This window comes from Eubacterium sp. OM08-24 (assembly GCF_003438075.1).
Classification (GTDB): Bacteria; Bacillota; Clostridia; order Oscillospirales; family Acutalibacteraceae; genus Ruminococcoides.
The window spans coordinates 461,371-519,041 of sequence record NZ_QSTA01000001.1; the positions used below are offsets into that span (position 1 = coordinate 461,371).

The following is a 57,671-nucleotide window of genomic DNA, read 5'->3' on the forward strand; positions in this document are numbered from 1 at the left end:
TTCATGGCTGTGCAAACGCTATGTACCTTCCTAAGGTAATTAAATATAATTCAAAAGACGCTACTGCTGCTGAGCGTTATGCTCAGATTGCAAAGTTCATTGACCTTAAGGGCGACACAACAGAAGAACTTGTTGATGCACTTATTGCAGAGCTCCGCTCAATGAATGATCAGCTTGATATTCCGCAGGCTATCAAGAACTACGGCCCGGGCGGCGTAAAGGCTGATGTAAGCATTATTGACGAAAAAGAGTTTATGGATAAGCTTGCTGAAACAGCTAAAAACGCTATTGCAGACGCTTGCACAGGCTCTAACCCTCGTCAGCCAAGTCAGGAAGAAATGGAGAAACTTCTCAAGGCTTGCTACTATGACCTCGACATTGATTTCTGATTATAATTTATAACAGATTTCGTGTAGAATAAATTTATCTTTATCTTTTTATACTTATTTTCCTTTTAATTCCTTTGTTTTTATTATTTTTGTTTTCATTTGATAACCTCAAAACCTGCCCTTACATATTGCAAGGGCAGGTTTTCTGTTTATATGAAAAAGTTTGATATTGTAGCAATGAGATAGCATATTGCCACACCTATGGCTGTGGGCATTATAATTGAAAACATAGTCCAACCGATACTTCCTGTTTCTTTTTTTATGGTAAGACAGGTGGTTGAGCATGGAAAATGGAAGATACACATTATTATAGTGCAGAGCGCAGTTGTAACAGTCCAGCCGTTTTGCGTGAGCAATGCAAAAAGTTCTTCGTAGCTTGCAAAATCCGTAAGAGTGCCGTTTGAAAGGTAAGACATAATTATTATGGGAATAACGGTTTCGTTAGCGGGAAAGCCAAGCAAAAACGCCATTACTATTACACCGTCAAGTCCGATGGCTTTACCGAACGGATCAAAAAATTCTGTGCAGTATGCAAGCAGTGATTGGTCAGCAATATAAATATTTGCAAGCAGCCATATGAGAGCGCCGGCAGGTATAGCCACCACAACCGCTCTGCCCAGCACGAATAATGTGCGGTCTAAAAACGAGCTTGCTATTGTTTTTAAAATTCTCGGCTTGCGGTAGGGCGGAAGTTCCAGTGCAAATGCCGAGCGCTCACCCTTTAGCAGTGTTGTGGAGAGAATTTTTGAAACAAACATGGTGACGGCAACCGCAAAGAGAATAAGCAAAACGAGTATAAGGGCAACGCCGACCGAGCCCGACAGCACGCAGGCACTGCCCGAAAAGAATATTGTGATTACCGCAATAAGCATTGGAAATCTGCCGTTGCATGGCATAAAGTTGTTGGTTACAGTGGCTATAAGCCGTTCTTTTGGCGATTCAATAATTCTGCAGCCTGTAACTCCGCAGGCATTACAGCCAATTCCCATAGCCATAGTCAAGCCTTGCTTGCCATGCGCTCCGCATTTAGAAAAGAATTTGTCAAGGTTAAATGCAATTCTCGGCAAATAGCCAAAGTCCTCTATTAAGGCAAACAGCGGAAAGAAAATCGCCATTGGCGGCAGCATTACCGCTACAACCCAGCTGAGAGTAGTATAAATGCCGTCTATAAAAAAGCCTTTTATAAAATCGGGAGAATTGAAAAAATCAAAGATATATACAAGACCGATTTTTATATATTCAAACATACAGCTCAGCAGTTGGCTCGGATAATTTGCTCCTACTGCTGTTATCCAAAAAAGCAGTCCGAGCAGGAGTATCATTATCGGTATTCCTGTAATTTTAGAAGTAAGTATTTTATCGAGCTTTCTCGTTTTTGCACTTATATTTTCGCCGCACTTTTTTACACAATGGCTGCAAATTTCCTTTGCCCTTGCTGATAAAATTTCTGTGTTTTGCCTGCGCTTTTCTGTGTCTGAAATATCTATGCCATCATAAAGCCGAGAAACTCGAAAGCACTTTGTCTTTTCTGTGCATACATCGAAAATTTTTTCTCTGATTTTTTCAATATCGGCTTTCTTTGTTGCGTTAGTGCTGATAACAGGTATGCCGAGGTTCAGCGAAAGCTCATCTTCATCAATGATAAACCCGTTTTTGGCACATTCATCGCTTAGGTTAAGGCACAATACCGCCTTTTTGGCAACAGAAAGCACCTGCAAGGTAAAGGAAAGGTTGCGCTCAAGCACGCTTGAATCTATTACTATAACTGTGCAGTCAATGTCATCTCGCACAAGAAACTGCCTTGAAACATCTTCCTCGGGAGAAAAGGAAATCATAGAGTATGTGCCGGGCAAATCTATGATTGAAAATGTTTTGTCGTTGATTTTCGTACAGCCTTTTGCATATTCAACGGTTTTTCCCGTCCAGTTGCCTGTGTGCTGTTTCATACCTGTAAGCGCATTGAAAATCGTGCTTTTGCCCACATTCGGGTTACCTGCAAGTACCACATTATAGCTTGCGTTATTGCACATATTTCCGCTTGCCTCGGTTTTACGGCTGTTTCTTGTCAGCAAGTAAAAACCTCCCAACTTTAGATTTTATGTGTAGCTTTGTGTAGGATGCACCGTAATTTTGGCGCAGTCGCTTTCTCTGAGCGCAATTACAGTGCCTTTTGACAGATACGCCCTCGGATCTCCGAACGGACTTTTTATAATCGGAATAATTTTTTCGCCCTCTGTTATGCCCATATCATTAATTCTGTTTTTTATGCCGTTTTCACACTCAATGCTGTCTATATAAGCCTCACAGTTCAGCGGAATTTTATTAAGAGTTGTTTTATTCATTACTTCACCCGAATTTTAAGCATAGCGCCGAAAGGTGAGCGCTATGCCTGCTTTTTTATTAATAACAGAGTATTCAGCTAAAAGTATATAGTTACAAATTTGCTTTTCTGCTTTTAAATTCAAATTTACTATGATATAATTGTTATAAGCAAGCCGTATTCTACATAAAAATTTTATGGGGTGTATGGCTTTATGAAAATTAAGAAAATTATTTACTTTTCAATATGTTTAGTTCTCATTTCGGCATTTGTTTGGCTGATAACTGCCGCATACTTTCGTTTGAATGTTATGACAAGCGAGGGCAATGTCGGCGATTGTAAGCACACGATTATTATTGACGCAGGTCATGGTGGTGAGGACGGCGGAGCTGTTTACGGCAATGTGGTGGAAAAGGATATTAATTTGCAGATTTCCGCAAAGCTATCCGATATGCTCACACTCTTCGGCTACAAAACCGAGCAGGTAAGAACTGAGGATAAATCTGTTTATACTCAGGGTGATAATATCAGACAACGCAAGGTTTCCGATATGAAAAACCGCCTTTCTATGTTTAATTCAAGCACCGACAATGTTGTAATCAGTATTCATCAGAATAAATTTACCGAAAGCAAATACAGCGGAACGCAGATTTTCTATTCGCCAAACAATCCGCAGAGTGCAGACCTCGCCGAAAGCATTAGACAGTCTGTGGTAACATTACTTCAGCCTGAAAACGAAAGAGAGTGTAAAAAGGCGGATAAAAGCATTTATCTCTTAAAAAATGCAACTGTGCCTGCTGTGATTTGCGAGTGCGGTTTTATCTCTAACGAAAGCGAATGTGCAAAACTGCAAGACAATACCTATCAGCAAAAAATGGCTTATTCAATAGCTGTGGGATTTATGAATGTTTATTAAAGGAAGTTTAATATGGCAAAAATCAAAAGTGTATATATATGCTCGCAATGCGGTTACGAATCGCCTAAATGGTACGGAAAATGTCCTACCTGCGGCGAGTGGAATACTATGGAGGAAGAAATCAAGGAGAGCGTAAAGACCGCTCCTGCCGTAAAAAGAAAGGTAACTTCGGCTGTTTCTGCTCCGTATTCAATTACTGAAATCACTACCGAAAACGAACACCGTTACGATACAGGCTGCGGCGAGCTGAACCGAGTGCTTGGCGGCGGAATTGTAAAAGGAAGTCTTATTTTACTTGGCGGTGACCCCGGTATAGGCAAATCAACCGTACTTTTGCAAATATGCCAATATCTCGGCAATTCTATGAAAGTATTATATGTGTCGGGCGAGGAATCGCAAAGACAGCTAAAGCTGAGAGCAAACCGACTCGGCGTAAATTCTCCTAATCTGTATGTAATGACCGAAACAGATGTAGAAATTGTTTGTGAACAGATAAGAGCCGAAAAGCCCGACATTGTAATGATTGACTCAATTCAGACAATGAATCTTACCGAGTTAAGCTCGTCACCCGGCAGTGTAACGCAGGTAAGAGAGTCGACAAACTGCCTTATGCGCACCGCAAAGTCGCTTGATATTCCAATGTTTGTTGTAGGTCATGTAAACAAAGAGGGTTCAATCGCAGGCCCTAAGGTGCTTGAACATATTGTAGATACCGTATTGCATTTTGAGGGCGACAAGCAGATGTCTTGCAGAATTTTGCGAGCTGTTAAAAACAGATATGGCTCAACCAACGAAATCGGTGTGTTTGAAATGACCGATACAGGACTTGTAGAAGTGCCAAATCCATCTGTAATGCTGCTTTCAGGCAGACCAAAGGGAGTGTCGGGTACTTGTGTAACCTGCACTATTGAGGGTTCTCGACCAATTCTTGCCGAGGTGCAGGGACTTGCAACTCAGAGCGGCTACGGCAACGCTCGCAGAATGGCAACAGGCTTTGACTACAACAGACTTTCACTTTTGCTTGCCGTACTTGAAAAAAGGGCAGGGTACTATTTTTCTAATAACGATGCGTACATAAACATTGTCGGCGGTTTGAGAATAGACGAGCCTGCCATTGACCTTGCGGTTGCAATGGCGCTTATCAGCAGTCTTAAAGATGTACCGATTGCCGAAAATGTTGTTGTATTTGGCGAAATCGGACTTGCAGGTGAAATCAGAGCGGTTTCTCAGGCACAACTCAGAGTAAACGAGGCGGTAAGGCTCGGATTTACAAAAATTATTTTGCCGTATCACAACATAAAGGCTGTAAAATGTGATGGGGCAGAGCTTGTCGGCGTAAAAAATATAAGACAGGCTTTTGAGGCTGTCAGCATATGAGTTATGTTGTTATGTCGGACGAATATCCAAAGCTATGCAGTGCGATTGAAAGTTACGGATATAATATAATTTCCTCTGATAAAATTTTAAAATTCAATACTCCGGAGCAAAGGCATATTGATATGCAGTTGCTAATGATAGAAAATAACATTTTTTTATTACGGGAATGTATATCGTTAAGAAAAAACCTTGAGAATAAAGGATACAATATAATTCCTTGTGAGAATAATATTAAAGGCAAATATCCCGATTGTGTAGCGCTGAATTGCCTGTATTTGGACGGAAAATTATACGGCAGGGAAGATGTTATAGATATTTCCGTAAAAAATTATTGCAAGAAAAACAGCATTGAAATTGTTAATGTAAAGCAAGGCTACACTCGATGCTCTACGGCTGTTATATGCAAAAGCAGCGCAATTACAGCCGACAACACAATTTATAATGCTCTGACAAAAAGCGGAGTTGATGTGCTGAAGATTGAAAGCGGAAATATAAGACTTGACGGGTACGATTACGGATTTATCGGCGGCGCTTGCACAATGCTTGATAAAGACACTTTGGCGTTTTTCGGTGATATAAAAACACACCCGAATTTCCGAGAAATCGAGAAGTTTTGTATAATTCATAATGTAAAAATTATTAATTTAATAGAAAATGCACCGCTTATAGATATAGGCGGTGCATTGAGAATATAAATGACTTTGTATAACAAGGTCATTTTTTTACTTCTGCCACTACTGCGTCATCAATAAACCAAGTGCCGAGTCTCATAGGAAAGCCGTTCGTACACGCATTTATCAATATTTGTGATTAAATACTGTCTAAAGGAATAATATTACTATAAATAACGGTGAAAATAATATTTTATTTTCAATAATTAAGGAAAATAATATTAATCGACAATTTAATTTTTTTCGCCGTTTTCTGTTTTCTTGTTTGCCTTTGGCTTAACATTTGATAACGGATTTTTTTCGGCGGCATTTTTCATTTGCTCGGAGCTTAGGTGGGTGTAAATCTCGGTTGTGCCAAGGTTTTCGTGACCGAGTACATCTTTAAGCACTCGTATGTCAACTCCGCCGTACTGATACATAAGCGTTGCGGCAGTGTGCCTGAGCTTATGACAGGAATATCCCTGAGCATTAAGTCCGATTTTTTCAAGATATTTATACACCATAGCCTGAATGGTTTTAACACTCATTCTGCGGTGGTTTCGGCTGATAAACAGTGCATACTTGTCTTTGACACCGTCAACAGGTCGCACACGCATATAGTTTTGAATAGCAGATACGCAGGCAGAATTGAGATAAATAACTCGTTCTTTGTTGCCTTTGCCGACAACCCTCAGGGTGTTGTCCTGACGAATATCAGTATAATTTAAAGATGCCATTTCAGACACACGCAATCCGCAATTTAAAAACAGGGTTAATATGCAATAATCACGCTCTTTATAATCGCCGTCAACGGCATTTAGCAGTTCAAGACTTTGCTCAAGTGTAAGATATTTTGGCAAAGCTTTTTTCTTTTTCGGAACTTCAAGCTGTTCGACGGGATTTGTGCTTAAAGCGCATTTTTTAGTAGTCAGATAATTAAAATAGCCTTTAAGACTTGAGCATTTGCGAGCTCGTGTAACATTTTGATTGTTGCGCTCACGCTGAATATAATTCATAAATTCGTATGCGTCATTGAGCGTAACGGTTTTCACAAGCTCAAGATCTACATCGGCTATTGAAATACTTTCAAATTCCGCATCCTCAGGCACAAGTCCACGCTGTAACTTTATAAATCTGAAAAATGTACGCAAATCTATGTAGTATTCATCAACGGTCTTTTGAGATTTACCTTTGACCGTCTGCATATAAAATAAGTAATCCTTGATGATCTGCGGTGCGTCATCAATAAAAGAAACTCCCATGTGCCATTTACTCCTCGCCTCAACTATACAAAATATGCCTTTTGTATAGTTGACTATATCTTAATTCAAGGGTAGAGTTGGATTGAAATGCCTCTACCTTTCTGAGTGATTATTATAAAAGATTATTACAACCTGCTAATGCAATTTGCTTAATTAAAATATTTATCATATTAATTTTATTTCAGCCTGCAATTATAAAATTATAATTAAATCTATGGTTGATTAAATTATTTTTCTTTTTACAAATTTGCAATCAATAAAACATTTTACTTTACGGTATATAATTTCGGTTTTAATATCTAAAATGAAATTAAATTAAATAGTATGAATTATTACTTACTCTTTATTATATCATATGGCATATAAAATGCCAAATAATTTTAATTATTGAATTTTTGCAAATAAATAAAATTATTTAAATTCAACTAATATTATTGACATCAAACAAAAAAACAGTATAATAATTTTAGACAAACATTATTAATTTGAAACAAAATAATTAAATGAGTTGATTTTTATGTATGTGGACTTAATTTTATATTTAATACCTTTTTGTTTTGCAGTTCTGTTTTTGCAGACTTTCATTAAGGTTTTATTAGCAAGATGTGTGAACAAAATCATATATAAAGAAAAAATAATTGATAAAGAAATTAGAAATAAATTTTACCGCAATTGCTTAATTGCCTATCTCTTAGCTTTATTTGGTGGAGTAATTTATATTGTTATACAACTATTGATTGATAGCTCATCAGATTTTTCAAGCGTTTTGAATCAAAATATTTTTAATTTTAGTATTATTTTAATTGCTACACCGTTAATCTGTTTGTTTTTTGATTGTTTCACTATATTCAGAAATTCAGAGCTTACTAAAACACAAAAAATTATCACTTTGATTATTTTTGTTTTTGTAACGATTCCGTTTCCGCTTTTGGTTTGTTCAACTGTATAAAATCTCTTAGATGCCTAATATAAGATTTATAACAAAAACAAGCGACAGTTATATTGAAATGACCCCATAAAGAAAGCGACTAAGAGAGATCTTGGTCGCTTTTGTTATGCAGCTTTGTGTCTGTAATCTACAGGAGATAGTCCATCAAGCTTAAGCTTGATACGCTTGTTGTTGTACCATTCTATATATTCCGTAAGTTCCGAGATAAAATGCTCAACGGACATAAATTCTTGCAGATACAGCAATTCTGTTTTTAATAAACCGAAAAAGTTTTCAGCACAAGCGTTGTCAAGACAGTTGCCCTTTCGTGACATACTTTGCCTGATACCCTTGTCCGCAAGCATTTTCTGATAACGCTTATTTAGATAATTAGTAAAAATGTGGACATAATCCTACAAAAGACAAAAAATAAGAACCGCAACAATAGTTACGGTTCTTATTTGGCGGAGGACAAGGGATTTGAACCCTCGCGCCGCGTTAGCGACCTACTCCCTTAGCAGGGGAGCCTCTTAACCACTTGAGTAATCCTCCGTGTAGTTAAACTACAAAAAATTATTTAAAAAATTAAATAAATGGCGGAGAGAAAGGGATTCGAACCCTTGGTCCCTTGCGGGATCACTAGTTTTCAAGACTAGCTCCTTAAACCACTCGGACATCTCTCCATATAAGCTGTTATCACAACTCAACGATATTTATTATATCACTTTGTGATACATTTGTCAACAGTTATCTTAAAATTTTATATAAATTTATTTTAACTGTTATATAAAGCGATAAGAAAATCGGCAATCAAGTGGCGGAGAGAAAGGGATTCGAACCCTTGGTCCCTTGCGGGATCACTAGTTTTCAAGACTAGCTCCTTAAACCACTCGGACATCTCTCCGTATTGCCGATTATCTTACGCAACGATATATTTTATACCATTTTTTCAGCCGTTTGTCAAGTTTATTTTGAAAATTTTTCAAAATTTCGCAAAATTACTCGTTTTCCGCTGCTTTTCTCTTAGAGAATACGCATCCGCAGTAGTTTTGACGATACAAATTGTGTTCTGCCGAAAGCACAATAGAGCGTTTGTATCCCTCTTTTTTCTTGAAATCACTGCTCAGCCATTTAACATTATAAATTTCTGCAAAGTGCTCTCCTATACTGTTAAGAAGTCCAGCGTTTTTCAGCGGACTTATTGTTAAAGTGGTTGTAAAGTAATCGAAATTCATTTTCCGAGCAATACGGGCTGATTTTTCGAGGCGGAGTTCAAAGCATTTTTTGCACCTTTCCCCTCCCTCGGGTTCGTTTTCAAGACCTTTTACGGCAGAAAAATATTCTAAAGGAGAATATTCGCCCTCAATAATGCTTACAGGATATTTAAAATTCATTTCTGAAATAAAACGCTTTTCCTCGTTTAATCTATGCTCGTATTCCTCTTTTTCGGAAATATTGGGATTGTAAAAGAAAACCGTAATTTTAAAATACTGTGACAGATATTCAAGACAATAGCTCGAGCATGGTGCGCAACAGGCGTGCAAAAGCAAGGTAGGCACTGTGTTTGTCTTTTCAAGATTTGAGATTATTCCGTCAAGAATTTTCTGATAATTTACCTTGTTCATCGCTCGTCCTTATTTCTGTGCCAAAATCATATTCAAAAGTTCGTCGGCGGTTGCGGCAACCTGTGGTGCGCCTGCGTCCATAAGCTCTTTTCTTCCACGAAATCCCCACTCTACACCGAGCATATTTACTCCTGCATTGTTGGCTGTGAAAACATCTACATCGCTGTCGCCAATATAAATGCACTCGCTCTGCTTTACATTGTGCTTGCTTAAAATAGCGTTCAGAGCCTCGCCGTCAGGCTTGCACTTGTATTCTTTTTTATTTCCCCAAGCCTCTGTGAATTTATGATTCGGAAACACCTTTGAAAGAATAGCGCCTACAAATTCGTCAGGCTTGTTTGAGAGTACGGCGGTCATAATGCCGTTTTTGTCGAGCTGTTCCAAAAGCTCGGTGCAGCCCTTGTATTCAGCTGTATGGTCGTTGCTGTGAGCGCCGTAGTAAGTGTTAAATCCGTTCATAACCGTATCAAAAAGTGCCTTATCTTCGCTTTTCTCGCCCATAGCTCTTTTTACAAGCATTTCTCTGCCGTTGCCCACAAAGTGGTTATAATTTTCCATCGGCTGAACAGGAAGTCCTGCCTTTTTAAGTCCCTCATTGGTGGCAATACCAAGGTCAACAAGGGAATTTACAAGTGTGCCGTCCAAATCAAATACTACCATTTTTACCATATTAAAGACCTCTTTCTTGTTCAAACAAAATCGCACGACAAGGCGCAGCCTCAAGACCGCCGAGCTTTATAGGAAATGCAAAAAGCTCGTAGTCGCCGTCTGAAATATCGGATAAATCAAGATTTTCTAAAATTGCAATGCCTGCCTCGGCAAGAATTTTATGTGTTTCGTTTTCGTCAAATTCGGGTGCGATTGACTGTGCGTCAGTGCCAATCATTGCCACATCGCTGTCGGCAAGAACCCTTGCGGCAAAGGCGGTTACAAAGGCTTTGCCGTTGCCATGCAAAAGCAGCTTTTTGCGGCTGTGTGCAAGAATTTTATCCATATCCTCGCCTGTAAGAATACCGCTTACGGAAACCACCGTACATTTGCCCGTAAAAGTGTTTAAACGCATTTTTGATATAGGACTGCCATCATCAGAAAAATGCAGCGGTGAGTCAATATGAGTGCCTGTGTGGGTGCTGATACTTATGGCAGACAAATTATAGTCATCGCCGTTTTTAATGCTTTTAACTTTTGTTACCTCGGTTTTCGGATCTCCGTCAAACACCTTGCAGGTGAGAGTATCTCTTGAAATATCATGAATTATCAAGCTATGCACCAACTTTTTGTCTTAATACATCTATTATACTATATAATTACAAAAAATTCAAATACAAAAGGGACTGTCTTGCGACAGCCCCGTAAAATTATAAAATATTTAAAAATATCAGATTCTTGCAACGCCTGTTTCGATAGCTGCTTTCTTAACAGCCTCAGCAACAGTCTTGCCGATTCTCTTATCAAAAGCCTCAGGAAGAATGTAGTCTGCATTAAGTTCACTGTCGCTTACGAGGGAAGCAATAGCAAATGATGCGGCAACTTTCATTTCTTCGTTAATGTCGCTTGCACGGCAGTCGAGAGCACCTCTGAAAATGCCTGGGAAAGCGAGTACATTGTTAATCTGATTTGGAAAGTCACTTCTGCCTGTACCTACAACGGCAGCGCCTGCTTTCTTGGCAAGGTCAGGCATAATCTCAGGGGTCGGGTTAGCCATAGCAAAGAGGATTGGGTCTTTAGCCATAGATGCAACCATTTCTTCGCTTACGCAGCCTGCGGCTGAAATACCGAGAAATACATCTGCGCCTTTCATAGCGTCAGCAAGTGAGCCTGTCATATGCTCAAGGTTTGTAATCTCTGCCATTTCACGCTTAACGGCATTAAGTCTTTCGTCACCCTTGCAGATGATACCTTTACTGTCGCAAAGTATAATGTTCTTAACGCCCATATTGAGGAGGTGCTTGGCAATGGCAATGCCTGCTGCGCCTGCGCCGTTCATAACCACCTTAATATCCTCAAACTTTTTGCCAACGAGCTTTAAAGCATTGATAAGTCCTGCGGCAACGATAACTGCTGTACCGTGCTGGTCATCGTGGAAAATCGGAATGTCGCACTTTTCTTTGAGCTTTCTTTCAATTTCAAAGCAGCGAGGTGCTGCAATGTCCTCAAGGTTGATACCGCCGAATGAACCGCTGATAAGGTAAATTGCATTTACGATTTCGTCAACATCTTTACTTCTTACGCAAATAGGAAAAGCGTCTACATCGCCAAACTCTTTAAAGAGTGCGCATTTTCCCTCCATAACAGGCATACCTGCCTCGGGGCCGATGTCGCCAAGACCTAAAACAGCTGTGCCGTCTGTTACAACAGCAACGAGATTGTTTCTTCTTGTAAGCTCAAAAGACTTGTTGTAGTCTTTCTGAATTTCAAGGCAAGGCTCGGCAACGCCCGGTGTATATGCAAGAGATAAATCCTCAGCATTAGTAATAGGAACTCGTGAAACTACCTCGATTTTACCGTTCCACTCGTAATGCTTTTCGAGTGATTTCTGTCTGATGTCCATTATAAACTCTCCTTTGTTACAAATCTTTATTTATTATAAACTGAAAAAGCGGATATATCAAGCTATTTTATGAAAATTTAAGTTGACATTTTGCAAAAAATCATATAGTATTATAGATATGAGTGTATTGAACAGCTGCGGGAAATTGCCGAAAGGCGTTTTGCGAGGAAAGTCCGGGCTTCATAGAGCAAAAATAACGGCTAACGGCCGCCGGAGGCGACTCCAGGGATAGTGCAACAGAAAATTACCGCCACATTTTTGTGGTAAGGATGGAAAGGCGAGGTAAGAGCTCACCGGAGATAGCGAGAGTTATCTGCCGTGTAAACCCTATTTGAAGCAACACCGTGGTAGGACATTATACGCTTGCTCGGCGTGTCCTTAGGAGGTGGCATTGAGCAGTTCCGGCAACGGGCTGCCAAGATAGATGGCTGTTCACGACAGAACCCGGCTTACAGATACAGTCATATTTTTTAAAGACTACTGCTTTTGCAGTGGTTTTTATTTTTTGCTTTTTAAAGGGCAGGTGAAAGTGTATTCTCTTACCTGCTTTTTGCGTTCTGTTCTGAATGTTAGCATTAGTAAATTATGATTTAGCGGAATAAATTGGAAAAGCAATTATAAAAGTTTGGTCGACCTTTTCAAAGGTCGTGAGTGTGGGCAAAGCCCACAAATACTTTCCGTTTATGCAATTTAAGCAAAAAGCAAGTAGAAGCATTAAACTTCCACTTGCTTTTTTACCGTGTATTTTATTGAAATAACTTACTTAATCTCTTCTTTAACCTTTGATACGGCTGAAAAAACCACAATGGCAAGTACAATCATAACCGCAAATGCAATGGCAGGAACAACTGCGCCGTAAATGTAGTTAAATCCGCTGTCCTCTTTTACAGTACCGCTGATTACAGTGTAGCCCTCAACATTTTCAGCGCTGAGTGTATATTTGTTATCGTTTACTGTAAGTGTAAAGTCCTTTGCTTTAAGCATTGAATCCGTAACGCCGAGGCTTGAAAGCTCATTAGCACCGTCAAGGTCAAAACTTGAGCTTACGATTTTGCCGTCTTTGGCAATAATTGTGTCGCCCTTACACTCGTCTGCAAGTTTTTCGCCAGTAACAGCTGTATATGTGTCTGTGTCAATATCAATAATTACGATACCGCCAACCGAACGGGTTACGCAAGCCATTACATTGTAAACACCGCTCTCGCCCTCTACGGCTTTAGGCTCTGAAGTTGTTTTGTAGGTAATGCCCTTTAAAACTGTTTTAAAATCCTTTGTGTTGTCAAAGTCATAAATGCTCTTGCCAACCTTTTCCTGCTCGGTTGCATTGATGATGTTGCCGTCAGGATCTGTTACGATAAAATTGTTAAGACCGAGGCTTTTGGAAATTGTTTCCCCTGCCTCAGGAGTAGTAAGCTCGTTTACGCATTCAGATACGATGTTTGCCTTTGCAAAAAGTCCGTCTGAATAAGCGTACTCGTTATATGCTTCATTGTTTACAAACTCAGTAACAACGCTTTTTGCGTCTTTTAAATATCTTGTGTTGCCTGTGCTTTGGTTTGATGTGAGCGCAACGCAAATTACCGAAGTAGCTGCCATTACAACAGCAATAACAACTGCTATAATAACCGCAACGCTCTTTTTAACTGTCTTAGAATTGTTCATAATTTTCTTCCTTTCTAAATACCTTAACTTAATAATAGCATTTTATTTATGCCAATGCAAGCAAACATTGTGAAATAATTAACTACTGCATATAAATTGACAATAAATGAACATCTGATTTCATTGTATACAGGGTATTTGAATAATTTTTAACCTTTTTGGCTAAATTGACAATTTACCTGATAATTTGCTTTTATTCAAAAATCATAGCAAAATACAATAATTATCTTTGTAAAATATTTTGCAAAATTTTCTGCGTTGTGCTAATATTCAAGTATAAATAAACACAAATTTATTTCGCTTTTTTGAAAATCAGAGATTTTTATAAAGAAAAATATTTTCTTGTATAAGCAATTTTTAACAATTCAAAATTCACTCACAAACGGCTGCCGCTCAGGAGTGTTTAATTAGTATTTTTAAATTATTCTTGTTTATTTAGTTTTATTAGGGTTCAGAAAATGAAGCAGAGCGGTGCAAAAAATTAATCGGTGTTACTCAATATTTTAAGCACCTTACTTCATTAATTTTTTAAGGCTGAGCGTTCCTCTTTGTAAAGTAATCTACAAGGTTTTCTCTTGCAAAGCCTTCGCTGTAAAGGTTTGGATTCAGTTCATAAATAAACGAAGTATTCTGCGCCTTTCCGAATTTGCTTGCACAAAAACCACCCGATTTTGTTATAATTTCTCTGTCCTCAAGTTTTCGTATGCTTTTTCTTACTGTATTGTCAGACATTGAGCAGGCGGTTGCAATGGTGTGTACCGACGGAAAACACACTCCCGTATCGTCACTGCAACGCACAAGATAGCTGAGTACAGACAGCTCTGACGGAGTAAGCATAAGGCAAAACACCTCGTTTGGTAAAGTAAAAAAGTTTTTTATATTTTTCATAATATCACCTCAACTATACGGCGTAAACCAGAAAAATTGCGCTAATTAGTGCAATTCATTTTAACAAAGATAAATAATTACAACAATAAGAAAGCAAATAACAATATTATTTAATGTAAAGGAATGATTTTATGGGCTTTTTTGATGATTTATTCGGCGGCTTTTTCGACTTTAACGGCGACGGCAAAACAGATGTTGGTGAGCAGTTTATAGCTCTCAATATGATGGGTGCATTCGACGATGACGAGGACAACAAAGACAGCGCTTTTGATGATGATTTTGATGACATTGATGATGATTTTTAAAATTAAACAGCATTATAAACAGCACATCCCATACTGCATTTTAGCGGTATGGGATGTGTTATGCTTTTTAAAGAGGACAAATCCCCATACCAACAATGCAGTATGGGGATTTTTAAGAAAGGACTATAAAAGTAGTTGTCATTTAATAAATCCTTGCACAAGTACAATTAGTACAAGTACAGGAAGTACAAATTGGAAATAAGGCTTTAAAAATCTTGAAAATTTCATACCCTTGCCCGTATTACTTTCGGCAAGGTAATTGTCAAAGCCCCAACCGAATTTTGTAACGCAGAACAGCAGATAAATAAGCGAGCCGACAGGCAACAAAATATTGCTTACAAGGAAGTCCTCCATACCGAGAACATTCTGACCAAACAGCTCAAAACCGCTCCAAATATTAAATCCGAACACACAAGGCAAACTTGCTATAAGAATAATAACCGCATTTATGACTACCGACTTCTTACGGCTGATGCCGAACATATCAATGCAGAACGAAATGATATTCTCAAAAACGGCAATGATTGTTGAGAAACAGGCAAATGTCATAAAGAGGAAGAACAGCGTGCCCCAAATTCTACCGCCCGCCATATTTACAAAGACATTCGGCAGAGTAATAAATATGAGTGCAGGGCCTTGGTCAGGCTCAACTCCGTAAGAGAAACACGCAGGAAAAATAATAAGTCCCGCCATAATTGCCACAAAAGTATCGAGTGCACAGATTTTCACGGACTCGCCCGGAAGAGTATTGTCCTTTGACATATAACTTCCGAAAATTTCCATAGCCGCAATGCCGAGGCTCAAAGTAAAGAAACTCTGATTCATAGCGGCGGAAACAATGTTGCCGATACCTATTTCGGATACTTTTTCAAAATCGGGAACAAGATAAAACTTAAGTCCCTCGCCTGCACCGCTAAGCAAAATGCTGTTTACGGCAAGTGCGAGAATGAGCACAAGCAAAGCAATCATCATAACCTTGCTCACCTTTTCTATTCCCTTTTGAATACCTCTGCTGCACACCAAAAAGCCGAGTATGGTAATAATAGCCATCCATATAACCATTTCAATCGGGTTTGACTGCAACTGAGAGAATACACCGCTGACTTGCTCAGAGGTCATTCCGCTTTCAAAAGTGCCTGTTGCAAATTTGTAAAAATAGCTTGTCATCCACCCTGAAACGGTTGTGTAGTACATCATCAGCAGATAACAGCCAAGCATACAGAACCAACCGTGAATATGCCATTTGCTTTTTGGTTTTTCAAGTTTTTTGTAGCCGAGTACGGCGCTTTTTCGGCTTGCTCTGCCCACTGCAAGTTCCATTGTCAATACGGGAATACCCATAAGAACGAGAAAAATAAGATAGAGCAAAACAAAAAGACCGCCGCCGTTTTCACCTGCAACATACGGGAATCGCCATACATTGCCGATGCCGATTGCGCAGCCTGCACTTACGAGAATAAATCCCAGCCGTGACTTAAAACTTTCTCTTTCCATAGAAACTCTCCTAAAACAAACTGTTGCCATTATACAAAAATTCAATATATCTTGTCAAGTATAATGTTTAATAATTATTTATTTTTGTAAAACTATAATCTATGTAATTGTTGATACTTAATTTTGCTTTGTTGACTTTTGTCTTTAAAAATGATAAAATACTTTTGATTTACAAGAGATAAAAATATTCTCGGAGGCAGATATGAAAAAAACAAAGCTGATATGCCTTTTATTAACTGCAATTTTATTGATGACCGGAGTGTGCGGGTGTATGAATTTAAACTTTTCCGAAAGGCAAGCTAAACTTGAAGAAATGAAAAGTTATGCTGAAAATAAATATAATATGAATTTTGATGTAGTGGACTTTACATTTGCAAAAGATGAAACTTACAGAAATATTTTAAGACTTACGGACGGAAAAATTGATTTTTATGTGTATAACAGTGCCAATAGAAAGAACAGTGATAAAATATACGATGATTACAGCAGGGCGATTATTAGTGATAGAGTAGTTGATTTTATAAAAAGTAAATTTAATACATCAAGTTATAACATTGATGTATATGCCGGTATTTTAATTTATGGCGATAAATCTTTAAGCTATGATTACGCTGTTAATACTGATGCCGATAATTTACTGAAAAGCAATAAGATTTTTGACGCAACAATTATTGTCAAAACAGACAAGAAAATCACCGAAATAAAAGATTCGATTTTTGAGATATATAACTTAATATGCTCGTATTCACCGGAACACATTAATTTAGAAGTTATACAGACAGTTGGAGATACTGATGATATTGACCAAACTTTAAAATGCATAATAGGAACTTATAATGACGATTGGTCGTCTTATAACTGCGTTAAATCTTATTTGAAAGTTGAAAATTTTGGTATCACTTCATCTGATGAACTTGTAAAGGAGATTAAGAATGTCTGATTTATCAAAGCTCAATGATAAACAATCACTATTGCTTACGCAGTTATCATATTATAGTGATATATTGCCGGAACAATATGAGCATAAAAGTATAAAAGAAATATATGATTTTGAAAAAGCAGATGTTGCTGATGAAGATTTAATTAATTGTTTAGAAACATTGTGTGATAATGGACTTGGCGATTTACAAATACAATCCACAGGTAATAATTGGCTTACCGGATTTGGTGCTGTATCTTTTACGGATAGCAAAGGTAATACCGGAATATCTTATCGTGGTACAGACGGAATATCTATTAAAAGTGTCAATGATTGGAGTGATAATATTGTAGCATTAGGGTATGGTACCTCTATTCAATCGTATGAGGCAGAATTATTCTTCTCAAAAAATATGAATTCATCAGGCAATAATTTTCTCTTTGGTCATTCTAAAGGTGGCGAACTTTCCGAATCTGTATATGTGAATCATTATAGTGAAATAAAAGGAGTGCATTTACTGAATCCGCAACCTCTGAATCCTTACTCACTTGCACCAGATCAAGTGATTGCTATGCAATCAGAAAAATTAGACATAGTAGTAAATGAGGAGGATTATGTATGGTTTTTGGGGACTCTACCTACACATAATATGAGAATTGCAAAGAAAAAAGATGGAGAAAATCCTCATTTGTTTAGTGCAGTACAATTTAAAGAAAATGGTGATATTGAACCCGGTACACCGGCTTGGTGGGAATTTCCAAGTTATCTTGTTATTAAAAACTTTACTATGACTTTTCAGTTTGCTTTTTCTCCTGTTGGTGCATTATACAATTCAAATATGAGAGTAATTAATTTTTTAACTAAAGGAGATAAAAATAAGGCTTATGAGTACATTAAATCAATTAAAACAAGTGTGCTGTCATTTGGGAATGAATTGCTTGATTTTGTGAATGCCTTAAGTGAGTTTCTTATGCAGACAATTGCAAGAGTTGAGAAACTCTACAATAAAAGTCAAAATGTAAAAGCACATACTTCTGAAAGCTGTTCAACAGAAATAAAGGTAGATACATATGAGTTGCGTAAATGCGCTGAAAGGTTAAGCAGAGTAAGACAAAGAGTAAATGCGTTGAATAATGATATTGAGAATTTATATCGTGCAACAGGTTTAAAAGATTTATATCTGCTCATTCAAAGTGGTGTGATTTCAAAACAGGATTACAAACTGTTGCAATGCATTTCTTATTTTAATGATACAGCAGAAGATTTTGATAATGCTGAGCGTGAGATTTCTTATCAGATATAAAAAGCAAGCGGAGTTAAAATTTCCGCTTGCTTTTGCTTTTATCTATCATAACTTTATCGGAGCAACATACCACCAAATAGGAAATCCTAAGAAAATAGTATCGTAATCCGCAAGGCTGTTCTTGTTTGTCCAGTCGAGGTCGGCTCTTGTGTAAGGCGTCTGCGGCTTGATTTCAAACAAGTCAGCGCCTGTTGCCTTTGCAAGTTTTTCTGCCATTGCCTTAGTGTTACCGCTTGACGAAAAATATGCTATTAACTTTTTCATTATAATCAACCTTTCAAAGAAATTCAGCTTGTATTTAAACAGTATTTATATTATACACCTTTGTTTTACAAATGTCTAATGCCTATTTCAAATTGCTTGCTATGCCATTTGGTAATCACAAAAAAGCAAGGCGGAAATTAAACCGCCTTGCTTAAATTATTTTTTATTGCATTTTAGCGTGCAGGCTGAGCAATTACCGCCACACTTTGAAATCATCTTATCCTTTTTAGCTTTTCTTACGGCGAGAATAACCAAAAGAGCTACAATTACTAAAATTATAATACTCGGTATATCCATATTCGCCCTCCGTTAAGCCAGGCCAAAGGCAAGACCGACTGCGTGAATAAGAAAGGCCACACACCATGCGATTGCGCACTGAATAATAACAGTTGCGACAGCCGCCTTAGTACCGCCCATTTCTCGCTTTACGGTTGCAATAGCGGCAACGCAAGGAGTGTAAAGCAAAGTAAATACAAGGAATACAGCGGCGGTAAAAGGAGTAAACAATGTACTTACAAGCTCGGCATTTCCGCCCATAAGTACAGTAAGTGTAGACACAACGCTTTCTTTTGCGGTAAAGCCTGTAATGAGAGCTGTTGATACTCGCCAATCGCCAAATCCGAGCGGAGCAAAAATAGGAGCAACCAAGCTGCCAATCATTGCAAGCAGGCTCTGTTCGGGTGATTCGGCAACATTAAATTTTGCGTCAAAGGTCTGCAAAAACCAAATTATAATTGACGCTACAAAAATAATTGTAAATGCCTTTTCTATAAATCCCTTTGCCTTTTCCCAAATGAGATGCACAACGCTCTTTGCCGATGGAAGTCGGTAATTAGGCAGCTCCATTACAAACGGAACAGGCTCGCCCTTGAACTTTGTGCTTTTTAAAATCAAAGCATAAATAATGGCACAAATAATGCCGAATATGTATAGTCCCACCATTACAAGCGCCTGATACTGCCTTGGGAAAAATACGCTTATAATCAGCGAATAAATCGGCAGTTTTGCACTGCAACTCATAAACGGAGTGAGCAGGATTGTCATTTTTCTATCTCTTTCGCTTGAGAGTGTTCGTGTTGACATAATTGCAGGAACAGAACAGCCAAAGCCTATAAGCATTGGCACAAAACTTCTGCCCGACAGTCCTATTTTTCTTAACAGCTTATCCATTACAAAGGCAACCCTTGCCATATAACCTGTATCCTCAAGAATAGACAAAAAGAAAAACAGAGTTACGATTGTAGGCAAAAAGCTGATTACACTGCCCACACCGTTGCATATGCCGTCTACCACAAGCGAATGCACAACAGGGTTAATCTGTACGGCAGTGAGTGCGTTGTCTATAAGCGATATAACAGAATCTACGCCTAAACTCATAAGGTCAGAGAGCCATGCGCCCACAAGGTTAAAGGTCATAGCGAATATGAGTGCCATAATTGCAATAAAGCAAGGAATAGCGGTATATTTGCCCGTAAGCAATCGGTCAATTTTCATACTTCGCTTATGCTCTTTGCTTTCGTGCGGACGGACAACTGTTTTTTGACACATTTTTTCTATAAAGCTGAATCGCATATTTGAAATGGCGGCCTCTCGGTCAAGTCCCGTTTCATCTTCCATTACGGATACAATGTGCTCAAATGCCTGCTTTTTGTCATCGGTCAGGTTAAGCAGCTTTTCAATAGGCACATCGTTTTCTATCAGTTTTGTTGCGGCAAATCGCAGCGGCAGTCCCGATTGCTTTGCCTCAGGCTCTATCATATGCACTACGGCGTGTATGCAGCGGTGAACCGCTCCGACAGGGTCTTTTTTATCTACACTGTCTGTGCAAAAATCTATTCGCCCCGGCTTTTCCATAAATCTTGCCACATGAAGTGCGTGACTTACAAGCTCGTCTATACCCTCATTTTTTACGGCTGAAATAGGAATAACAGGTATTCCGAGAATTTGCTCAAGCTCGTTTACTCTGATACTTCCGCCGTTTTCTCGCACCTCATCCATCATATTCAGCGCAAGCACCATAGGAATACCAAGTTCCATAAGCTGCATAGTAAGGCATAGATTTCGCTCAAGGTTTGAGGCGTCTACAATATTTATAATTCCGCTCGGCTTATCTTTTATCAAGAAATCTCGTGTAACTATTTCTTCGCTCGAATACGGCGACAATGAGTAAATACCCGGCAAGTCGGTAACTGTTGCCTCGGGGTGATTTTTAATTGTGCCGTCTTTTCTGTCTACGGTAACACCCGGAAAATTGCCCACATGCTGATTAGCGCCCGTAAGCTGATTAAACAAAGTGGTTTTGCCGCAGTTTTGGTTTCCTGCAAGCGCAAATGTAAGTTTGCTGTCTTTCGGCAGTGCTTTGCTTTCATCGTGAATATGATAATCGTTTGCCTCGCCAAGCTCGCCTACTCGTGGATGCGGAATAGATTTATGCCTTTGCGGTTTGCTGTCGGCAACAACTTTTCGTTCGTGTATGTTTTCAATTTCAATTTTCTTAGCCTCATCAAGTCGGAGCGTAAGCTCATAGCCTCTCACTTCAATTTGAATCGGATCGCCCATCGGCGCTATTTTCTGCAAAGTAATTTCAGTGCCGGGTGTAAGTCCCATATCAAGCAAATGGTGTCTTAATGCTCCGTCACCGCCAACCCTTGTAATAAAAGCACTTTGTTTTGGCTTTAGTTTATCCATTTCCATAAATAATGCCACCCCTATAAATGCAAATGTTCATTTCATTTTTTCATTTCATAATTTTTCTTTCCTTATATTATAATAAACCTTATGTCTATATGCAACCATTTAACAGTTGAAAATTGTAAAAATTAGGAATATAATCTATATAGTATGAATTTATGTGAAACAAAAAGGTGGATTGAATGGAAAAAGAATTAAAAAAGCAAAAACTTGATATGCTCAACGGCAGTATATGGAACAAACTGCCTGTTTTTGCCCTGCCGATTGCGGCAACGGGAATACTCGAACAGCTTTTTAATGCGTCCGATATAGCAATAGTAGGCAACTTTGCACAAACCGACAAAACCGCAGCGGTAGCGGCAGTAGGAGCAAACAGTCCGATTATCGGTCTGATACTGAACTTATTTATCGGCATAGCGCTCGGCGCAAATGTAGTAATAGCAAACGCTGTCGGTCGAGATGACAAACAGACGGTGCAAAAAGCCGTGCACACTTCTATGGTAGTGTCGGTAATCGGCGGTGTATTGGTTGCGATAATCGGCGAACTTATAGCCGAGCCGTTGCTTACGGTGCTGAATGTACCCGACGATGTGCTTGAACTTGCACTGTTATACTTGAGAATATATTTTCTCGGAATGCCTGTCATACTGCTGTACAACTTTGAGGCGGCGATTTTCAGAAGTATAGGCGAAACCAAAATGCCGCTTATTGCGCTTACTCTGTCGGGAATTTTGAATGTACTGCTTAATCTCTTCTTCGTAATCGTACTTAAAATGTCGGTAAACGGAGTAGCAACCGCAACAGTGCTTGCAAATGTTGTGAGCGCAGGTATTCTTTATATAAAGCTCGTAAAAAGCGACAAATACATAAAAGTAGAATTTAAAAAATTAAGAATTGACGGAAAAGTCTTTGCGAAAATTATGCAGATAGGACTTCCCGCAGGCGTACAGAGTGCAGTGTTTGCCGTTGCGAATATTGTAATTCAGGGTGCGATAAACAGCCTTGGTACTACCGTAATAGCTGCCTCAAGTGCGGCATTCAACATAGAGATTATCGCTTACAATGTGATGAACTCGTTTAGTCAGGCTTGCACAACATTTGTCGGACAAAACTTTGGTGCAAATAAGATTGACCGTTGTAAAAAAACTCTTTTTCTTTGTCTTATCGAAGACGCAATTGCATCGGGAACGGCAATTTTTATAGTGCTTATAACAGGAAAATTTTTGCTGTCAATATTCAACAACAACCCCGAAGTAATAGAAATAGGCTATACAAGACTTGTAATTATTTTTATAGCTTACATATTCTCAATGCTGTATGAGGTAATGTCGGGATACTTAAGAGGATTCGGACTTTCGCTTGTGCCGGCAATACTCACTACCATAGGTGTGTGCGTGGTGCGAATAGTGTGGATAAACACTGTATTCCCAGCAAACCGAACCTTTGCTGCAATAATGACCGCCTACCCCGTCAGCCTTTCCACAACAGCAGTGCTGATATTCATAGCACTTATGATATACCGCCCGTCTAATAGGTTTGGAGAGAAAAAATAATAATATAAATCGGACTCAGCCTTTATCATTAAATAAATTTAGAGTGAGCAGGTATCAGCAAAAAATATTTATTAATTAATTGACAATTCCGCTAATATTTGTTATAATCATAATGTTATTAATTTATTTTATATGCAGGCATACTAACCTGTCACAAAAACAAAAATTAATAAATAAGCAGGTATGGCGGAATTTAAGTGAGCATCCAAATCTTTGATTTGGCTTTGCAAACTTATACAAAATCTATTTTAATAGATTTTGTAGGCAGACTAACCTGTCGCAAGAACAAAATTAATAAATAAGCAGGTATGGCGGAATTGGCAGACGCGTATGGTTCAGGTCCATATGAAAGCAATTTCATGCAGGTTCAAGTCCTGTTACCTGCACCACAAAGAGGTATTAGTACACATAAGTATTAATACCTCTTAAATTTTGTTGATTTTCTTTCAGGACTTGAAGACGAGCGTTAAGAAAACAGTCCGGTGGACTGTTTTTAGCGAGAGCGTTGATGATATTTTGACTATGAACAAGCCGCAATAGGCGAGGTAAAAAGTTTTTTCTAAAACAAAAGTATGTTACCTGCACCAAAAAAGGATATTAGTACATAAAAGTACTGATACCCTTTTAAGTTTATCCCCCCCTCATATGCCAAATGACATATGAGGGGGATTTTTAAATTTATAATATCTGATTTAATAATTCAAGTCATAGGAATAGATATCTTCCCAATTACGGCGGAGGACTATGTCGGCGGTCAGGGTTGTATCGTTATACACTATTGACCACTGTGTGTTGCTTGTGACATCTTCGGGATTTGGGAGCTGCGCTGCTGCTTTTAAGGCTTTCCATGCGGAATCTGTTGTGTAGTTAGTTTTTTCCTCTTCAAAAACAGCCTCAATTTTGTCATAACGCTCCTTGCCATGACCGTAAATGCCGTTCTTTTGGTTTGGCTGAACTTTATCAATATACATTCCGTAGAAATTAGTTATTGTGCGAATTGGTGTATCGGTTAGTTTTCTGTCGGCGCTGTTGCAATCGTACTCCACTACCCTGCCGTCACCGCTTGAATCTGTAATATAAAAATGATAATCTCTGCCGCTTGTTGCGAACATATCGTATTCGCCGAGCAAATCAACTGCCTCTTGCGTAGATGCGGCTTTGTCAAGCACAAGTCGGATTGCAAGAGTTGTGCCGATGGTTTGCTTGCCTGTATTCTGACGAGTAGGGTCACTGTCAAGGGTAAGAACTGCAATAGAAACGCCTTTTTCGTTCATTCCGTCAAGACAGATAAACGGCGCTGTAAGACAAGTGAGCTTTGATTTTATATTCTTGTCGGCAACATTAGCCTTAATATTATCGAGTGCAGCTGTTGCAACAGACTTGTAGCCGTCCTTTGGCGAACAATACACAAGCAAAGCCGAGGAATCATTTTTAAAATCATAGTTGCGCCCCATAAATACATCGCCGTTGCTCGCAGTCATTGTAAATGCACTGCACGCAAACTTGGGCGCTTTTATGCAGATAGGCAGAAATGGCAGGGATTCCCCGACAATAGCATTTACAAAACTTTGGTCATCGGTAATGCCCTTTTCAATGATGTTATCAAGGTTATAATCATATTTTACATTCATTTTATAAACATTGAAATCATCATAGTCTGTAACCTTTCTTATTGTAGATATTGTTTGAAATCTCGTAAAATAAATAGCAGTAAATACTCCGCCAAGCAGAATAATAAGTATGAGAATAATTGAAATGATTCGGACTAAAATTTTTTTGATGTTAGATTTTTTTACTGTGTTACTCATAAATGCCTCCTTGCTTGCATATGCAAACGCAGTTGTGCGATATTGCATTGTTATTTGTGTATCTTGTGCTATTATTGTAACATATAGTTTTATTAAAATCAACAGTTTTTTATAATTTATTGCAAGATTTTTAAACTAATTGGCATTTAATCATATTTATTTAATGCAGATAAGCAATTTTATATTGTAAATATCAATTCAAAACACAAAAAAGGAGTAGCCGTAATTACAGCTACTCCTTATAAATATTAGTTCAAAATATTATTTAGTACCAAAGATTCTGTCGCCTGCATCGCCAAGGCCCGGACGAATGTATGCGTTATCGTCAAGTTCACGATCGAGTGCTCCAACATAAAGCTGAATGTCGGGGTGTGCTTTCATAAGAGTTTCTACACCCTTTGGAGCTGCTATGATAGACATAAATTTAATCTTTTGGCCGCCATGCTTTTTAATGTAATCTACTGCTGCGACTGCCGAACCGCCTGTTGCGAGCATTGGGTCAACAACAACGATCTGACGCTGGTCTATCGGCTCAGGGAGTTTGCAGTAGTATTCGTGAGGCTCATGGGTAACAGGGTCACGATAAAGCCCGATGTGACCTACTCTTGCAGACGGAACGAGAGCGAGAATGCCGCCGACCATACCAAGACCTGCTCTAAGAATTGGCACAACAGCAAGTTTTTTGCCTGAAATTACAGGCTGTTTAGACTCCTCAAGCGGAGTTTTAATTGTAATTTCCTGAGTTTCAAGGTCAGAAAGAGCCTCGTAACCCATAAGCATAGCGATTTCCTCAACAAGTTTACGGAACTCGTTTGTTGAAGTGTTTTCTTTTCTGAGTAAAGTGATTTTGTGGCGAATAAGCGGATGTGTCATATATGAAACAGACATAATTTTCCTCCAAGTTTAAAATTATTTTATTAACTTTATATATAATATCATATTTTGTCGATATATTCAAGCCGTATATTAAATTTTTTCGTGGATTGAATTTAATTCTGAAATGCTGATATTGTGAATAGTTGCTTTTTCTGAATTTATTTCTAATCTGTTGAGATTGCTGTCCTGAATATAGGTCATACCCATAAATACAGTGCCGTCATCAGCGAAAATTTCGGCATATACGGTATCAAATATTACCCTCAAGTTTAGATTATGTCCACAACATTTTAGCGGAGCGGACTTATCAAGACAGAATAAAGTTTTACTATTACTGTCATAAGTGATTTTAAGACCGAAAAGCTCTAATGAAAATGAATTTGACACATCTGCACTTATGCTGATATCGCAGGCTCGACTGTCAATTCTTTTGATATATGGATTTGAATTTGAAATTGCAACATTATTTATTGTTACGCAATCTTTATAGAGTGTTTTAAGCTCGTCAATTGGCAATGCGGAAAGATACATATTATTATCAATCTTTTTTATTGTCATATTTTGCGGAATGTTTAGGCAGCTTCCAAACGGATTATTTGGAATAACTGCCGAAGCAAAGGCTGTGCGTATGCGCCTGCCGTCTGGAGTATTGAACCAAGATTGAGCGGCATAGGACGCATTGCCAAAGTTTAATCTCTTTTGCTCGGTTTCTATTTTAAATTTTTTGCCGTCAAAGCTGCCTATGTAGTATCTGTCAGCGGCGGCAGAAAATACCCACTTAATATTATCGCTGGCATTTTCAACAGTAAGTGGATAGAAATCGGGGCATTCGGAATCATCAGGCATTGTTATTTCCTGTATTTTTTGCCATTGAGTGAGATTTTCGGATTTCAAAATTGCAAAGCTGTGACCGTCAAGATATAACACCATAATGTAGATGTCAAGCGGTGAATAGTATATTACCTTTGGATCTCTGTTTTCGTATGCTAAATTTTCTATTATAGGATTTTTGTCATATTTAATCAGAGTTTTTCCGCCGTCTGAGCTATACGCAAGGCATTGTGTAAAAGGCTTATGCTTTGAAGTTTCTGATGTGTGACCTGCGCTTGTGTAATAATACAGAATAACAGGAGTATCATCCTGCTGAAAATCACATCTGTTATCCTTGTCAATTATTGCACAACCTGAGAATATTGTTCCATCTTTATCGGGAAACAGCACATCTCCAAATTCTCTCCAATGTATAAGATCCTCGCTGAATGCGCCGCCCCAATGCATATTTTCCCATGTTGTGGCAACCGGATTGTGCTGAAAATACATTAGATATTTTCCGTTTGCATACACAAGTCCGTTCGGGTCATTTATCCAACCCTTGGCGGCTGTAAAATGCACCAGCGGTCTGTATTTGCCGTCATATTCAAAGCTGATTTCTTCGGCTTTATCAAAGCAAATATCGACAATCGGTGACGAAGTGATTTTTATTTTTTTACCTTTAAATCTTTTTAAATCAACAGGAAATTTATAGTCGGGTGTATTGTTATCAAGTCTAACGACTAAATCATAGACAAGCTCATTATCTATATAAAAATACAATCTTTTATTTTGAGCGTTGTCGCTGGCAGGGAGCAATATATAATTAGTATCACATAAAAATTCCATATTATCACCTCAAAAATTTAAAGTAATTACAGTAATTTAATTATATATTCGCCGCCTTTTCTTGTCAATATTTTATAAAAAACAGCCGACAGAATCACAAAATCTGCCGACTGCTTTTTAATCTTTATTATTAATAATATTTCTGATTTCTTCTTCGGCTTGCCTTACCTCTTCAAGAAACGCAAGCGATGGCACACGCAAAGCACCGTTTCCGAGTATAATCATTTGTTCAAGCGCATCTGAGGTTACTACACGAACTCGGTTATTTTTAGCGAGCTTATGCGTTACTTTTTCAATATACATATCGGCGGTTTCAGCCTCTTTGGTGTAAACAATGCTTATGCCGTTTACGGTTTCAACTTCTCTGTACTGCCCTTTAACACGATAGGCGTCAAATACAAGAATCAAATTGCACTTGCTGTAACCCTGATAGTTGCACAATATATTTATAAGTACCTGCCTTGCTCCGTCTAAGCTCCTTTCGGTAAGCTCTTTGAGGTGTTCCCATGCAAAAATTACATTGTAGCCGTCTACAAGCAGGTATTCCGTACCATTGAATTGCGGATTTTTTCTCAGCTTTTCAGCGGCTTTATCTAATGCAGATACCGCAGTTACTTTGCGCCTTTCCGGCGCTTTTTTATGAGTAACGGGGCCGTAGGTTTGTTCAAAAATTTGCATAAGCTCCTTGTCAAGTGCGAAAACATCATCTTGATTTTTGCATTTTGCAAAGGCGGTTTTGCTGTTTACGCTCTTTGATTCGTCAGTAGCAGGCGTTAGCGCACTCGGCAGGTGCATATGTTCGCTTACCTCGTTCCACGCAACATTGTAACCTGCTCCATGTGAGCAGAAAACCGAGCCGCAAGGATTTTCAGAATCGGCATCGCAGTCATAACCAATGCTTTCAATTACCTCTCCGGCATTGTGACAAGGCTCATATCCTTTTAAAATACAAGTGAGCTTGCCTTTGCCATGGGTGTACTGCATAACCTCTTTTGTGTAGCTCCGCATTTCTGATACAGGGCAGGTGCCGTTAAGCACCGTAACATCTCCCCTGCTTTCCGGTGATGAAAATGTACCGTTCATACGCTGAATATCCGACATCGCCCTGCCTATATTTTCGTTTGGTACTTCAAGGGTAAATTCATAAACAGGCTCAAGCAAAATGCTCTTTGCCAAGCGAAGTCCCTGTCGTACCGCCCTGTAAGTAGCCTGTCTGAAATCTCCGCCCTCGGTATGCTTGGCGTGTGCTCTGCCTGATACAAGCGTTATTTCTACATCTGTGATTGGTGAGCCTGTGAGAACTCCGAGATGCGTTTTTTCGTGGAGATGAGTTAGTATAAGTCTTTGCCAGTTGCGGTCGAGCTGATCCTCCTTGCAACGGGAATTTATGATAATTCCACTGCCACGCTTAAGCGGTTTTATAAGCAAATGTACCTCCGCATAGTGCTTTAGCGGTTCAAAATGCCCCACACCCTCAACTGTGTTTTCTATGGTTTCCTTGTAAATAATATTGCCTGTGCTAAATTCTACCGTCATACCAAAGCGCTCAAAAATTATGCTTTTAAGCACTTCAAGCTGAATTTCGCCCATAAGCTGTATTTGAATTTCAGCAAGCCTACTGTTCCACACCACATTAAGCTGTGGATCTTCATTCTCCAAAATTTTAAGTTTTGCAAGTGCAGTGTGTGGGTCTGTTCCGTCTGTAAGGTCAACCTTGTATGTGAGTACAGGTTCAAGCATTGGCAAATCGGAATCGCTTTCTATACCGAGCCCATCGCCTGATTTTGCAAAAGTAATGCCTGTTACGGCGCACACTGTGCCTGCCGCCGCCTCGTCAATCGCAGTGAATTTCTCTCCCGAATACACTCTGATTCGGTTCACTTTTTCGGCATTGACATTTTTGTCGCTTTTAAGCACTTCACGCACCTTTAAACTGCCGCCCGTTACTTTCATAAAAGTAAGTCGGTTGCCTTGATTATCGTTGGCAATTTTAAAGGCTTTTGCGCCAAACTCACTCGGATAGTCGGGCATTTGTGTGTATTCGTCAAGCAAGGCGAGAAACTCACGCACACCGTCAAGTTTAAGCGCCGAGCCGAACATACAGGGAAAAAGCTTTCGCTCCTTAATTGCTCTGATAATATCAGCTTTTTCAATACTTTCGGTTTCGTAATATTTCTCAAGCATTTGCTCGTCACAAACAGCTACATTTTCACGAAAAGAATCTGTGTTTTGATATGTAAAGTCAACGCAGTTTTCGTCAAGATTCGTTCTCAGCTGTGCCATAATTGCAAGCTTGTCTGCACCGTCAAGATCCATTTTATTTACAAATATAAAGCAAGGCACATTGTATCTTTTCAAAAGCTTCCAAAGTGTTGCTGTGTGGCTCTGAACTCCGTTTGTGCCGCTGATTACAAGAATTGCATAATCAAGCACCTGCAAAGTACGCTCTGCTTCTGCCGAAAAATCAATATGTCCGGGGGTGTCGAGCAATGTGAAATCCGTATTGTTGTACTTCATTACCGCCTGCTTTGAAAAAATAGTAATTCCTCTGTCACGCTCAAGAGAAAATGTGTCGAGAAAAGAATCTCTATGGTCTACCCTGCCGAGCTTGGTTATATTTCCCGAGCAGTACATAAGCGCCTCTGAAAGCGTGGTTTTACCCGAGTCAACATGAGCAAGTATTCCGACTGCGATTTTCTTCATTTTATCACCGTACCCTGCAAAATAATACAAAAAATCAGTTAATAAAATTATATCATAGCAAACCCGAGTTGTAAATTATACAATTGTATTTTTATAACTTAGCAATCATCGGTCGGGTAAACACAGCATAAGCCAAGCCAATCTTCTTAAACTCGTTTTCCGATAAATTTGTAATTTTAATCATTTTTCTTAACTTCTTTTAAAGTTATTTTCATTAAGTTAGTTTTTACTAACTTTCCTTTTAAGAAAAGCTGTGTGTAAAGCATCGTGTAAATACTTGTTCACACAGGTTATGTTTTTAGATATTATGGTTTATACTATATAATTAGCACTTACAGTTTTTTCTGCGTAAACGGCTAACCTTTTGCCGCTTTGCGACATTTCATCTACAAGATTAAAAATATCACCGAATTATTACGGCATTGCGTAAAATAATAACTATGGGGTGATTTTATGAAAAGTAAAAATAAAACAAATAATGCGGCAAAAGAAAATGAATTTGCAAACGCAAATAAAAATCTTGAACGCTGTCTTGACCAAATGGCGAACGCTTATTCAACCTACGACTGCACAGGGCTAATTCCGAGCAGGCCCGAAAACGAGGCACAGCTTGAGTCATACAAAGAAGTTTACAACTACCTGCCGACCGATACCGGCAATTTATAAAACAATGTTGTTTTCGAGAGCGGCATTTATTTCCCGAGAAATATTTTTCATATCATCGGGAATCGGCGCAGTGACAGTAATCGGCTGTTTTGTTATCGGGTGCACAAAATCAAGTTTACCGCAGTGCAAAGCCTGCCTTTGAATTTTATCAAGTCTGCCTCCGTACAAATCATCGCCCTCAAGCGGATGAGCGAGGTATGCCATATGACAGCGAATCTGATGTGTTCTGCCTGTTTCAAGCACAAGGCTTACAAGAGTACAGTCCTCGCCTTTTGCGAGCACCTTGTAATGAGTAATTGACTCTGCACCGTCGGGTGTAACCTCTCGCACCATTTTAGAGTCCTTTTTTAAGGCGATGGGTGCGTTTACAGTGCCGTTTTCATTTATAATTCCTGAGCAGACCGCAAAATATGTTTTGTTAAGCGCAAATTTTACAGCGTTTGCCGTATATCGGTCTTTTGCAATGAAAACTATTCCCGAAGTATCTTTATCGAGCCTGTTTATGGCACGAAATGTAAATTCCTTGCCGCTGTTTTGCGCATAATAAGCCACAATATTGGCAAGGGTGTCGCTTTGGTGCTGTTTTACAGGGTGAACAGGCATTGAATACGGCTTGTTTACAATTAAAATATAGTCGTCTTCGTACAAAATGTCGAGTTTGCCCTCAACAGGCTCTATGCCGATTTTTTCATCAATCAGCCTGATTATAACTTCTTTGCCTGCCGAAACAGTATCAATGGTTCGCAAAATTTTTCCGTCCATCAAAATACCGTCTTTTTCTCGCTTTAGGCGTGTTATCATTCTTGATGAAAGCTTGCAGTACGAGCGCAAAAAGTTGAGCGCATTTACTCCGTCATATTCAGTTGGAACGGTGAAAGTGAGCTTATTAGGCATAGATATATCTCCAAATAAGAAATGCTAAAACACATTGAAGTGCAAAAATTACGGGAATACCAACCATAAATTTTGCGTGTCTGGTTTTGTGGCGGATAATGAGCATAGTTATATACATTGATACACTTCCACCAAGGGCAGAAAGCAAAAGCAGGGTGCTTTCGGGTACTCGCCACTTTCTTTTAATTGCTTTAACTTTATCTGATATTGTTACAATTATTGATATAAGGTTTATCAGTACAAGATAAATCAGTAACAATTGTGAATAAATCTCCATATTTCACCTCAAAGGAAGGATTTTAATGTCAGTAAAAAAATTTGCGCCTGTAATTTTATCAGCCGTACTGCTTGTAACAGCGCTTGCTGCAAGGGCATATTCCGAAAACGGCGAAGTTAAGACTGTATCAACCTCAACGATTGATACAGCAACAAATGACAATGCCAAAGTTGAGCAAAATGAACGCTCGACAAAAGAAATGCGTGGCGTGTGGGTGTCTTACATAGAACTTGATATGCAGAATGAATCCGATAAAAGCGAATCTGCTTTCAGAGAAAAATTTAAAAACATTGCAATCACAAGCAAAAACGCAGGATTTAATACACTTATTGTGCAGGTGCGACCGTTTTGTGACGCACTTTATAAATCGGTTTACTTCCCTTATTCTCATATTTTAAGCGGTGAGCAGGGCGTAAGTCCTGATTATGACGCTCTAAAAGTAATGTGCGAGATTTGCTCAGAACTTGACCTTGATATTCACGCATGGGTAAATCCGTACAGAATCAGTACCGACAGCACACCGCAGGTTTTGAGTGAAAACAATCCGTATGTGATAGATAACGAGCTTGGCGAAGAAACCGAAAACGGAATTTTTTTAAATCCCGCAAACAAAATGGCACGAAACCTTATAATCAACGGTGTAACCGAAATTGTAAAGAATTACGATGTTGACGGAATACAGTTTGACGATTATTTTTACCCGACTCAGGACAGTGAATTTGACGATGAAGAATATGCCGAATATGTGGACACTGTGGGTGCAATGAACTGTATGTCGGTGGATAACTGGCGGCTTGCCAATGTAAACACTCTGATTTGCGATACTTACAGGGCAATACATAAAATCAGCAATGATGTTGATTTCGGCATTTCTCCGCAAGGCAATATTGACAACAACGCAAAGATTTACGCTGATGTAAAAAGCTGGTGCATTTGTAAAGGCTTTGTGGACTACATATGCCCTCAGCTTTATTACAGCCTTGAAAATCCTGCGCTCACCTTTGAAAATTCGCTCAACAGCTGGGCAAGTCTTGATATAAATAAAAATGTTAAGCTGTATGTAGGCTTAGCAGGCTACAAAGCAAACACCGATTCTGACGAGGGCACGTGGCTTTACAGCGACAATGTGCTTAGTAAGGAATATAAGATTGCTATGCAAAACGAAAAAGTAAGCGGAATAATGCTTTATTCATATTCGACTCTTGAAGATGAAAACGCAAGTACGGAAATTGCTAATCTTACAAATGCCATTAAAAACAGCGAAAGCGTAAGTTAAGCTATTGTGCCAACGCAGAAATCATCTTCGGCAGATGTGATCTTTACATTTACAATCTGACCGCAGAGATTATCGTTATCTGATATAATATGAACAGGTGTGTAATTTTTAGTGTAACCCTCAAGGTAGCCATGGCGCAGGCGCTCTATGAGTACCGACTCGGTCATTCCGACCTGAGTTTTCAAAAATTCGGCTCTTGATTTTGCTACAAGCTCGCCCATTTCTTTGGCTCTCTGCTCCTTGATATTAGGCGCAATCTGATTTGGCGCTTTATCGGCAACAGTGCCTTTTCGCCTTGAATACGGGAATACATGAACCTTTGCAAAACCTGTCTGCTTTACAAAATCCATAGACGCTTTAAAATCTTCTTCGGTTTCCCCTGCAAATCCAACCATAACATCGGTGGTAATAGTGGAATTGTCAAAGGTTTTCCTGATATTAGATACAATCTTGCTGTACTCGGCGGTATCGTAATGTCTGTTCATTGCTTTTAATGTGTTGTCACAACCGCTCTGAAGTGAAAGGTGGAACTGCGGACAGAATTTTGGCTGAGCCGCAAGTCTTTTAATCATAGGCTCGTCCATCTGCTCAGGCTCAACCGAGCCAAGTCGCACACGCTCAATGCCGTCTTGCGCACAAACGCACTCTACCGCATCGGCAAGATTTAAGCCTTCGTCTTGTCCGTAAGCCGAAAGATTTATGCCTACAAGCACAACCTCACGATAGCCGTTATCAGCAATTCTTTTTACCTCAGCCTTGAGCGCCTCAATGCTCTTTGAGCGAACTCTGCCCCTTGCATACGGAATAATGCAGTATGAGCAAAAACGGTTGCAGCCGTCCTCAATTTTGATAAAAGCTCTTGTGTGCTCGCCGAGCGAAGATATAGATAAATCCTCGAATTGCTCGTTTTTTACAGGGTGGGGTGATATAAAAACATTTTTCATATGATTTTCAATATATTCGTAAATTGCGGGAACAAGCTCTGCCCTTTTTGCGTTGCCGAGCACGATGTCGCAATTTTCAAAATTCTCTTGCTTATCGGGAAAAGCCTGTGGCATACAGCCTGTGAGCACAATAATTCCGTCGGGGTTTTCTCGGCGAATTTTATTGATGAGCTTACGGTTTTTAGCGTCACTTACAGAGGTAACTGTGCAGCTGTTTACTACCGTTATATCGGCAGGTGTGTTAGGCTCGGCAAGTTCAAAGCCGTTTTTTAATAAGTCCTCACGCATGGCCTGTGATTCATATTGATTTACTTTACAACCGAGGGTAATTATATTAAAATTCATACTCTTTTTCCTTTTTTTCGTATAATATGTGGATTTTAAAATATTGCTTATTTTGTTATTGAATAAATGTCAAAAAAATGGTATTATAGTGCTGTTATTATTTTAACGAGGAGAGATAAGATGTTTAATATTCCGATTACAATTACAAATCAAAAAGAAATTATGGATGTATTTGAAATTTTTACAAAATTTCCCCACGAAACTATAATGATTAAAAACGGTGATATCGCCATTGACGGGCACTCAATTATGGGTTTTTTCTCGTTAGATATTAACAAGCCTGTTGAACTTGTGCTAAACTCAGAACCGACAGAAAGTTTTACAAATGCGCTTTCAAAATATATGGTTGCCGCATAAATAAAATTTACACATTTTTAAACCCTATGACATTTGCCATAGGGTTTTGTTTTGTCAAGAATTTTTGTCAACAGTGTGGAACTTCTTTAAGTTGCCTGTTTTTTCGCTGCGCTTGTCAAGCTCTTTGAGCACATCTTCAAGCGGAATGTCCTGTGCAACCATCATAACAGTAAGATGATAAATAAGGTCTGCAATCTCATATACAGTTTCGCTGTTGTCGCCGTTCTTTGCGGCAATAATTGTTTCACTGCACTCCTCGCCTACTTTTTTGAGAATTTTGTCAATTCCCTTGTCAAGCAGATAGCAGGTATAAGAACCTTCCTTTGGATTATCTCGTCTGTTTACAACTGTCTGATAAAGTGCTGAAAGAATTTCATTCTCGTTCACTTGTATTCACCCTTTATATATTATTTTAATTGTGTATAAAAACAGGAATGATTACCTGTGTGACAAGCTGCGCCTGTCTGCTCAACCGTAATAAGCAGAGTATCATCGTCACAATCTCCGAAAATTTCAATAACCTTTTGGAGATGTCCCGAAGTAGCGCCCTTGTTCCAAAGCTCCTGACGGCTTCTTGACCAAAACCATGTGTAGCCTGTTTCAAAGGTTTTTTTCATACTCTCTTTATTCATATAGGCAAGCATAAGCACTTCGCCTGTTGATTTTTCCTGAATAATTGCAGGAATTAAGTCTGATTTTACAAAAAATTTATCAAAATCAATATTTTTTTCCATAGTGTTTTCCTTAAATCTTGCTTGTAATTTCAATAGCCTGTTTCAAATCGAGGTTGCCTGTGTAGATAGCCTTGCCGCAGATTGCGCCGTAAACATCAAGTTCCGCAAGGTTAATTATGTCTTTAAGAACAGATACGCCGCCGCTTGCTACTACTCGGCAGTTTACCTCGTGAACAAGGTCGTCAAGCTGCTTTAAATTAGGGCCTGCAAGTGTACCGTCCTGGTCAATATCGGTAAACACAATCTGACCAACGCCAATATTCTCCATACGCTTTGCAAGCTCTATGTAATTGATTTCTGATTCGTCAATCCAACCCTCGGCACAAACCATACCGTTTTTAGCGTCAATGCCAACCACAATTTTGTCGCCGAATGCCTTTACAGCCTCAATTACAAAGTCAGGATTTTTTACAGCGGCAGAGCCTAAGATAACCTTATCTATGCCGTTGTTTAAATAATGCTCAATAGCACCCATATCACGAATACCGCCGCCTACTTCTACTTTAAGTCCACTCTGCTTTGCCACATCTATAATCAGGTCGGCATTTGCAAGAGTTGCGTCTTTTGCGCCGTCAAGGTCTACCATGTGCATATACTGTGCGCCTGCCGCCTTAAAAAGCTCGGCAGCCTTATATGGTGTGTCGCACACCTTTTCTACTGTTGAGTAATCACCCTTAAAAAGTCTTACGCAGTTTCCGTCTTTAATATCTATTGCAGGTAAAATAATCATTTATAACACTCCTTTAGTGGAAAGAGGCTTATTTGAGGTATTTTCCTTTACGGCAAGTCTTAATGCGTGAGCAACCGCTTTATAAATTGCTTCTGTAATATGGTGAGAGTTATCTCCGTACAAAGACTTTATGTGCAGAGTAATGCCAGCGTTATATGCAAGCGCTCTCATAAATTCAACCGTCATTGCGCAATTGTACTGACCGCACATTTCCTGCGGAAATTCTGCGTCAAATACAAGGAAAGGTCTGCCGCTTATATCGACAGAGGCAAATGCAAGCGCCTCGTCCATCGGTACATAAAAACTGCCGAAACGGTCGATAGAAGATTTATCTTTTAAAATTTGAGAAAATGCCTTGCCGAGGACTATACCCGTATCCTCAACTGTATGATGCTCGTCAACATACAAATCACCCTTGACCGTTAGTTTCAAGCCAAAGCCTGCGTGTGTGGCAAAGGAATTTAGCATATGGTCAAAAAATCCAATGCCTGTGTCAATAGAAATATCTCCGCCCTCAAGACAAAGAGAAAGATTTATATCTGTTTCTTTTGTTTTACGGCTGATTTCTGTCTTGCGCATTTTCTCACCTCAAATAAGTTGTAAAGTTGAACCGAATTGCTCAATCTATATGATTATATCCTTTTTAAAGATGATTTACAATAAATATTACAAAATTTTAATAATTTCCATTATTCAAAATCAATGTCGTCAAATCTGACTTTAATTGAATTTGCGTGTGCTGTAAGTCCCTCAGTGTCTGCAAAACGCACTACATCTTGGGCATCGTCTCTCAGAGCCTCCTCTGTATAGCAGATAAAGCTTGATTTCTTAACAAAGCTGTCAACCGAGAGCGGTGAGAAAAATCTTGCAGTACCACTTGTAGGAAGAACATGGTTAGGACCTGCAAAGTAGTCGCCGAGCGGTTCGGGAGAATAATTGCCGAGGAACACGGAGCCTGCGTTGTCGAGTTTGCCTACATATTCCATAGGATTTTCACAGCATACTTCAAGGTGTTCGGGAGCAAGCTCATTTGCAAAGAGTACAGCCTGTTTCATATCACTGCACACGATAATCGCTCCGAAATTGTCAAGCGAAGAATTTATAATTTCATTTCTCGAAAGGGTCTGAACCTGTCTTTCAAGCTCTTTTACAGTCTGATTTGCAAGTTCCTCGCAGTCAGTAAGGAGAATTGCAGAGGCAAGTTTGTCGTGCTCTGCCTGACTCATAAGGTCTGCGGCAAGAAACTTAGGATTAGCTGATTTGTCGGCAATAATGAGAATTTCACTCGGGCCTGCAATCATATCAATATCAACTGTGCCGTATAAGAGTTTTTTGGCTGTGGCAACGAAAATATTGCCCGGACCTACAATCTTGTCAACCTTTGGCACGCTCTCTGTTCCGTATGCCATAGCGGCAATAGCTTGTGCGCCGCCCATAAGGAAAATTCTGTCAACACCTGCAAGTTTAGCGGCTGCAAGAATATTTGGGTTTGGCTTGCCGTTTTTCATAGGAGGTGTGCACATTACAATTTCCTCAACACCTGCAATTTTCGCAGGAATTGCATTCATAAGTACAGATGACGGATACGCAGCTGTGCCGCCCGGCACATAAATACCCACACGCTTCAAGCCTCTGATACGCTGTCCCATAATAACGCCGTTATTCTTTGTGGTGAGCCAGCTCTGCTGAACCTGACGCTTATGGAAATCCTCAATATTTTTAGCCGCTCTTCTTACGGTTTCAATGTACTTAGGATCGCACTCGGAAATTACAGCGTCTATTTCGTCAGCGGAAATTTCAGCCTTTTCAGGAGCTTTTCCGTCAAATTTAACGGTGTAGTCATATACCGCCTTGTCACCGTTTATCTTAACATTTTCAATGATTTCAGACACAATCGGAATAACATTCTTATCCGAGTTTTGTGCTCTGCTCTTGAGCAATTCTATAAAATCATATTCCTTTTTGCCGTCAGCAATTACAGTAGTAATCATTTTGTTACAGCCTCCAGTTTCTTTTGAAGTTCCTCAATTTCTGCCTTGCGAAGTTTAAGGCTTGCTGTGTTTGCAATCAGTCTTGCCGAAATTTCAGTTACCCACTCAATAACCTCAAGTCCGTTTGCCTTGAGTGTTGAACCTGTTTCTACAATATCAACAATGCCGTCAGAAAGTCCCACAAGCGGAGCAAGCTCTACTGAGCCTTCAATTTTAATAATTCTGACATCCATATTTTTATCGTCAAAAAACGCACGAGTTACATTCGGATATTTAGTTGCAATAGTCTTTGTGTTGTAGCCGCTGTAAAAATCTGTGCCTTTTTTAGTAGCAAGGGCAAATCTGCATTTGCCAAAGCCTAAGTCGAGCAATTCATAAAAAGAATTGCCGTTTTCGAGAATGGTGTCTTTACCTACAACACCGAGGTCGCACACACCATGCTCAACATATGTAATAACATCGGCTGCCTTTGCAAGCACAACTTCAAAATCATTGTCACCAATCGGAAGAATAAGTCTTCTGCCCTTATTGATAACCTCGTCGCAGTTGTAGCCGATTTTTTGGAAAAGCTCAATAGTTGTTTTCTCAAGTCTGCCCTTTGTAAGAGCTATTCTTAATGGTTTCATTTGAAAAATCCTTTCACACTCAGCCGATAATCTGTACTTTTTCTATACCCATTTTTTCTGCAAAAGCCTTTGCCTCTTCAAGAGTTTCGAGCACGCAGAAACGGGCATTAATTCCGTTTCTCTGCATATCGGCAACAGCGTTGATTGCCTCAATCTCTGCGCCGTCATTTGCATAAACGAGAATATCGGGCACATCTGTGTAGCTTGTATTTTTATCGGAAAGCAATTTTTCTGTGATTGCGTCTGTGTCAATAGCAAAGCCTGCTGCGCCCATAGGAGCGTCAAATTCAGAAAGAAGATCGTCATATCTGCCGCCCGAAAGAACTGCGTCACCAATACCTGAAATGTAACCGCAGAAAACAAAGCCTGTGTAATAATCGTTTCTCTGCACAAGACCAAGGTCAACAATCAGCTTATCGCCAAGACCGAGAGTTTTGAGAGAGTCGTAAAGTGTATGTAAATAATTGAGTGCGTCAACAGCCTTTGTGCCGCTGCAAAGCTCTGTTGCCTTGTCAAACACTTCGTCACCGCCAAAGAGCGACGGCAAACTTCTGATAGCGGTTACAGCCTTGCAAGGCTCAAGTTTGTCAAGCAGGTTATTAAGAGCAGAATAATTTTTGCCCTCAATGCTAACTCTGATTTTCTCTTTGAAATCCTCGTCAATATCTATTTCACTGATAAGTGCGTTAAATACCTGTGCGTGTCCGAGCTCGATTCTGAAATCATCGGCAACGCTCATAATAGCTCTGATAGCGGTAGAAAGCACCTCAAGGTCTGCCCTCTTGCCCTTTACACCGAGCAATTCAACGCCCATCTGCATAAATTCATTTCTTCTGCCCATAAGAGTTGGGTTATTTCTGTAAACTGCCTGCTTGTAGTAAAGTCTTACAGGCATAATGCTGTTTTTCAGTCTTGACGACACCATTCTTGCAATCGGAAGTGTTGAATCGGGACGCATTACAAGAAGTCTGCCCTTATTGTCTACCGACTTAAACATTGACTGCTGGTCAATTCCGCTGCATTCCATTGAAAAAATATCGTAAAATTCAATGCCCGGTGTGATTACTTTCTTAAAACCACCCTTTGTAAATACCTTTTCTATTTTGCCGCAGACATCATCCATTGCTGAACATTCGGCAAAAAGAAAGTCTTTCATTCCCTCGGGGGTAATTTTTAAATTCTTTTTCATAAAAACCTCTTTACAAACGCTTTAGTGTGCTAATATGCTAATATAATAACATATAAAATCGTACTTGTCAAATTTTTAACAAAACTTTTTTAAATTACAGAGCAGCAAATAATTTTACTGCCCTGCAAAATAAATATTATTCTTTGTCATCTTTATTATCGTCATCGCTTTCGGAATTTGTATGTTTATCGGGTTTGATAAACTTCAAAAGCTTTTCCTTTTGAGCGGTTTCCTTTTCTTCTCTGATTTTCTTTTGTTCGGCGGCAATCTTTACATAATTCAGCACCTCAAAGTCAAGTGCCTCCTGAGCGATTTTGCCTTTGTTGTCAATAGCGTTTTTAACTCTTTTGCCGATCAGCGTATAAATTACCGCATATATAGGAGTACCTAAAATAAAGCCTACCATACCGAATAAACTTCCGCCGACGATAACGCTGAAAAGTACCCAGAAACTCGAAAGTCCTACCTGACTGCCAATAATCTTCGGCTTGAAAAGGTTGCCGTCAAGCTGTTGAATAACAAATACAATCGCAATGAATATAATCATATCCCACGGGCTTTCAAGGAAAAGAATAACAGCACTCGGGATTGCACCTATGAAAGGTCCGAAAAAAGGAATAATATTTGTTACGCCGATAAGAACCGCAATCAATGCGGCATACGGCAATTGGAAAATAGACATTGTAATGAATGTGAGCACTCCGATAAAAGCGGCGTCAATAATGTCGCCAACAAGGAATCTACCGCATTTTGTATCGGTAATATCGACAATCTCATAAACTTTAGGCAAGAATTTTATCGGAATAAACGCAACAGCAAGGCGCTTTACCTGTCTGCACAACATTTCTTTTGCTGACAGGAAGTAAACGGAAATTACAACACCCATAATAAAGTTATAAATTCCCGCCGTGGTGTTTGTAATCATAGGTACAAGAGTATCAAACAACACATTTTTTGAGAAATTCGCAATTGCAGTGCCGTTTAAATTCTTTGTAATCTCTGTGCCGAGTTGAGCAAAAGATGCGTCAATATCAATGTTTGCATTATAAGTCTTATTAGCCCAATCGGCAACGCTTGAAAGCCATTCATATACTGAATTAAAATATGACGGCACTCTTTCAACAAGGCTCGAAATATTGTTGCCGATCTGCGGAACAAGAATGGCAATCAAAAATCCGAGTACGGCAATTACCGCCGTATATGTGCAAATTATAGATAACGGTTTGCGCATTTTCGCAAAAAACGCTTTTTTGTTTTTCAAAAATCCGAATACTTTTGAATAAAAGAATTTGTAAGGAAAATTCAAAATATACGCAAACAAAAATCCTATTACAAACGGTGTCAGAATAGAGGCAAACATACAAATTGCGTTCCATACCACACTGAAATTATCCTTTACAAACAGCAAAAATATTGTAAAAAGAATACAAATCAGTACATTTTTTAATGTAAAAAGTTTTTTCATTTATTACGCCACTCCTTAAAACAATGACATCTGCGAGCTTTCCGGAAGTCCCTCAAGTGCGCCGATATTTTTCAGCGACTCAATAATAGACTTGGAAACCTTTGTCTTTATCTGCATTTCTTCAATGGAAAGGTATGTATTTACCTTTCCCGATTCAGCGAGAGATATTGCGGCGCTTTCGCCAAGTCCGGGAATTGTTGAAAACGGAAGTCTTATTTTGCCGTCCTCAACCTTGAACATTTTAGCCTCGGATTTGTAAATGTCAACAGGCAGAACTTCAATTTTTCTTGCAAGCATTTCATTTACAATCTGAAGTGTAGCGTACTCCTGATCTTCTTTTGTAGACGATTCGTGGGCGCTTTGCTTTTGCTTTATAAGTTTCATTCTGTTTTTAACAGCCTGATGTCCCTGCATAAGCACAACACCGTCAAGGTTTTCGCTTCGTACCGTAAAGTAAGCTGCGTAATATTCAACAGGCTTATGCACCTTGTACCAGCCAAGTCGCAATGTAGCAATCATATATGCGGCGGCGTGGGCTTTCGGGAACATATACTGAATTTTCATACAGGAATCAATGTACCATTCGGGAACATTGTTATCTCTCATCGCCTTGAAATGTTCTTCGGTAAGCAATTTTGTCGCATTACCTTTACGGACAATTTCCATTATCTTAAATGCCATACCCGGCTCAAGTCCCTTATGCATAAGGTAAGTCATAATGGAATCTCGAGTACCGATAACACTTGAAATATCGCAGGTATGATTATGAATAAGCTCCTGCGCATTACCGAGCCATACACCTGTTCCGTGTGACAAACCTGCAATCTGCAAAAGGTCGGTAAATGTTTTTGGCTTAGCCTCTACCAACATTCCTCGTACAAAGGAAGTGCCGCATTCGGGCAAGCTGAATGTACCTGTTTCTGAACCTATATCTTCGGGAGTTACACCGAGAGCTTTGGTTGATGTAAACAGGCTCATAACCTCGGGGTCACTCATTGATACTTTCATAACGGGAATACCCGTATAAAGTTCAAGATAGTGATAAATGGTCGGAACATCGTGTCCGAGCTCATCAAGTTTTGTAATTGTATCGTGAATAGAATGGAAGTCGAAGTGAGTGGTAATATTGTCGGACTTCATATCGTTTGCAGGGTGCTGAACAGGACAGAAGTCGTAAACTTCGCTTGTTCTCGGTACAACAACCATACCGCCCGGGTGCTGACCCGTTGTACGCTTAACGCCCGTACAGCCGAGAGCAAGTCGCTTGATTTCAGCCTTATGAAGAATCATACCCTTATCGTTGGCATAACCCTTTACATAGCCGATAGCGGTTTTTTCCGCAACGGTAGAAATAGTACCCGCCTTAAACACATTGTTTTTACCGAACAGTTCCTCAGTGTATCTGTGCGATTTTGACTGATACTCACCGCTGAAATTAAGGTCAATATCAGGCACTTTGTCGCCTTTAAATCCAAGGAATGTTTCAAACGGAATTTCGTGTCCGTCCTGATCCATAAGCGTGCCGCATTCAGGACAATTCTTTGGCGGCATATCAAATCCCGAGCCGTAACTGCCGTCTGTAATGAATTCGCTGTGCTTACATTTTGGACAAATATAATGCGGACAAAGCGGATTAACCTCAGAAATGCCCGACATTGTAGCTACGAATGACGAACCTACCGAACCTCGTGAACCTACAAGGTATCCATGCGCCTCGCTGTCGGCAACAAGTTTCTGAGCGGTCATATAAAGTACGGAGAATCCGTAAGTTGTAATTGAATTTAATTCCTTGTCAAGTCGAGCCTTAACTATTTCAGGAAGTGGGTCGCCGTACTTTTCCTTAGCCCTCTCCCATGTAATAGAAACAAGCTCTTCCTCTGCACCCTCAATGTTAGGCGGAAAAGTTCCCTTTGGAATAGGTCTTATAGACTCGCACATCTCGGCAATTTTGCGTGGATTTGTTACAACCACTTCATACGCCTTTTCTTTGCCGAGGTACTCAAACTCTTTGAGCATTTCCGCTGTGGTTCTAAGGTAAAGCGGAGCTTGGTCTTCGGCATCTTTAAAACCTTGACCCGCCATAAGAATTTTTCTGTAATCGGCATCTTTCGGATCCATAAAATGAACATCGCAGGTTGCACAAACAGGCTTGCCGAGCTCTTTGCCGAGCCTTACTATTGTTTTGTCTATTTCGTGGAGTTCTGCCTCATTGGCAAATCTGCCCTCACGAATCATAAAGTTATTGTTGCCTGCCGGCTGAATTTCAAGGTAGTCATAAAATGATGCAATCGCCTTGATTTCAGGCCACGGCTTTCCGAGAAGTATAGCCTGATACAACTGACCGGCACAGCAAGCCGAACCGATTATAAGTCCCTCACGGTGCTTAATAAGCTCACTCTTAGGTATTCTCGGTTTTTTATAAAAATATGTGAGATGAGCGTAAGAAATCAATTTATACAAATTCTTAAGACCCGTTAAATTCTTTACAAGAATTATTTGGTGATAAGTAGGCAGTTTTTTGAAGTCACCGCCGCCGGCAATCTGAGTATTGATTTCGCTTGTTTTTGTAATATTATAATCGTCTTTTAAACGGGTGCAAAGACTTATAAAAATTCTCGCAAGCATTTCGGCATCGTCTGTTGCACGATGGTGGTTAAAGTCGCCAAGTCGCAAATACTTTGCAACTGTGTCGAGCTTGCAGTTTTTAATATCCGTAAGAATTGCCCTTGAAATGGCAACTGTATCAATAGAAGTGTAATTATATTCCCTGTTCATATTTTCGCAAGCCTTGCGTATGAACGAGGTATCAAAAGATGCATTGTGAGCAACAAGCACGCTGTCGCCTGCAAACTCCAAAAATGCCGTTACCGCCTCGCTTTGTGACGGTGCGTCTTTAACCATTGCATCGGTAATGCCGGTAAGCTCCGTTATCTTAGCAGGAATAGGCATACCCGGATTTGCAAAGGTTGAGAAAGTATCGGTTATCTCTCCGTTTACAACCTTTACAGCGCCGATTTCTGTGATTTTGTCACGATTAGCAGAAAGTCCTGTTGTTTCAATATCAAAGCAAATAAAAGTACCGTCAAGCGGTTCTTCGCTTTCGCCGTCAACGGACTCTACAAGGTCATCCATAAAGTAAGCCTCTGTACCGTAAATAACCTTGATTTTTTCGCCGTCCTTATTAATTTTATCGGCAGCTTTCATAGCGTCAGGGAAAGCCTGTGCAACACCGTGGTCTGTGATTGCAACTGCCGGGTGTCCCCAATCGGCGGCTCTTTTTACAAGGTCGCCTGCCGAGGTTACTGCGTCCATCTGCGACATATTGGTATGCAAATGCAGCTCTACACGCTTTTCCTCTGCTTTATCAACTACTTTTACCTTGTTGGCAGTAGCAATAGATCTTGCTATGAGCATAAGCTCGCCTGCATAGCGATCATACTCAACATCGCCCTGTACTACTATTGTGTCGCCCTTTTTAAGGTTATCGAGAATAGCAGTATCTTTTATCGTGCCGAACACCTTTACCGAGGTTGAGCCTGAGTAGTCTGTAATGTCAATAACAAAAATATTTTTATCGCCCGATTTAGTGACCTTTTTCTCAATGTCGAAAATGTCGCCCCATACAACAATTCTGCCTGTATCTGAAACAATGGTGCTTATAGGTTCAATTTTACCTCGAATTGTTCTGCCGTAAAACGGCTTGATTGAAGATTCAACAATCTGTGGCAAGAGGAATTTACCTTCACGCACTTCAATTTCCTGCACTGCATCAGAATTTCTCTTTTCTTTTACAGCCTTAGTAACAGCCCCACTGCTTGCCGCCTCGTTTACTGAGTCTTCAATCCTTTGTCTTTCGATTTTTTCTGCGGCATTTTTCATTGCCTGCACATATTCTTCGCTCTGTCCGTCAATCTCAAGCGTACCTGTATAAATGATATTGATTTCAAGCGAAAATTCATCTTTAATAATTCTTTTAAGAGCCTTGTCAAAACCTTTTGCATCTAAAAGGCTTTTGCCACCATTATTAAGTGTGATTTGCAAATTACCTTCCTCATAGGTAACAAATGCGTTGTTAAGCGTGCCGTTAATGCTTGGAATGTCACGCTTAACCGCCTTATACAGCTCAGGAAAATAATCTGCTGAAAAAAGGTTTGGGCTAAAAATCGGATTGATTCGTACCGAACCGAGATTTAATTCTGAATTGGAAATTTGTTTTTCGGCAGTAAAAAGGCTATCCCTCTTCACAAGACCGCCGAAACCGGCGGTCATTGCGATAGAGCGATTATTAGTATTAATATTAAGTTCTAAAAGCTCAGCTGAAGAAATATCATCAGCGAGCGGTTTATCCGCAAGATACGGATTAAAAACTTCGCCAAGTGTTTTCATATACTTCCTTAAGATTTATAATTTTTCGATTTCGTCCATAAGAGCGTCAACGAGCTGCTCCTCGGGAACTTTTCTTATTATTTCGCCTTTTTTGAATACAAGACCGCAACCGTCACCACCGGCAATGCCGATGTCTGCCTCTCTTGCCTCACCCGGGCCGTTTACAACACAGCCCATAACAGCCACCTTGATATTTTTTTGACAGTCTTTAAGTCGGTTTTCAACCTCGCCTGCAATCTTTACAAGGTCAATTCGTGTTCTGCCGCAAGTCGGGCAAGATACAAACTGAACGCCGCTCTTTTTAAGTCCGAGCGCCTTTAAAATATCGTTTGCGGCATAAATTTCCTTTACAGGGTCGGCTGTAAGAGAAACTCTGATAGTGTCGCCTATGCCATGGAGCAAAAGCGAACCGATACCTGCGGCTGATTTTATGATGCCCATTCGTTCAGTGCCTGCCTCGGTTACGCCGAGGTGCAGCGGATAGTCGCACTGCTCGTTTGCAAGCTCATAAGCCTTTACCATAAACGGAACGGTTGAGCTTTTCATAGAGAGAACAATATCGTTAAAATCAAATTTTTCAAGCAAAGACGCATGATACAGCGCACTGTCACAAAGTGCCTGCGGTGTGGGGTGACCGTACTTTGCAAGAATTTCCTTTTCAAGTGAACCTGAGTTTACACCGATTCTTATCGGAATATTTCTCTGACGGCAAGCGTCGGCAACAGCCTTTACCCTGTCATCAGAACCGATATTGCCCGGATTGATACGAATTTTATCAACACCTGCGGCACAAGCCTCAAGCGCTAATTTGTAATCGAAATGTATGTCGGCAACAACAGGAATAGTAAGCGCCTGCTTGAGTGCCGGAATAAGTTTAACTGCGTCTTTATTAGGAATTGCGGCTCTTATAATCTGACAACCTGCTTTTTCAAGCTCAACAGCCTGCCTTACAGAACCCTCTATATCGGTTGACGGAACATTCAGCATTGACTGAATACTTACATCGGCACCGCCGCCGACAAGCACATTGCCAACCTTAACTTGTTTTTTACTTCCCAAGGTAAAACCTCCTGTTACAGACCAAGCTGTCCGGTAAATAACTGCCAGATATCCTTACAGGTTATAACAACCATAAACACCATAAGAATAACAAAGCCTGCTGCATTGATATATTTTTCAACTTTTCTCGGTATAGGCTTTTTGAATATCCACTCAATAAGCAAAAGTAAAAATCTTCCGCCGTCAAGTGCCGGGAACGGCAGCATATTGAATATACCGAGGTTAATTGTAATCAAGGTCATTACATTTAAAATATTAAATACCGCTGAACCAAAGTTAGTTTCAAGTCCCTGTGATGCTACCTGAGTTACCGCAGTGGCAATGCCGACAGGACCAGACATATCTTTAAATCCGAATCTGCCCTGAACAATCCACACAAGCGACTGCCATACCATTCTGCCAACTGATACCGACTCTGAAAAGCCCTGTTTTATTACAGAAGTAAATGTTTTGTCGATAGGCTCAACATAAAAGTCAAGTGCTACCGACGGCTTATCTGCATTTTTATCCTCGTCATCTTTATAATAGGTAAAGAACTGAACATCGTTAAGCTCAACTTCCTTGCCATCTCTTATTACAGTTACTGTTGCTGTATAGCGCTGACGAGTATCTTTTTCTGTAATTGTCGGCAGAGTGTAATCTGTAATTCCTGCCATATCGTATAGCTTTTTTACAGTATCGTTCATCGCTTTAAGCGCCGCAGCCTTATCAGCAGAGTTATTTACTGTTGTGCAGCCATCTGTGGTAACATTGTAAAACTTTAAAAGTGTGTCATCGTCAGGATTTTTTTCGTTTACGATTTTGCCGTACTCTGTGCAGATTGCATTTGCACAATCCTGCTTATATACGGATACAGACTTACCGTCAACATTTTCACAGTTTACACCTGCAAACGAAAAAGATAAATCCTTTGAATTGTAAATATCATATCCGTTGACCTTAACAATTTTATCGCCGATCTGTAAACCGCAGTTTGCGGAATAAGAGCGTGGGTCAAACTGTTCAACAGTCGTAGAAGAGTATGCCTCCTGCGGAATGACCATTATAAAAGAAAAAATTATGCCAAGAATTATATTCATTACCGCACCCGCAATAATGACTATCATTCGTTTCCAGACCTTTGCATTATTAAACGAGCGCGGCTCGGGACTGTCTTCGTCCTCGCCCTCCATTGCACAGAATCCGCCGATTGGAAAAAGTCTTAAAGAATACTGTGTTTCGCCCTTTTTAAAACTAAAAAGCTTTGGCCCCATTCCAAGTGCAAATTCATTTACCTTAATTCCCGAAAGCTTTGCCGTAATGAAATGTCCAAATTCGTGTAATCCTATAATCAGTTCAAAAAGCAGCACCGCAATTACTACCAAAGCAATAGTTACTAATATTTGCATATGTGGTCAATCAACTCCAGATAAAAATTCCGCAAAATTCAATTATTTGTTTACCGTTTTGCGCACAAACTCCCTTGCGAGAGCGTCTGCATTCAAAACATCCTCAACATTTTTTTGATTTATAGTTTTTACAGCCTCAAGCGACTGCGTAACAAGATTTCCGATTTCAAGGAAAGATATTTTTCCTTGACGGAATAAAGCGTTTGCCTCTTCATTTGCACCGTTTACAACCGCTGTTGCAGTGCCGCCGATATCAAGTGCTTTTTTGCAGGCTGTAAGACATTCAAAGGTTTTGTAATCCGGTTCAAAGAATGTCATTTTAGCTATATCCGCAAGGCGCAACTCACCGACAGGCGATTCATAGCGGTTCGGATATGTAACGGCATACTGAATAGGTATGCGCATATCAGGCAAGCCGAGCTGAGCAATAACCGAATTGTCGTCATACTCAACAAGCGAATGAATAATACTCTCTCTATGAACCACAACATCAATTCTGTCGCCTTCAACATCAAAAAGTCTGCTTGCCTCTATAATTTCAAGTCCCTTGTTCATCATTGTAGCAGAGTCGATGGTTATTTTTGCACCCATGCTCCAATTTGGATGATTAAGCGCCTGCTCTACCGTTACATTTTTAAGTTCCTCTTTTGTTTTGCCAAAGAACGGGCCGCCCGATGCTGTAAGTATCAGCTTTTTAAGCGCTTTGTTATTCGGTTTGCCCTGTAAGCACTGAAAAATAGCCGAATGTTCGCTGTCAACAGGCAAAAGTCTTACATTATTTTCTTTAACTGCATCGGTAACAAGATGACCGCCTGCCACAAGCGTTTCTTTGTTGGCAAGTGCAATATCTTTTTTAGCATTTGCAGCAGCAATAGTGGGCAGCAAGCCTACCATTCCCACAACAGAATTAAGTACAAGCTCTGAGCTTTTTTCTGTTGCCGCCGAAATAAGACCGTCCATACCGCCGAGCACCTTTGTATCGGTATCTTTGACCGCAAGCTTTAATTCTTTTGCTTTTTCTTCATCAAAAAGTACGGCAATCTGTGGCTTATACTTTCGTATCTGCTCCTCCATAAGTTTTACATTTGAGTTAGCTGTAAGAGCAGTAACATTAAGATGCAATTTATCGACAACATCAAGCGTCTGGGTGCCGATAGACCCCGTTGAGCCTAAAATAGAAATATTCTGAATCATAATTTACACCACCGTTGCAAAAGGTAAAAAGTGATTTACAGCAAGCATAACAGGGGCGGTAAAAATAATACTGTCAAATCTGTCAAGCATTCCGCCATGACCGGGAAAAATTGAACTGTAATCCTTAATACCTACACTTCTCTTTATGAGTGAAAAGCTCAGATCTCCGATGATTGAAACAACCGCATCCACAATGCCTAAAATAATGAGTGCGGCAAAGTTAAATTTATAATCGGGAGCAATAACAAATGCAAAAAGGAAGCCAAGTACAACAGCAGTGAGCACGCAAAAGAGCACTCCGCCTATTGCACCCTCAACCGTCTTTTTAGGGCTTACATTCGGGCATAACTTATGCTTGCCAAAACTTGCGCCTATGAAAAATCCGCCTGCGTCTGCCATCCACGGCAAAGAAAAGATTGTAGCAAAATAAAAGCTGAGCGGTTTGCAGGTAAGACAAAGCTGCGAAAGCGCACTCATTCCGAAGGTAATAAGAAGCGTGCCGAGCATTGCATAGGTAAAGTTTAAGTAATTAACCTGCTTATGGTTATATATTAGCATTACAAAGCCGACTATCATAAATGCGGCGATAACGGGATACACAAAGCCTGTGGTAAGAATAATCGGAATTATTGCTGCAAATAGTATGCACGGAACTGAAATAAAATATTTTTTAAGTAAATTGTTAGCGTGTAAATATTCGCCTGTCATAAACGCAGTGACCGCCGCAATGGCAAATGCGATAATAAGCGGCTGAATTTCGCCTAAAAACAGCAAAACTAAAATAATGGAAATGCCGACTACTGCTGTAAGAAGTCTTGCTTTTAATGATTTCATAACTGATCTACCTGCTTTTTTATACTCCTCCAAAACGCCTGTTGCGCTGTGAGTATATATTAATAGCCTCGTCGAGGTCTGACTTTTCAAAATCAGGCCATAGCTTATTCATTATGACAAACTCTGTATAAGCCGCCTGCCATAGCATAAAGTTTGAAATTCTGTATTCACCGCTCGGTCTGATAATCAAATCGGGATCAGGCTGACCTGCGGTGTAAAGATAATTTGAAAAAAGCTCTTCGTCAATTTTATCTGCATCAAGTTTGCCTGCCTTAACATCAAGGCTGATGTTCTTTACGGCACGAACAATTTCGTCACGACTGCCGTAATTCATAGCAATGTTAAGCACCATACCGTCACGATCCTTTGAGCTTTCCTCATTTTCAATCATGAGCTTTTGCAGATCCTCGCTGAAATGTGATTTATCACCAATGAATTTTACAACAATACTGTCGTCTTTAAAATCCTCAAGTGCCTCGTTGAGATATGATTTAAAAAGTTTCATAAGGGAGCTGACTTCGTCCTGCGGGCGTTTCCAATTTTCGGTTGAAAAAGCATAAACCGTAAGATATTTTATACCTATATCCGAGCAATATCTTGTGATTTTTCTAAAGGTTTTTGCGCCTTCACGATGTCCTACGGAACGAGGCAGACTGCGTTTTTTCGCCCATCTGCCGTTTCCGTCCATTATAATACCTATGTGCTCAGGTAAAATTATATCCGTATTTTTAGCCTCTTCGGATTTTGAATTCCAAAAAGCCATATTACATCTCCAAAATTTCTTTCTGCTTTGCAGCTGAAATTGTGTCTATATTTTTGATATACTTATCTGTAAGCTCCTGCGCTTTCTTTTCGCCCTGCTTTAAATCGTCCTCGGTAAGCTCACCGCTCTTTTTCATAGCCTTGAGCTTGTCGATAAGGTCACGACGAACATTTCTTACCTGTACCTTTGTATCTTCGGAAATCTTCATAATATCCTTTACGATTTCCTTTCGTCTGTCCTCTGTAAGAGGTGGGAATACAAGGCGGATAACCTTACCGTCGTTCTGTGGGTTAATACCGATGTCGGATGTAAGAATAGCCTTTTCAATCTGTCTTAAAACAGACATATCCCAAGGCTGAATTGTAAGGGTTCTTGCCTCTGTTACAGATACTGCGGCAAGCTGATTTACAGGAGTAGGCGCACCGTAGTAGTCAACTTTTACCTTATCAAGTACACCGGGGTTAGCTCTGCCGGCTCTGATTTCTGAGAACTCCTGCTGCATATGTGATACTCTTCTCTCCATTGAGTCAGAAGCCTTTTTAATCTGTGTTTGCATAGTTGTTTCCTCCGTTAATTCACAAAATTATTAGTCAATAGCGTCAACAACAGTACCGATGTTTTCACCGCATACTGCACGATAAATGTTCTCCGGGTCTTCAAGACTGAATACGAGAACAGGAAGTTTGTTGTCTTTACAAAGTGATGCTGCTGTGCTGTCCATAACCGCAAGGTCTTTATTGAGAACCTCATGGAATGATACAACATCATATTTCTTTGCGTTTGGATTTGTTTTAGGGTCGCTGTCATATACGCCGTCTACCATAGTAGCTTTCATCATAATGTCTGCCTCGATTTCGTTTGCACGAAGAGCGGCAGCTGTGTCTGTGCTGAAGAATGGGTTACCTGTACCGCAGCCAAAGATTACTACTTTGCCCGATTCGAGATGACACATAGCCTTGTTGCGGATATATGGCTCTGCAACCTGACGCATTGAAATAGCTGTCTGAACTCTGACAACGCAGCCGAGCTGCTCAAGTGCGTCTGCTACACCAAGTGCATTAATAGCGGTAGCGAGCATACCCATATGGTCAGCTCTTGTTCTGTCCATATCGCCCGAACTTCTGCCTCTCCAAAAGTTACCGCCGCCTACTACGATACCAACCTGCACACCGGCATCTACACATTTTTTGATTGGTTTACATATTTCAACAACTTTGTCGAAATCAATGCCTGTTTTCTGATCGCCTGCAAGTGATTCACCTGAAAGTTTTAATAAAATTCTATTGTATTTTGGTTTCATAACTTAACACCCCACTGTGTAATATAATTACTATAATAATACTATAAAATGCCTGTTTTGTAAAGAAAATTAAGACAATATTTTCTGTTTTGCTCTCTTTATTTTAAATCGTGCGACAATATCTCAGATAAAAGCCGCCTAAGAGCTGATTCAAATCTTAAATCATCCTCTTTTGTGCGTTTTTTCGGGCCTTTGAGATGATTTTTTGATGATGCCATTCTCGCCTTTTTATTAATGTGCCTTTCCATCAAAAGTCCGTCGATATTATCATTTGTAAAAATTCTGCCGGACTGGTGAATTGCGTAACCGCCTTTGCCGAGTACAAGAGCCGCAACTCCGTAATCCTGCGTAACAGCAATATCTCCGCTTTGACAAAGATTTGCAAGCGCAATGTCAACTGCGTCAGCGCCTGCACCGATTACTTTAATTTCACTGTAATCTGATTTTAAAATATGGTTAGTATCGCAAAGCAAAATAACAGGCGCACTAACCTCTTTAGCAAGCTTTTCTACAATTTTTACAACAGGACAAGCGTCTGCATCTACCAATATTTTCAAAATCTCACCACCTTGTATATTCATAATTCCTTTAAAAAACGGACTTGAGAATATCAAGCCCGTTTAGTTTTAATCTGTAATTGTTATTGAGTTAATGACAGGCTGATTTTCTGCTGAAACAGAACCGTTGCTGTCAGTTGTAACTGCGTTCTTGCAAATTTCATCGACAATATCCATACCGTCGGTTACATATCCGAAACAAGCGTACTGACCGTCAAGATATGTGCTGTCTGACTGAACAATAAAGAACTGTGAACTTGCGCTGTCCATATCTGTTGAACGAGCCATAGAAATCGCACCTCTTGTATGTGAAAGGTTATTTTCTACGCCGTTCTGCGAAAATTCACCCTTGATTGTATTTTCAGAGCCGCCTGTACCGTTGCCGAGAGGGTCACCACCCTGCATCATAAAGCCGTCAATAATGCGGTGGAAAGTAAGACCGTCATAAAAATGGCTGTTAGCAAGATTTATGAAGTTAGCAACAGTAATAGGTGCAACATCGCCGTTAAGTTCTACCTTAATTACACCGTAGTCTTTAATATTAATTTCTGCGTGATGAGTGCCTTTTGCCTGAGATTCTCCTATTGTAGCCGATACATTGCTTGCAGAGGCAGAATCATTTGTCGCACCCGCACTGCCGTTTGATTTATTGGAAGTGATAACAAACACCACTATAACAGCAACCAAAAATACAGCTACGGCAGAAATGACAATCCAAGCTTTCTTTTTGTATGATTTCTGAGGTTTGGCAAGTGACAGCACGATTTCATCAAGAAAACTGTCGATCGAGTCGGGAATTTTTGCTTGAGCGGCAGCCTCTTTGACAATATTTGCCGAGGCAGTCATAAGAAAAATTATATCTCTTTTAGTAAACTTGCTGTCGCTCATTCTGAGCTGCTTTTTAATATTTTCTCTGCCGTACTCAAGCGAATTTTGAACTTTATCTTCGGATATTTTTAAAATATCGGCAATTTTCTTAGTATTATAATCACAAAGTAAATTGAGCAAAACAACAATGCGTTGATTGGCATTTATTGATTTGAGAGCATTAACAAAGAGATTTTTCTGTTCTGCTGTAATTGCAGATGCAGAAGAAATTTTGTCTTTATCACCGAAAGGCTGCATTTTAGCTGCGCCGTTTTCATGATTATTTTCATCAGAAATTGCAGACTTGCACACCTTTGCGGTTTCACTTTTGACTATTTCATCAAGATTATCGGTATTTGGATTTTTAGAAATTGCCGAAAATATAGCTTTAAAAGATTTTTTAAAGGCATTTTCAGCTTTTTTATTGTCTGAAATTACAGTAGTACAGAAAAAATATACATACTTTCCGTATTTTTCGCAGATAAAATCAAGCGACTTTTTGTCGCCGAGGGCTGCTTTTGCAATCAATTTTTTATTATTCATCGGTTTGTCCTTCCTGTTTAATTTCTCAATAACATAATATAAACTAAAACTGACAGCAAGATATACTTTGTGTGATAATAAGGTGAAAATATCCCCCGCTGTCGCAGAAAAAACGGGCTGCCCTGCAAAGAGAGCAGTCCGTTAATACTCAAAAGCTAATTAAACCTTCTGGCAAACAGCATTGATAGACTCAGGAAGTTCTGACTCCTCAGCTGAAATAAGAAGAACGATGTTTGTTGAAGAAGCCTCTGAAAGCTCCTGCAACTTCTTTGTGAAAGTTTCTACACCGTCAACGCCTGTTGGGCAAATCTTGAATGTAGAGTCAACAAGAATATCTGTAACATCGTAGTTGCCTGCGCAAATACCGCTGATAAAGCCAAAAAGCATATCGTAACCCTCAATGAGGTACTGCTCTGTATCAATAAGTCTTGCCTTGTGTGTTACATCGTATGTGAGCTTAGCGCCCTTTTCGATTACAACAACATTGCCTGCTGAAGCAGCCACTGCCTCGTTAGCAAGAGCGATGAGCTTTTTTGTTTTGCCTGTTCCTTTTTTACCGATAAGTAAAGTAACCATATTAGTTCCTCCAGAATATTAAACTTATTTACTAAAGAAATTACTTGAGTCTTGCCTCAAGAGCAGCCTTCTGATCCTCATAACCCGGCTTACCGAGAAGAGCAAACATATTCTTCTTGTAGCTCTCAACACCGGGCTGGTTAAATGGATTTACGCCAAGCATATAGCCTGAAATTGCGCAAGCCTTTTCAAAGAAATAAATAAGATAACCGAGCTCTGATTCGTTCATTTCCGGAACATTGAGAACGATGTTAGGAACACCGCCGTCATTATGAGCAAGAACTGTACCCTCAAAAGCCTTGCGGTTTACATATCCCATTGTCTTTCCCGAAAGGAAGTTAAGACCATCAACATTTGTAGGATCTGTGCCGAGTGTAACTTCTTTTTTGCATTTATCAAAGAGAACAACAGTTTCAAACATAGTTCTTCTGCCGTCCTGAATGTACTGACCGAGTGAGTGAAGATCTGTTGAGAAGATAACGCTTGCAGGGAAAATGCCCTTGTTATCCTTGCCCTCACTTTCAGCGAAAAGCTGCTTAAACCATTCAGACATCATTGTGTAAGCAGGCTCGTAAGATACCATAACCTCCATTGTCTTGCCCTTGCGGTAAAGAATGTTACGGAGAGCTGCGTACTTGTAGCAATCGTTAGTAGCGAGATCGTCATTGTCAAATTCTTTCTGAGCTGTTGCAGCGCCCTGCATAAGTGCGTCAATGTCTGCACCTGAAACAGCGATTGGAAGAAGACCTACTGCTGTGAGAACAGAGAAACGACCGCCTACATCATCAGGAACTACGAATGTTTCGTAACCCTCTTCGTCAGCAAGAGCCTTAAGTGTGCCCTTAGCCTTATCTGTTGTGCAGTAAATACGCTCTCTTGCGCCCTCTTTGCCATACTTTTTCTCAAGCATTTCTCTAAATACTCTGAAAGCGATAGCAGGCTCAGTTGTAGTACCTGACTTTGAAATCATATTTACAGAAACATCTTTACCCTCGCAAAGCTCCATAATCTCTGCAAGTGCAGATGAGCTGATTGAGTTACCTGTAAAGTAAATCTGCGGTGTATCCTTACAAGTAAGGTTATAGTTCTGTGAAGTAAGAAATTCGATAGCAGCTCTTGCACCAAGGTATGAACCACCGATACCGATTACGATAAACACATCGGAATCCTTTTTGATTTTTTCAGCAGCAGCCTTAATTCTTGCAAATTCCTCTTTATCATAATCAGTTGGAAGATTAAGCCAACCGAGGAAATCATTGCCAAGACCTGTGCCGTCATGGAGTACCTTGTGAGCAGCCTTAACTTCGGCAGCCACACCGTCATACTCGTGTTCATTAACGAAGCCTTTCAAATATTTGTCTGTAAGTTTTGTAGCCATTATTAATTCCCCCAAAATTCCCTTTCGGAATAATACTGCCGGATATAATGCCAAAAACGGCGTAATTAAGCGGTATAAACCGAAACAAGTATCTTTGCTGTCTTATTATACTATAATTCCCGACTTTTTGCAAGGTCATTTTGTATATTTTATAAAGAAATTATAGAATTTAATAAAACCGAGAAAACGGAGGCAAAAGAAATTTGTTCTGCGTGCTGTAAAGCGGTAATTTCAAAGCTTTTTACGGCTTTTCCGTCAAGGCTATATGTAACAGTGCCTAACTTCTGTCCGCTTGCAACAGGCGCTTCTATGCTTTCGGGCAAATCAATTTTTGAAACTATTTTTGAACCGCTGTTTTTATCAAGTACGATACTTGAATTTATGTCGCATCCAATTCCTATATTTTTCTGCATACCGTTCTCAACCTTAATCGTTTTGGGCAAATCATCGGGAGCTTTCAGCTGAGTAACAGAAAAATTTGCAAAGCCGTAATCAAGCAAAGCGGCTGCGTCCGAAAATCTTTCTTTGCCCGAATTACAACCGAGTACAATCGCAACAAGGCTCATATCTCCCCTTGTAGCCGATGCCGCCATACAGCAGCCGGCATCATTTGTTGTGCCTGTTTTAAGTCCTGTTATGCCTTTATATGTCTTTAAAAGTTTATTGGTATTTACAATCTGAGTTTTTCCGTCACGCAGGTTGTCGAGCCAAATTGATGTATAGTCAAATATCATTTCGTGTTTCATAAGCTCTCGTGACATTACCGCAACATCGTATGCCGAGGTAATGTGACCGTCCTCGTCAAGACCGTTGCAATTTTTAAATACGGTGTCTTTCATTCCAAGCTGATTTGCTTTTTCATTCATTTTTTGCACAAATACCTCTTCACTGCCGCACAAGTGCTCGGCAAGCGCAACGGCGGCGTCATTTGCAGAGGCAACCACTGTGGCTTTTATCATATCGTTTGCGCTCATGGTTTCGCCCTCTTCAAGCCATATGTCGCTGCCACCCATAGAGGCTGCGTGAGCAGACGCTGTAATTGTATCGTCAAGACTCAGCTTTCCGCTGTCGATTGCTTCGCACACAAGCAGCATGGTCATAACCTTTGTGATAGATGCGCAAGGACGCTGTTCGTGCGGATTTTTTTCAAACAAAACTTTTCCCGATGAAGATTCCATAAGTATGGCAG

The 57,671-nt window shown here is 39.7% G+C and carries 52 protein-coding genes, 4 tRNA genes, 1 other RNA gene and 2 pseudogenes (2 of these 59 only partly in view); 14 read left to right on the forward strand and 45 right to left on the reverse strand.

Features of this window, described 5'->3' with window-relative positions; genetic code table 11:
* A protein-coding gene (locus DXC23_RS02320) for an iron-containing alcohol dehydrogenase (protein ID WP_117704589.1) crosses the window boundary here: on the forward strand, positions 1-389 show its 3' portion. It extends 823 nt beyond the left edge of the window; only the last 389 of its 1,212 coding nucleotides appear in the window; its start codon lies beyond the left edge, outside the window; the stop codon is at positions 387-389.
* Between the two features lie 149 nt (positions 390-538).
* Here DXC23_RS02320 and feoB (DXC23_RS02325) read toward each other — a convergent pair whose 3' ends face one another.
* Entirely contained in the window at positions 539-2,461 is a 1,923-nt protein-coding gene (feoB, locus tag DXC23_RS02325; protein WP_242997383.1) for a ferrous iron transport protein B, read from the reverse strand.
* A 24-nt stretch (positions 2,462-2,485) separates the two neighbouring features.
* Positions 2,486-2,731 (reverse strand): FeoA family protein, encoded by a 246-nt coding sequence (locus DXC23_RS02330; RefSeq protein ID WP_117704590.1) that lies wholly within the window; start codon positions 2,729-2,731, stop codon positions 2,486-2,488.
* A 192-nt stretch (positions 2,732-2,923) separates the two neighbouring features.
* On the opposite strand from DXC23_RS02330, the gene DXC23_RS02335 reads away from it, so the two are divergent.
* From DXC23_RS02335 to DXC23_RS02345, 3 genes are read left to right on the forward strand one after another with little or no spacing between them, the layout of a single operon-like run.
* A complete protein-coding gene (locus DXC23_RS02335) occupies positions 2,924-3,625 on the forward strand; it encodes an N-acetylmuramoyl-L-alanine amidase (RefSeq protein ID WP_117704591.1) in 702 nt (233 codons plus the stop codon).
* Between the two features lie 12 nt (positions 3,626-3,637).
* Entirely contained in the window at positions 3,638-5,002 is a 1,365-nt protein-coding gene (gene radA / locus DXC23_RS02340) for a DNA repair protein RadA (protein WP_117704592.1), read from the forward strand.
* A complete protein-coding gene (locus DXC23_RS02345) occupies positions 4,999-5,697 on the forward strand; it encodes a DUF6873 family GME fold protein (protein WP_117704593.1) in 699 nt (232 codons plus the stop codon). The genes radA and DXC23_RS02345 overlap by 4 nt, the downstream gene beginning before the upstream one ends.
* Before the next feature lie 209 nt (positions 5,698-5,906).
* Here the strand turns inward: DXC23_RS02345 and DXC23_RS02350 are convergent, their stop codons facing one another.
* On the reverse strand, positions 5,907-6,914 hold the full coding sequence (locus tag DXC23_RS02350) for a tyrosine recombinase XerC (RefSeq protein WP_117704594.1): 1,008 nt from the start codon (positions 6,912-6,914) through the stop codon (positions 5,907-5,909).
* A gap of 517 nt (positions 6,915-7,431) precedes the next feature.
* Between DXC23_RS02350 and DXC23_RS02355 the strand changes: the two genes are divergently transcribed.
* Complete coding sequence (locus DXC23_RS02355) at positions 7,432-7,863, forward strand: hypothetical protein (protein ID WP_117704595.1); 432 nt, start codon at positions 7,432-7,434, stop codon at positions 7,861-7,863.
* A 104-nt stretch (positions 7,864-7,967) separates the two neighbouring features.
* On the opposite strand, the pseudogene DXC23_RS02360 reads toward DXC23_RS02355, so the two are convergent.
* From DXC23_RS02360 to DXC23_RS02395, 8 genes and pseudogenes are all read right to left on the reverse strand, one after another.
* Positions 7,968-8,219: pseudogene (locus DXC23_RS02360) on the reverse strand (IS3 family transposase); the annotation flags it as partial.
* Between the two features lie 85 nt (positions 8,220-8,304).
* Positions 8,305-8,394 (reverse strand) — tRNA-Ser (locus DXC23_RS02365).
* Positions 8,395-8,436: 42 nt separating this feature from the next.
* A tRNA-Ser gene (locus tag DXC23_RS02370) sits at positions 8,437-8,525 on the reverse strand.
* A 132-nt stretch (positions 8,526-8,657) separates the two neighbouring features.
* Positions 8,658-8,746 (reverse strand) — tRNA-Ser (locus tag DXC23_RS02375).
* A gap of 94 nt (positions 8,747-8,840) precedes the next feature.
* Positions 8,841-9,467 carry an epoxyqueuosine reductase QueH gene (locus DXC23_RS02380; protein WP_117704596.1) on the reverse strand — a complete coding sequence of 209 codons (627 nt, stop codon included), beginning with the start codon at positions 9,465-9,467 and terminating at the stop codon, positions 8,841-8,843.
* Positions 9,468-9,476: 9 nt separating this feature from the next.
* On the reverse strand, positions 9,477-10,136 hold the full coding sequence (locus tag DXC23_RS02385) for an HAD hydrolase-like protein (RefSeq protein WP_117704597.1): 660 nt from the start codon (positions 10,134-10,136) through the stop codon (positions 9,477-9,479).
* 1 nt (position 10,137) lies between these two features.
* Positions 10,138-10,728, reverse strand: a complete 591-nt coding sequence (locus DXC23_RS02390) for a cyclase family protein (RefSeq protein WP_158552405.1) — start codon at positions 10,726-10,728, stop codon at positions 10,138-10,140.
* Between the two features lie 117 nt (positions 10,729-10,845).
* Complete coding sequence (locus DXC23_RS02395) at positions 10,846-12,018, reverse strand: malic enzyme-like NAD(P)-binding protein (RefSeq protein ID WP_117704599.1); 1,173 nt, start codon at positions 12,016-12,018, stop codon at positions 10,846-10,848.
* A 119-nt stretch (positions 12,019-12,137) separates the two neighbouring features.
* Between DXC23_RS02395 and rnpB the strand changes: the two genes are divergently transcribed.
* Positions 12,138-12,486, forward strand: an RNA gene (gene rnpB, locus DXC23_RS02400) — RNase P RNA component class A.
* A 291-nt stretch (positions 12,487-12,777) separates the two neighbouring features.
* Here rnpB and DXC23_RS02405 read toward each other — a convergent pair.
* Entirely contained in the window at positions 12,778-13,680 is a 903-nt protein-coding gene (locus DXC23_RS02405) for a cache domain-containing protein (RefSeq protein WP_117704600.1), read from the reverse strand.
* A 528-nt stretch (positions 13,681-14,208) separates the two neighbouring features.
* Entirely contained in the window at positions 14,209-14,568 is a 360-nt protein-coding gene (locus tag DXC23_RS02410; protein WP_117704601.1) for a helix-turn-helix domain-containing protein, read from the reverse strand.
* Between the two features lie 131 nt (positions 14,569-14,699).
* On the opposite strand from DXC23_RS02410, the gene DXC23_RS12350 reads away from it, so the two are divergent.
* Positions 14,700-14,873, forward strand: a complete 174-nt coding sequence (locus tag DXC23_RS12350) for a hypothetical protein (RefSeq protein ID WP_158552406.1) — start codon at positions 14,700-14,702, stop codon at positions 14,871-14,873.
* A gap of 138 nt (positions 14,874-15,011) precedes the next feature.
* On the opposite strand, the gene DXC23_RS02415 is transcribed toward DXC23_RS12350, so the two are convergent.
* Positions 15,012-16,367, reverse strand: coding sequence for a sodium-dependent transporter (locus DXC23_RS02415; RefSeq protein WP_117704602.1), 1,356 nt, complete (start codon positions 16,365-16,367; stop codon positions 15,012-15,014).
* Positions 16,368-16,569: 202 nt separating this feature from the next.
* On the opposite strand from DXC23_RS02415, the gene DXC23_RS02420 reads away from it, so the two are divergent.
* Together DXC23_RS02420 and DXC23_RS02425 are read left to right on the forward strand one after the other, a co-directional pair.
* Complete coding sequence (locus tag DXC23_RS02420) at positions 16,570-17,307, forward strand: hypothetical protein (protein ID WP_117704603.1); 738 nt, start codon at positions 16,570-16,572, stop codon at positions 17,305-17,307.
* Positions 17,300-18,589 (forward strand): Mbeg1-like protein, encoded by a 1,290-nt coding sequence (locus DXC23_RS02425; protein WP_117704604.1) that lies wholly within the window; start codon positions 17,300-17,302, stop codon positions 18,587-18,589. Before DXC23_RS02420 ends, DXC23_RS02425 begins: the two co-directional genes overlap by 8 nt.
* 57 nt (positions 18,590-18,646) lie before the next feature.
* Here DXC23_RS02425 and DXC23_RS02430 read toward each other — a convergent pair.
* The 3 genes and pseudogenes from DXC23_RS02430 to feoB (DXC23_RS02440) all read right to left on the reverse strand — a co-directional run.
* Positions 18,647-18,856: pseudogene (locus tag DXC23_RS02430) on the reverse strand (flavodoxin); the annotation flags it as partial.
* A gap of 153 nt (positions 18,857-19,009) precedes the next feature.
* Entirely contained in the window at positions 19,010-19,150 is a 141-nt protein-coding gene (locus tag DXC23_RS02435) for a FeoB-associated Cys-rich membrane protein (RefSeq protein WP_117704606.1), read from the reverse strand.
* 12 nt (positions 19,151-19,162) lie between these two features.
* On the reverse strand, positions 19,163-21,547 hold the full coding sequence (feoB, locus tag DXC23_RS02440; RefSeq protein ID WP_117704607.1) for a ferrous iron transport protein B: 2,385 nt from the start codon (positions 21,545-21,547) through the stop codon (positions 19,163-19,165).
* 179 nt (positions 21,548-21,726) lie between these two features.
* On the opposite strand from feoB (DXC23_RS02440), the gene DXC23_RS02445 reads away from it, so the two are divergent.
* Positions 21,727-23,097, forward strand: coding sequence for an MATE family efflux transporter (locus DXC23_RS02445; RefSeq protein ID WP_117704608.1), 1,371 nt, complete (start codon positions 21,727-21,729; stop codon positions 23,095-23,097).
* 302 nt (positions 23,098-23,399) lie between these two features.
* Positions 23,400-23,486 (forward strand) — tRNA-Leu (locus DXC23_RS02450).
* A gap of 303 nt (positions 23,487-23,789) precedes the next feature.
* Here the strand turns inward: DXC23_RS02450 and DXC23_RS02455 are convergent.
* From DXC23_RS02455 to DXC23_RS02470, 4 genes are all read right to left on the reverse strand, one after another.
* Positions 23,790-24,905: a linear amide C-N hydrolase gene (locus tag DXC23_RS02455; RefSeq protein ID WP_117704609.1), complete on the reverse strand. Its 1,116-nt coding sequence runs from the start codon at positions 24,903-24,905 to the stop codon at positions 23,790-23,792.
* A 261-nt stretch (positions 24,906-25,166) separates the two neighbouring features.
* The gene (upp, locus tag DXC23_RS02460) at positions 25,167-25,793 is read right to left on the reverse strand and encodes a uracil phosphoribosyltransferase (protein WP_176781197.1); all 627 of its coding nucleotides are present in this window, start codon (positions 25,791-25,793) and stop codon (positions 25,167-25,169) included.
* Positions 25,794-25,871: 78 nt separating this feature from the next.
* Positions 25,872-27,440 carry a DUF4980 domain-containing protein gene (locus DXC23_RS02465; RefSeq protein ID WP_117704611.1) on the reverse strand — a complete coding sequence of 523 codons (1,569 nt, stop codon included), beginning with the start codon at positions 27,438-27,440 and terminating at the stop codon, positions 25,872-25,874.
* A gap of 117 nt (positions 27,441-27,557) precedes the next feature.
* A complete protein-coding gene (locus DXC23_RS02470) occupies positions 27,558-30,143 on the reverse strand; it encodes a TetM/TetW/TetO/TetS family tetracycline resistance ribosomal protection protein (protein WP_117704612.1) in 2,586 nt (861 codons plus the stop codon).
* 453 nt (positions 30,144-30,596) lie between these two features.
* Here DXC23_RS02470 and DXC23_RS02475 point away from each other — a divergent pair, with 453 nt between their 5' ends.
* Complete coding sequence (locus tag DXC23_RS02475; RefSeq protein ID WP_117704613.1) at positions 30,597-30,809, forward strand: hypothetical protein; 213 nt, start codon at positions 30,597-30,599, stop codon at positions 30,807-30,809.
* On the opposite strand, the gene DXC23_RS02480 is transcribed toward DXC23_RS02475, so the two are convergent.
* The gene (locus DXC23_RS02480; RefSeq protein WP_117704614.1) at positions 30,804-31,703 is read right to left on the reverse strand and encodes an RluA family pseudouridine synthase; all 900 of its coding nucleotides are present in this window, start codon (positions 31,701-31,703) and stop codon (positions 30,804-30,806) included. The two genes, DXC23_RS02475 and DXC23_RS02480, sit on opposite strands and share 6 nt — an antisense overlap.
* Positions 31,696-31,980 carry a DUF1294 domain-containing protein gene (locus tag DXC23_RS02485; protein ID WP_117704615.1) on the reverse strand — a complete coding sequence of 95 codons (285 nt, stop codon included), beginning with the start codon at positions 31,978-31,980 and terminating at the stop codon, positions 31,696-31,698. Before DXC23_RS02485 ends, DXC23_RS02480 begins: the two co-directional genes overlap by 8 nt.
* A 25-nt stretch (positions 31,981-32,005) precedes the next feature.
* Between DXC23_RS02485 and DXC23_RS02490 the strand changes: the two genes are divergently transcribed.
* Positions 32,006-33,256 carry a family 10 glycosylhydrolase gene (locus tag DXC23_RS02490; RefSeq protein WP_117704616.1) on the forward strand — a complete coding sequence of 417 codons (1,251 nt, stop codon included), beginning with the start codon at positions 32,006-32,008 and terminating at the stop codon, positions 33,254-33,256.
* Here DXC23_RS02490 and mtaB read toward each other — a convergent pair.
* Entirely contained in the window at positions 33,253-34,545 is a 1,293-nt protein-coding gene (gene mtaB / locus DXC23_RS02495; RefSeq protein ID WP_117704617.1) for a tRNA (N(6)-L-threonylcarbamoyladenosine(37)-C(2))-methylthiotransferase MtaB, read from the reverse strand. The genes DXC23_RS02490 and mtaB overlap by 4 nt on opposite strands.
* Positions 34,546-34,665: 120 nt before the next feature.
* Between mtaB and DXC23_RS02500 the strand changes: the two genes are divergently transcribed.
* On the forward strand, positions 34,666-34,902 hold the full coding sequence (locus DXC23_RS02500; RefSeq protein WP_117704618.1) for a hypothetical protein: 237 nt from the start codon (positions 34,666-34,668) through the stop codon (positions 34,900-34,902).
* 54 nt (positions 34,903-34,956) lie between these two features.
* Here DXC23_RS02500 and hisE read toward each other — a convergent pair whose 3' ends face one another.
* From hisE to DXC23_RS02605, 21 genes are all read right to left on the reverse strand, one after another.
* The gene (gene hisE / locus DXC23_RS02505) at positions 34,957-35,289 is read right to left on the reverse strand and encodes a phosphoribosyl-ATP diphosphatase (RefSeq protein ID WP_117704619.1); all 333 of its coding nucleotides are present in this window, start codon (positions 35,287-35,289) and stop codon (positions 34,957-34,959) included.
* A gap of 20 nt (positions 35,290-35,309) precedes the next feature.
* Entirely contained in the window at positions 35,310-35,636 is a 327-nt protein-coding gene (gene hisI, locus DXC23_RS02510; protein ID WP_022235144.1) for a phosphoribosyl-AMP cyclohydrolase, read from the reverse strand.
* 10 nt (positions 35,637-35,646) lie between these two features.
* On the reverse strand, positions 35,647-36,366 hold the full coding sequence (hisA, locus tag DXC23_RS02515; protein ID WP_117704620.1) for a 1-(5-phosphoribosyl)-5-[(5-phosphoribosylamino)methylideneamino]imidazole-4-carboxamide isomerase: 720 nt from the start codon (positions 36,364-36,366) through the stop codon (positions 35,647-35,649).
* Positions 36,367-36,945, reverse strand: a complete 579-nt coding sequence (hisB, locus tag DXC23_RS02520; protein WP_117704621.1) for an imidazoleglycerol-phosphate dehydratase HisB — start codon at positions 36,943-36,945, stop codon at positions 36,367-36,369. It abuts the gene before it with no gap.
* Between the two features lie 110 nt (positions 36,946-37,055).
* A complete protein-coding gene (gene hisD / locus DXC23_RS02525; RefSeq protein WP_117704622.1) occupies positions 37,056-38,357 on the reverse strand; it encodes a histidinol dehydrogenase in 1,302 nt (433 codons plus the stop codon).
* A complete protein-coding gene (gene hisG, locus DXC23_RS02530; protein WP_022235148.1) occupies positions 38,354-38,983 on the reverse strand; it encodes an ATP phosphoribosyltransferase in 630 nt (209 codons plus the stop codon). Before hisG ends, hisD begins: the two co-directional genes overlap by 4 nt.
* Positions 38,984-39,002: 19 nt before the next feature.
* On the reverse strand, positions 39,003-40,172 hold the full coding sequence (hisZ, locus tag DXC23_RS02535; protein ID WP_117704623.1) for an ATP phosphoribosyltransferase regulatory subunit: 1,170 nt from the start codon (positions 40,170-40,172) through the stop codon (positions 39,003-39,005).
* A 136-nt stretch (positions 40,173-40,308) separates the two neighbouring features.
* Entirely contained in the window at positions 40,309-41,637 is a 1,329-nt protein-coding gene (locus tag DXC23_RS02540; RefSeq protein ID WP_117704624.1) for an AI-2E family transporter, read from the reverse strand.
* Between the two features lie 15 nt (positions 41,638-41,652).
* Positions 41,653-46,023 carry a PolC-type DNA polymerase III gene (locus DXC23_RS02545; protein ID WP_117704625.1) on the reverse strand — a complete coding sequence of 1,457 codons (4,371 nt, stop codon included), beginning with the start codon at positions 46,021-46,023 and terminating at the stop codon, positions 41,653-41,655.
* A gap of 15 nt (positions 46,024-46,038) precedes the next feature.
* Positions 46,039-47,082, reverse strand: a complete 1,044-nt coding sequence (gene ispG / locus DXC23_RS02550; RefSeq protein WP_117704626.1) for a flavodoxin-dependent (E)-4-hydroxy-3-methylbut-2-enyl-diphosphate synthase — start codon at positions 47,080-47,082, stop codon at positions 46,039-46,041.
* A gap of 14 nt (positions 47,083-47,096) precedes the next feature.
* Complete coding sequence (rseP, locus tag DXC23_RS02555) at positions 47,097-48,470, reverse strand: RIP metalloprotease RseP (RefSeq protein ID WP_117704627.1); 1,374 nt, start codon at positions 48,468-48,470, stop codon at positions 47,097-47,099.
* Positions 48,471-48,512: 42 nt separating this feature from the next.
* The gene (locus DXC23_RS02560) at positions 48,513-49,664 is read right to left on the reverse strand and encodes a 1-deoxy-D-xylulose-5-phosphate reductoisomerase (RefSeq protein WP_117704628.1); all 1,152 of its coding nucleotides are present in this window, start codon (positions 49,662-49,664) and stop codon (positions 48,513-48,515) included.
* 3 nt (positions 49,665-49,667) lie between these two features.
* A complete protein-coding gene (locus DXC23_RS02565; RefSeq protein WP_117704629.1) occupies positions 49,668-50,498 on the reverse strand; it encodes a phosphatidate cytidylyltransferase in 831 nt (276 codons plus the stop codon).
* A 19-nt stretch (positions 50,499-50,517) separates the two neighbouring features.
* Positions 50,518-51,261: an isoprenyl transferase gene (locus tag DXC23_RS02570; protein WP_117704630.1), complete on the reverse strand. Its 744-nt coding sequence runs from the start codon at positions 51,259-51,261 to the stop codon at positions 50,518-50,520.
* A gap of 1 nt (position 51,262) precedes the next feature.
* Entirely contained in the window at positions 51,263-51,817 is a 555-nt protein-coding gene (gene frr / locus DXC23_RS02575; RefSeq protein WP_117704631.1) for a ribosome recycling factor, read from the reverse strand.
* 30 nt (positions 51,818-51,847) lie between these two features.
* On the reverse strand, positions 51,848-52,561 hold the full coding sequence (pyrH, locus tag DXC23_RS02580; protein ID WP_117704632.1) for a UMP kinase: 714 nt from the start codon (positions 52,559-52,561) through the stop codon (positions 51,848-51,850).
* A 98-nt stretch (positions 52,562-52,659) separates the two neighbouring features.
* Positions 52,660-53,118 (reverse strand): YaiI/YqxD family protein, encoded by a 459-nt coding sequence (locus DXC23_RS02585; protein WP_117704633.1) that lies wholly within the window; start codon positions 53,116-53,118, stop codon positions 52,660-52,662.
* A 69-nt stretch (positions 53,119-53,187) separates the two neighbouring features.
* Positions 53,188-53,793 carry a peptidylprolyl isomerase gene (locus tag DXC23_RS02590; protein ID WP_347474780.1) on the reverse strand — a complete coding sequence of 202 codons (606 nt, stop codon included), beginning with the start codon at positions 53,791-53,793 and terminating at the stop codon, positions 53,188-53,190.
* Positions 53,794-54,687: 894 nt separating this feature from the next.
* Entirely contained in the window at positions 54,688-55,104 is a 417-nt protein-coding gene (locus DXC23_RS02595; RefSeq protein ID WP_022235161.1) for a hypothetical protein, read from the reverse strand.
* A gap of 40 nt (positions 55,105-55,144) precedes the next feature.
* Complete coding sequence (locus DXC23_RS02600; protein ID WP_117704634.1) at positions 55,145-56,482, reverse strand: glucose-6-phosphate isomerase; 1,338 nt, start codon at positions 56,480-56,482, stop codon at positions 55,145-55,147.
* 149 nt (positions 56,483-56,631) lie between these two features.
* A protein-coding gene (locus DXC23_RS02605) for a D-alanyl-D-alanine carboxypeptidase family protein (RefSeq protein WP_117704635.1) crosses the window boundary here: on the reverse strand, positions 56,632-57,671 show its 3' portion. It continues 109 nt past the right edge of the window; only the last 1,040 of its 1,149 coding nucleotides appear in the window; its start codon lies off the right edge, out of view; the stop codon is at positions 56,632-56,634.

Bases quoted from the DNA above. Each gene is read 5' to 3' on its own strand.
- DXC23_RS02480 (WP_117704614.1), bottom strand. From the start codon at position 31,703: ATGCCTAATAAGCTCACTTTCACCGTTCCAACTGAATATGACGGAGTA.
- DXC23_RS02355 (WP_117704595.1), top strand. From the start codon at position 7,432: ATGTATGTGGACTTAATTTTATATTTAATACCTTTTTGTTTTGCAGTT.
- DXC23_RS02405 (WP_117704600.1), bottom strand. From the start codon at position 13,680: ATGAACAATTCTAAGACAGTTAAAAAGAGCGTTGCGGTTATTATAGCA.
- DXC23_RS02560 (WP_117704628.1), bottom strand. From the start codon at position 49,664: ATGATTCAGAATATTTCTATTTTAGGCTCAACGGGGTCTATCGGCACC.
- DXC23_RS02490 (WP_117704616.1), top strand. From the start codon at position 32,006: ATGTCAGTAAAAAAATTTGCGCCTGTAATTTTATCAGCCGTACTGCTT.
- hisA (WP_117704620.1), bottom strand. From the start codon at position 36,366: ATGATTATTTTACCTGCAATAGATATTAAAGACGGAAACTGCGTAAGA.
- DXC23_RS02380 (WP_117704596.1), bottom strand. From the start codon at position 9,467: ATGAACAAGGTAAATTATCAGAAAATTCTTGACGGAATAATCTCAAAT.
- DXC23_RS02540 (WP_117704624.1), bottom strand. From the start codon at position 41,637: ATGAAAAAACTTTTTACATTAAAAAATGTACTGATTTGTATTCTTTTT.
- DXC23_RS02500 (WP_117704618.1), top strand. From the start codon at position 34,666: ATGTTTAATATTCCGATTACAATTACAAATCAAAAAGAAATTATGGAT.
- DXC23_RS02420 (WP_117704603.1), top strand. From the start codon at position 16,570: ATGAAAAAAACAAAGCTGATATGCCTTTTATTAACTGCAATTTTATTG.
- radA (WP_117704592.1), top strand. From the start codon at position 3,638: ATGGCAAAAATCAAAAGTGTATATATATGCTCGCAATGCGGTTACGAA.
- DXC23_RS02385 (WP_117704597.1), bottom strand. From the start codon at position 10,136: ATGGTAAAAATGGTAGTATTTGATTTGGACGGCACACTTGTAAATTCC.
- hisB (WP_117704621.1), bottom strand. From the start codon at position 36,945: ATGCGCAAGACAGAAATCAGCCGTAAAACAAAAGAAACAGATATAAAT.
- DXC23_RS02435 (WP_117704606.1), bottom strand. From the start codon at position 19,150: ATGGATATACCGAGTATTATAATTTTAGTAATTGTAGCTCTTTTGGTT.
- DXC23_RS02415 (WP_117704602.1), bottom strand. From the start codon at position 16,367: ATGGAAAGAGAAAGTTTTAAGTCACGGCTGGGATTTATTCTCGTAAGT.
- frr (WP_117704631.1), bottom strand. From the start codon at position 51,817: ATGCAAACACAGATTAAAAAGGCTTCTGACTCAATGGAGAGAAGAGTA.
- DXC23_RS02395 (WP_117704599.1), bottom strand. From the start codon at position 12,018: ATGGACATCAGACAGAAATCACTCGAAAAGCATTACGAGTGGAACGGT.
- DXC23_RS02565 (WP_117704629.1), bottom strand. From the start codon at position 50,498: ATGAAATCATTAAAAGCAAGACTTCTTACAGCAGTAGTCGGCATTTCC.
- DXC23_RS02545 (WP_117704625.1), bottom strand. From the start codon at position 46,023: ATGAAAACACTTGGCGAAGTTTTTAATCCGTATCTTGCGGATAAACCG.
- DXC23_RS12350 (WP_158552406.1), top strand. From the start codon at position 14,700: ATGGGCTTTTTTGATGATTTATTCGGCGGCTTTTTCGACTTTAACGGC.
- DXC23_RS02595 (WP_022235161.1), bottom strand. From the start codon at position 55,104: ATGGTTACTTTACTTATCGGTAAAAAAGGAACAGGCAAAACAAAAAAG.
- feoB (WP_117704607.1), bottom strand. From the start codon at position 21,547: ATGGAAATGGATAAACTAAAGCCAAAACAAAGTGCTTTTATTACAAGG.
- hisI (WP_022235144.1), bottom strand. From the start codon at position 35,636: ATGGAAAAAAATATTGATTTTGATAAATTTTTTGTAAAATCAGACTTA.
- hisZ (WP_117704623.1), bottom strand. From the start codon at position 40,172: ATGAAAAAGAATTTAAAAATTACCCCCGAGGGAATGAAAGACTTTCTT.
- DXC23_RS02445 (WP_117704608.1), top strand. From the start codon at position 21,727: ATGGAAAAAGAATTAAAAAAGCAAAAACTTGATATGCTCAACGGCAGT.
- upp (WP_176781197.1), bottom strand. From the start codon at position 25,793: ATGTCTGTTTCATATATGACACATCCGCTTATTCGCCACAAAATCACT.
- DXC23_RS02485 (WP_117704615.1), bottom strand. From the start codon at position 31,980: ATGGAGATTTATTCACAATTGTTACTGATTTATCTTGTACTGATAAAC.
- DXC23_RS02350 (WP_117704594.1), bottom strand. From the start codon at position 6,914: ATGGGAGTTTCTTTTATTGATGACGCACCGCAGATCATCAAGGATTAC.
- DXC23_RS02335 (WP_117704591.1), top strand. From the start codon at position 2,924: ATGAAAATTAAGAAAATTATTTACTTTTCAATATGTTTAGTTCTCATT.
- DXC23_RS02465 (WP_117704611.1), bottom strand. From the start codon at position 27,440: ATGGAATTTTTATGTGATACTAATTATATATTGCTCCCTGCCAGCGAC.
- mtaB (WP_117704617.1), bottom strand. From the start codon at position 34,545: ATGAATTTTAATATAATTACCCTCGGTTGTAAAGTAAATCAATATGAA.
- DXC23_RS02425 (WP_117704604.1), top strand. From the start codon at position 17,300: ATGTCTGATTTATCAAAGCTCAATGATAAACAATCACTATTGCTTACG.
- DXC23_RS02475 (WP_117704613.1), top strand. From the start codon at position 30,597: ATGAAAAGTAAAAATAAAACAAATAATGCGGCAAAAGAAAATGAATTT.
- hisG (WP_022235148.1), bottom strand. From the start codon at position 38,983: ATGAAACCATTAAGAATAGCTCTTACAAAGGGCAGACTTGAGAAAACA.
- rseP (WP_117704627.1), bottom strand. From the start codon at position 48,470: ATGCAAATATTAGTAACTATTGCTTTGGTAGTAATTGCGGTGCTGCTT.
- DXC23_RS02410 (WP_117704601.1), bottom strand. From the start codon at position 14,568: ATGAAAAATATAAAAAACTTTTTTACTTTACCAAACGAGGTGTTTTGC.
- DXC23_RS02600 (WP_117704634.1), bottom strand. From the start codon at position 56,482: ATGGCTACAAAACTTACAGACAAATATTTGAAAGGCTTCGTTAATGAA.
- pyrH (WP_117704632.1), bottom strand. From the start codon at position 52,561: ATGAAACCAAAATACAATAGAATTTTATTAAAACTTTCAGGTGAATCA.
- hisD (WP_117704622.1), bottom strand. From the start codon at position 38,357: ATGATTACTACTGTAATTGCTGACGGCAAAAAGGAATATGATTTTATA.
- DXC23_RS02330 (WP_117704590.1), bottom strand. From the start codon at position 2,731: ATGAATAAAACAACTCTTAATAAAATTCCGCTGAACTGTGAGGCTTAT.
- DXC23_RS02570 (WP_117704630.1), bottom strand. From the start codon at position 51,261: ATGGCTTTTTGGAATTCAAAATCCGAAGAGGCTAAAAATACGGATATA.
- DXC23_RS02345 (WP_117704593.1), top strand. From the start codon at position 4,999: ATGAGTTATGTTGTTATGTCGGACGAATATCCAAAGCTATGCAGTGCG.
- DXC23_RS02470 (WP_117704612.1), bottom strand. From the start codon at position 30,143: ATGAAGAAAATCGCAGTCGGAATACTTGCTCATGTTGACTCGGGTAAA.
- DXC23_RS02455 (WP_117704609.1), bottom strand. From the start codon at position 24,905: ATGAGTAACACAGTAAAAAAATCTAACATCAAAAAAATTTTAGTCCGA.